Origin of the sequence: Pseudoalteromonas sp. Of7M-16 (genome assembly GCF_022347805.1) — a bacterium.
In the GTDB taxonomy this organism is placed as follows: domain Bacteria; phylum Pseudomonadota; class Gammaproteobacteria; order Enterobacterales; family Alteromonadaceae; genus Pseudoalteromonas; species Pseudoalteromonas luteoviolacea_F.
Map to the genome: position 1 here is coordinate 346,028 of NZ_JAKRFY010000001.1, position 57,671 is coordinate 403,698.

The 57,671-nt window shown below is 42.5% G+C and carries 50 protein-coding genes and 1 other RNA gene (2 of these 51 running past the window's edge); 20 read left to right on the forward strand and 31 right to left on the reverse strand.

Going from position 1 to position 57,671, the window contains the following annotated elements; genetic code table 11:
• A protein-coding gene (locus MHN81_RS01575; RefSeq protein WP_239424868.1) for a hypothetical protein crosses the window boundary here: on the reverse strand, positions 1-408 show its 5' end (the start). 2,019 nt of this gene lie to the left of the window's left edge; only the first 408 of its 2,427 coding nucleotides appear in the window; the start codon lies at positions 406-408; the stop codon falls past the left edge of the window.
• A gap of 294 nt (positions 409-702) precedes the next feature.
• On the opposite strand from MHN81_RS01575, the gene MHN81_RS28030 reads away from it, so the two are divergent.
• Positions 703-831 carry a hypothetical protein gene (locus MHN81_RS28030; RefSeq protein WP_269201371.1) on the forward strand — a complete coding sequence of 43 codons (129 nt, stop codon included), beginning with the start codon at positions 703-705 and terminating at the stop codon, positions 829-831.
• 373 nt (positions 832-1,204) lie between these two features.
• On the opposite strand, the gene MHN81_RS01580 is transcribed toward MHN81_RS28030, so the two are convergent.
• From MHN81_RS01580 to MHN81_RS01590, 3 genes are all read right to left on the reverse strand, one after another.
• Entirely contained in the window at positions 1,205-2,842 is a 1,638-nt protein-coding gene (locus MHN81_RS01580; RefSeq protein ID WP_023400863.1) for a methyl-accepting chemotaxis protein, read from the reverse strand.
• A gap of 12 nt (positions 2,843-2,854) precedes the next feature.
• The gene (locus MHN81_RS01585) at positions 2,855-3,100 is read right to left on the reverse strand and encodes a hypothetical protein (protein ID WP_023400862.1); all 246 of its coding nucleotides are present in this window, start codon (positions 3,098-3,100) and stop codon (positions 2,855-2,857) included.
• 76 nt (positions 3,101-3,176) lie between these two features.
• Entirely contained in the window at positions 3,177-5,234 is a 2,058-nt protein-coding gene (locus MHN81_RS01590; RefSeq protein WP_239424869.1) for an NHL repeat-containing protein, read from the reverse strand.
• 599 nt (positions 5,235-5,833) lie between these two features.
• On the opposite strand from MHN81_RS01590, the gene MHN81_RS01595 reads away from it, so the two are divergent.
• From MHN81_RS01595 to MHN81_RS01610, 4 genes are all read left to right on the forward strand, one after another.
• Positions 5,834-6,622 (forward strand): hypothetical protein, encoded by a 789-nt coding sequence (locus MHN81_RS01595; RefSeq protein WP_239424870.1) that lies wholly within the window; start codon positions 5,834-5,836, stop codon positions 6,620-6,622.
• 843 nt (positions 6,623-7,465) lie between these two features.
• The gene (locus MHN81_RS01600; protein ID WP_023400852.1) at positions 7,466-7,720 is read left to right on the forward strand and encodes a helix-turn-helix transcriptional regulator; all 255 of its coding nucleotides are present in this window, start codon (positions 7,466-7,468) and stop codon (positions 7,718-7,720) included.
• Complete coding sequence (locus tag MHN81_RS01605; protein ID WP_239424871.1) at positions 7,717-7,905, forward strand: hypothetical protein; 189 nt, start codon at positions 7,717-7,719, stop codon at positions 7,903-7,905. Before MHN81_RS01600 ends, MHN81_RS01605 begins: the two co-directional genes overlap by 4 nt.
• Position 7,906: 1 nt before the next feature.
• A complete protein-coding gene (locus MHN81_RS01610) occupies positions 7,907-8,500 on the forward strand; it encodes a hypothetical protein (RefSeq protein WP_239424872.1) in 594 nt (197 codons plus the stop codon).
• Positions 8,501-8,852: 352 nt separating this feature from the next.
• Here MHN81_RS01610 and MHN81_RS01615 read toward each other — a convergent pair whose 3' ends face one another.
• Positions 8,853-9,881, reverse strand: coding sequence for a fibrinogen-like YCDxxxxGGGW domain-containing protein (locus MHN81_RS01615; protein ID WP_239424873.1), 1,029 nt, complete (start codon positions 9,879-9,881; stop codon positions 8,853-8,855).
• Between the two features lie 231 nt (positions 9,882-10,112).
• On the opposite strand from MHN81_RS01615, the gene MHN81_RS01620 reads away from it, so the two are divergent.
• Together MHN81_RS01620 and MHN81_RS01625 are read left to right on the forward strand one after the other, a co-directional pair.
• Positions 10,113-11,471 carry a DUF6794 domain-containing protein gene (locus MHN81_RS01620; RefSeq protein WP_239424874.1) on the forward strand — a complete coding sequence of 453 codons (1,359 nt, stop codon included), beginning with the start codon at positions 10,113-10,115 and terminating at the stop codon, positions 11,469-11,471.
• Between the two features lie 4 nt (positions 11,472-11,475).
• On the forward strand, positions 11,476-11,757 hold the full coding sequence (locus tag MHN81_RS01625; RefSeq protein WP_239424875.1) for a hypothetical protein: 282 nt from the start codon (positions 11,476-11,478) through the stop codon (positions 11,755-11,757).
• Between the two features lie 185 nt (positions 11,758-11,942).
• On the opposite strand, the gene MHN81_RS01630 is transcribed toward MHN81_RS01625, so the two are convergent.
• From MHN81_RS01630 to MHN81_RS01640, 3 genes are all read right to left on the reverse strand, one after another.
• Complete coding sequence (locus MHN81_RS01630) at positions 11,943-13,370, reverse strand: hypothetical protein (RefSeq protein ID WP_239424876.1); 1,428 nt, start codon at positions 13,368-13,370, stop codon at positions 11,943-11,945.
• A 212-nt stretch (positions 13,371-13,582) separates the two neighbouring features.
• Positions 13,583-15,457: a S8 family serine peptidase gene (locus MHN81_RS01635; protein WP_023400846.1), complete on the reverse strand. Its 1,875-nt coding sequence runs from the start codon at positions 15,455-15,457 to the stop codon at positions 13,583-13,585.
• A gap of 421 nt (positions 15,458-15,878) precedes the next feature.
• Positions 15,879-16,265, reverse strand: a complete 387-nt coding sequence (locus tag MHN81_RS01640) for a hypothetical protein (RefSeq protein ID WP_023400845.1) — start codon at positions 16,263-16,265, stop codon at positions 15,879-15,881.
• Positions 16,266-16,852: 587 nt separating this feature from the next.
• On the opposite strand from MHN81_RS01640, the gene speD reads away from it, so the two are divergent.
• The 3 genes from speD to MHN81_RS01655 all read left to right on the forward strand — a co-directional run bounded on the left by speD (position 16,853) and on the right by MHN81_RS01655 (position 20,199).
• Positions 16,853-17,290: an adenosylmethionine decarboxylase gene (gene speD, locus MHN81_RS01645; RefSeq protein WP_023400844.1), complete on the forward strand. Its 438-nt coding sequence runs from the start codon at positions 16,853-16,855 to the stop codon at positions 17,288-17,290.
• 21 nt (positions 17,291-17,311) lie between these two features.
• The gene (speE, locus tag MHN81_RS01650; protein ID WP_239424877.1) at positions 17,312-18,271 is read left to right on the forward strand and encodes a polyamine aminopropyltransferase; all 960 of its coding nucleotides are present in this window, start codon (positions 17,312-17,314) and stop codon (positions 18,269-18,271) included.
• Between the two features lie 146 nt (positions 18,272-18,417).
• The gene (locus MHN81_RS01655) at positions 18,418-20,199 is read left to right on the forward strand and encodes an ABC transporter ATP-binding protein (protein ID WP_239424878.1); all 1,782 of its coding nucleotides are present in this window, start codon (positions 18,418-18,420) and stop codon (positions 20,197-20,199) included.
• 16 nt (positions 20,200-20,215) lie between these two features.
• Here MHN81_RS01655 and MHN81_RS01660 read toward each other — a convergent pair whose 3' ends face one another.
• On the reverse strand, positions 20,216-20,932 hold the full coding sequence (locus MHN81_RS01660) for a transposase (protein WP_239424879.1): 717 nt from the start codon (positions 20,930-20,932) through the stop codon (positions 20,216-20,218).
• 104 nt (positions 20,933-21,036) lie between these two features.
• On the reverse strand, positions 21,037-21,729 hold the full coding sequence (locus tag MHN81_RS01665) for a hypothetical protein (protein ID WP_023400840.1): 693 nt from the start codon (positions 21,727-21,729) through the stop codon (positions 21,037-21,039).
• A gap of 539 nt (positions 21,730-22,268) precedes the next feature.
• Between MHN81_RS01665 and MHN81_RS01670 the strand changes: the two genes are divergently transcribed.
• Both MHN81_RS01670 and MHN81_RS01675 read left to right on the forward strand, forming a co-directional pair.
• Positions 22,269-23,288 carry a phospholipase D family protein gene (locus MHN81_RS01670; RefSeq protein WP_023400839.1) on the forward strand — a complete coding sequence of 340 codons (1,020 nt, stop codon included), beginning with the start codon at positions 22,269-22,271 and terminating at the stop codon, positions 23,286-23,288.
• A gap of 368 nt (positions 23,289-23,656) precedes the next feature.
• Complete coding sequence (locus MHN81_RS01675) at positions 23,657-24,205, forward strand: hypothetical protein (protein WP_239424880.1); 549 nt, start codon at positions 23,657-23,659, stop codon at positions 24,203-24,205.
• A 145-nt stretch (positions 24,206-24,350) separates the two neighbouring features.
• Here the strand turns inward: MHN81_RS01675 and ppiC are convergent, their stop codons facing one another.
• From ppiC to MHN81_RS01690, 3 genes are all read right to left on the reverse strand, one after another.
• Positions 24,351-24,629: a peptidylprolyl isomerase PpiC gene (gene ppiC, locus MHN81_RS01680; RefSeq protein WP_023400837.1), complete on the reverse strand. Its 279-nt coding sequence runs from the start codon at positions 24,627-24,629 to the stop codon at positions 24,351-24,353.
• 224 nt (positions 24,630-24,853) lie between these two features.
• Entirely contained in the window at positions 24,854-25,018 is a 165-nt protein-coding gene (locus tag MHN81_RS01685) for a hypothetical protein (protein WP_023400836.1), read from the reverse strand.
• Positions 25,019-25,036: 18 nt separating this feature from the next.
• Positions 25,037-25,249 carry a hypothetical protein gene (locus MHN81_RS01690; RefSeq protein ID WP_023400835.1) on the reverse strand — a complete coding sequence of 71 codons (213 nt, stop codon included), beginning with the start codon at positions 25,247-25,249 and terminating at the stop codon, positions 25,037-25,039.
• Positions 25,250-25,954: 705 nt separating this feature from the next.
• Between MHN81_RS01690 and MHN81_RS01695 the strand changes: the two genes are divergently transcribed.
• The gene (locus tag MHN81_RS01695; protein WP_023400834.1) at positions 25,955-26,815 is read left to right on the forward strand and encodes a hypothetical protein; all 861 of its coding nucleotides are present in this window, start codon (positions 25,955-25,957) and stop codon (positions 26,813-26,815) included.
• A 587-nt stretch (positions 26,816-27,402) separates the two neighbouring features.
• Positions 27,403-27,717 (forward strand): hypothetical protein, encoded by a 315-nt coding sequence (locus MHN81_RS01700; RefSeq protein WP_023400833.1) that lies wholly within the window; start codon positions 27,403-27,405, stop codon positions 27,715-27,717.
• A 224-nt stretch (positions 27,718-27,941) separates the two neighbouring features.
• Here MHN81_RS01700 and MHN81_RS01705 read toward each other — a convergent pair whose 3' ends face one another.
• From MHN81_RS01705 to MHN81_RS01730, 6 genes are all read right to left on the reverse strand, one after another.
• Positions 27,942-28,934: a fatty acid desaturase gene (locus tag MHN81_RS01705; RefSeq protein WP_239424881.1), complete on the reverse strand. Its 993-nt coding sequence runs from the start codon at positions 28,932-28,934 to the stop codon at positions 27,942-27,944.
• Positions 28,935-29,091: 157 nt separating this feature from the next.
• Positions 29,092-29,517 (reverse strand): thioesterase family protein, encoded by a 426-nt coding sequence (locus MHN81_RS01710; protein WP_239424882.1) that lies wholly within the window; start codon positions 29,515-29,517, stop codon positions 29,092-29,094.
• Between the two features lie 358 nt (positions 29,518-29,875).
• Positions 29,876-32,773 carry an aminomethyl-transferring glycine dehydrogenase gene (gene gcvP, locus MHN81_RS01715; RefSeq protein WP_239424883.1) on the reverse strand — a complete coding sequence of 966 codons (2,898 nt, stop codon included), beginning with the start codon at positions 32,771-32,773 and terminating at the stop codon, positions 29,876-29,878.
• A 179-nt stretch (positions 32,774-32,952) separates the two neighbouring features.
• A complete protein-coding gene (gcvH, locus tag MHN81_RS01720; RefSeq protein WP_023400829.1) occupies positions 32,953-33,342 on the reverse strand; it encodes a glycine cleavage system protein GcvH in 390 nt (129 codons plus the stop codon).
• A gap of 62 nt (positions 33,343-33,404) precedes the next feature.
• Positions 33,405-34,487, reverse strand: a complete 1,083-nt coding sequence (gcvT, locus tag MHN81_RS01725; protein WP_239424884.1) for a glycine cleavage system aminomethyltransferase GcvT — start codon at positions 34,485-34,487, stop codon at positions 33,405-33,407.
• Positions 34,488-34,602: 115 nt separating this feature from the next.
• A complete protein-coding gene (locus tag MHN81_RS01730) occupies positions 34,603-35,175 on the reverse strand; it encodes a hypothetical protein (protein ID WP_023400827.1) in 573 nt (190 codons plus the stop codon).
• A gap of 129 nt (positions 35,176-35,304) precedes the next feature.
• Here MHN81_RS01730 and MHN81_RS01735 point away from each other — a divergent pair, with 129 nt between their 5' ends.
• On the forward strand, positions 35,305-36,150 hold the full coding sequence (locus tag MHN81_RS01735) for a LysR family transcriptional regulator (RefSeq protein WP_023400826.1): 846 nt from the start codon (positions 35,305-35,307) through the stop codon (positions 36,148-36,150).
• Between the two features lie 10 nt (positions 36,151-36,160).
• Here the strand turns inward: MHN81_RS01735 and MHN81_RS01740 are convergent, their stop codons facing one another.
• From MHN81_RS01740 to MHN81_RS01755, 4 genes are read right to left on the reverse strand one after another with little or no spacing between them, the layout of a single operon-like run.
• The gene (locus MHN81_RS01740) at positions 36,161-37,327 is read right to left on the reverse strand and encodes an FAD-dependent oxidoreductase (RefSeq protein ID WP_023400825.1); all 1,167 of its coding nucleotides are present in this window, start codon (positions 37,325-37,327) and stop codon (positions 36,161-36,163) included.
• 10 nt (positions 37,328-37,337) lie between these two features.
• Positions 37,338-38,516, reverse strand: a complete 1,179-nt coding sequence (ubiH, locus tag MHN81_RS01745; RefSeq protein WP_275446902.1) for a 2-octaprenyl-6-methoxyphenyl hydroxylase — start codon at positions 38,514-38,516, stop codon at positions 37,338-37,340.
• A gap of 24 nt (positions 38,517-38,540) precedes the next feature.
• Positions 38,541-39,854: a Xaa-Pro aminopeptidase gene (gene pepP / locus MHN81_RS01750; RefSeq protein WP_239424885.1), complete on the reverse strand. Its 1,314-nt coding sequence runs from the start codon at positions 39,852-39,854 to the stop codon at positions 38,541-38,543.
• Between the two features lie 2 nt (positions 39,855-39,856).
• Positions 39,857-40,420 (reverse strand): UPF0149 family protein, encoded by a 564-nt coding sequence (locus MHN81_RS01755; RefSeq protein ID WP_023400822.1) that lies wholly within the window; start codon positions 40,418-40,420, stop codon positions 39,857-39,859.
• Between the two features lie 274 nt (positions 40,421-40,694).
• On the opposite strand from MHN81_RS01755, the gene ssrS reads away from it, so the two are divergent.
• Positions 40,695-40,877, forward strand: a non-coding RNA gene (gene ssrS, locus MHN81_RS01760) — 6S RNA.
• A 118-nt stretch (positions 40,878-40,995) separates the two neighbouring features.
• Here ssrS and MHN81_RS01765 read toward each other — a convergent pair.
• The 3 genes from MHN81_RS01765 to zntR all read right to left on the reverse strand — a co-directional run bounded on the left by MHN81_RS01765 (position 40,996) and on the right by zntR (position 43,874).
• Entirely contained in the window at positions 40,996-42,093 is a 1,098-nt protein-coding gene (locus tag MHN81_RS01765) for a 1-acyl-sn-glycerol-3-phosphate acyltransferase (protein WP_023400821.1), read from the reverse strand.
• Between the two features lie 94 nt (positions 42,094-42,187).
• The gene (locus tag MHN81_RS01770; protein ID WP_239424886.1) at positions 42,188-43,474 is read right to left on the reverse strand and encodes an SO_0444 family Cu/Zn efflux transporter; all 1,287 of its coding nucleotides are present in this window, start codon (positions 43,472-43,474) and stop codon (positions 42,188-42,190) included.
• Positions 43,458-43,874 carry a Zn(2+)-responsive transcriptional regulator gene (gene zntR, locus MHN81_RS01775; RefSeq protein ID WP_036976883.1) on the reverse strand — a complete coding sequence of 139 codons (417 nt, stop codon included), beginning with the start codon at positions 43,872-43,874 and terminating at the stop codon, positions 43,458-43,460. Before zntR ends, MHN81_RS01770 begins: the two co-directional genes overlap by 17 nt.
• Before the next feature lie 289 nt (positions 43,875-44,163).
• Between zntR and MHN81_RS01780 the strand changes: the two genes are divergently transcribed.
• Entirely contained in the window at positions 44,164-45,111 is a 948-nt protein-coding gene (locus MHN81_RS01780) for a D-2-hydroxyacid dehydrogenase (RefSeq protein WP_023400818.1), read from the forward strand.
• A 234-nt stretch (positions 45,112-45,345) separates the two neighbouring features.
• The gene (locus MHN81_RS01785; RefSeq protein ID WP_023400817.1) at positions 45,346-45,708 is read left to right on the forward strand and encodes a DUF3192 domain-containing protein; all 363 of its coding nucleotides are present in this window, start codon (positions 45,346-45,348) and stop codon (positions 45,706-45,708) included.
• A gap of 62 nt (positions 45,709-45,770) precedes the next feature.
• Here MHN81_RS01785 and MHN81_RS01790 read toward each other — a convergent pair whose 3' ends face one another.
• The 3 genes from MHN81_RS01790 to MHN81_RS01800 all read right to left on the reverse strand — a co-directional run bounded on the left by MHN81_RS01790 (position 45,771) and on the right by MHN81_RS01800 (position 52,003).
• Positions 45,771-46,673, reverse strand: a complete 903-nt coding sequence (locus MHN81_RS01790; protein ID WP_023400816.1) for a diguanylate cyclase — start codon at positions 46,671-46,673, stop codon at positions 45,771-45,773.
• Complete coding sequence (locus tag MHN81_RS01795) at positions 46,674-50,414, reverse strand: ATP-binding protein (protein WP_239424887.1); 3,741 nt, start codon at positions 50,412-50,414, stop codon at positions 46,674-46,676.
• A 188-nt stretch (positions 50,415-50,602) separates the two neighbouring features.
• Positions 50,603-52,003, reverse strand: a complete 1,401-nt coding sequence (locus tag MHN81_RS01800) for a PhoH family protein (RefSeq protein WP_023400814.1) — start codon at positions 52,001-52,003, stop codon at positions 50,603-50,605.
• Positions 52,004-52,414: 411 nt separating this feature from the next.
• On the opposite strand from MHN81_RS01800, the gene rapA reads away from it, so the two are divergent.
• Positions 52,415-55,312 (forward strand): RNA polymerase-associated protein RapA, encoded by a 2,898-nt coding sequence (gene rapA, locus MHN81_RS01805; protein ID WP_239424888.1) that lies wholly within the window; start codon positions 52,415-52,417, stop codon positions 55,310-55,312.
• 168 nt (positions 55,313-55,480) lie between these two features.
• Positions 55,481-56,971, forward strand: coding sequence for a hypothetical protein (locus MHN81_RS01810; protein ID WP_239424889.1), 1,491 nt, complete (start codon positions 55,481-55,483; stop codon positions 56,969-56,971).
• A gap of 33 nt (positions 56,972-57,004) precedes the next feature.
• Here the strand turns inward: MHN81_RS01810 and MHN81_RS01815 are convergent, their stop codons facing one another.
• Together MHN81_RS01815 and MHN81_RS01820 are read right to left on the reverse strand one after the other, a co-directional pair.
• A complete protein-coding gene (locus tag MHN81_RS01815; RefSeq protein ID WP_036976864.1) occupies positions 57,005-57,292 on the reverse strand; it encodes a hypothetical protein in 288 nt (95 codons plus the stop codon).
• Positions 57,286-57,671: the 3' portion of an HAD-IA family hydrolase gene (locus MHN81_RS01820; RefSeq protein WP_023400810.1), read on the reverse strand. Its footprint extends 268 nt past the window's final position; the window shows 386 of its 654 coding nt (coding positions 269-654); its start codon lies beyond the right edge, outside the window; it ends in the stop codon at positions 57,286-57,288. The genes MHN81_RS01815 and MHN81_RS01820 overlap by 7 nt, the downstream gene beginning before the upstream one ends.

Consider the following 57,671-nt stretch of genomic DNA (forward strand, 5'->3'; position numbering starts at 1 on the left):
AACACGATATTGATAGGCGAATACTGCGACTACCGGATTTTGAAAGGAGCTAAGTGTTCTTTTACTTAAGCTAAATATCAAGTTCTCTACTTGGTCAAGTTCAGTCAATGTTGGGTAGGCAGCACTGTCTTGGTGTGGTTTCCCATCAGATGTCGGGTGTACATTTGGGCTGGATAAGGCGTGATAAAGTAGACTTAAGCTCGGTTTTCCAGCCTCAATAGCCCGTTTACCATTCGTTGAAAAGTCTTCCATTCCGGGCTTGTCTCGTCGGATAGCAGGAAGTAACCGTTGCAACTCTGCGGTCAGATCTTCTGCAGAAATATCTAATCCATGCTCTTGAAACCATTCATTCCAGCCAAAATGGGATAGTCTGTTTAGGGTTTGTTGTACATTACTAATCAAGCTCATTTTTGTATCCTTGCTTTGAGGTTTTTAGTCGCACACTCAATATAGACCAAATCAGGGTATACACAGGGGAGATTCAGTGTTTAAAAAACAAACAATTCGTGATGTTGATTTAGCTCAAACTTGGCATATTAAAAATGAGTAGAGCACGTCCCTAAAACATATATTTCTCTCGAACAATACTCCTCTTTCGTCCCCTGTAGACTTGGTTGATTGTCACAAAGCGATTAAAAGAGCGTGTACACATCTTATTGCCGAAGGATCTGGCTATCTCAGAGTAAAGGGGCTGGGGTGATCATGAATCGTATCGAACAATGGATCCTGACTTATCTCAGGATCACGGACTGGCAGATCATGAATCGTATTGAGCAGTGGATCCTGACTTATCTCAGGATGACGAGCTGGGAAGATCATACGTCGTATTGAACAGTAGATCCTACCTTATTTCAGGATGACGAGCTGGGAAGATCATGAGTCGTATTGAACTGTAGATCCTACCTTATTTCAGGATGACGAGTAGGGAAGATCATGAGTCGCATTGAACTGTAGATCCTACCTTATTTCAGGATGACGAGTAGGGAAGATCATGCATCGTATCAAACAGTGGATCCCAACTTTCGTTACGATAACAGGTTACAATGGGGAGCGCACCCGCTAGGATGGCGAAAAAACCCTGATCCTAACTGTGACAATGTTGCGCTGAAGTACAAGACGCCTTACTTAATGTACTTAGGTTGTTAGGGTCGATTCATAGTTTTACGCCAAACCAATTCACCTAACAACCCGTTTTTTAACAGCATTATGCTAACTTAAAGCGGTTTATCATCCTCATCATGTCCTCAGACACCTGACTAAGCTCTTCACTGGCTGTTGCCATTAAGGTCGATTCACCGGCCAACGAAGTAGAACCGTCATTCAAATTGGCAACATTTTGATTGATACCATTGACCGTCATGGTTTGCTGCTCTGTTGCAGCAGAGATTTGCTGGTTCATACCTTGAATGGCATGGACCTCTTGAGCTATCTCGTTAAGCGCATCTCCCGCTGATGACGAGATCTGCGATGTATTAGACGCTTTTTCAGCGCCTTTGCTCATAACTTCTACCGCTTGCTCTGCGCCAGCTTGTAACTTCTCAATAATCGTTTGAATCTCAATAGTTGATTCCTGCGTGCGCAGTGACAAAGTGCGCACTTCGTCAGCAACCACAGCAAATCCACGTCCAGCCTCACCAGCCCGGGCAGCTTCAATGGCAGCATTTAATGCCAACAGATTGGTTTGCTCGGCAATTCCTCGGATCACTTCAAGTACGGTATCGACATTACGACTATCTGCGGCAAGTTGAGCAATGACTTGACTCGCTTCACCGATATCTTCAGCCAAAAGCTGAGACTTTTGAATATTACACTCAATGATCTCCAAGCTCTGCTCTGTTTGCTTGGCTGCTTTCACACTGAATTCTGACGCATCTACCGTTCTACCCGACACTTCAGTCACCGCGGCGAGCATCTCATTCATTGCCCCTGCAAGCTCTTCTGTATCGCTGCGCTGCTGGTTCAAGTTCATGTCGACAGTTGAAACTGACGATGACAAGCGAGTTGCAGAGTCAGCCAGTTGTGTTCCTGCGGCACTGACACTGAGCATAATGTCCTGAATAGAACCCACAAAGCGATTAAAATACTGAGCTAAATCGATCAGCTCTTGACTGCCTTCCTCTTTCAAACGCTGAGTTAAATCCCCTTCACCACTCGCAAGATCGCGCATTGCTGACACGGTGCTTTTAATTGGTTTAGTGATACTTCTAATGAAATAAATCACCAAGGTAGATAATACCGCCAACACCATAACGACGTTCATCAGGGAGATCATCTGAGATTGCTCGATATCTTCCTCTAACGCCGCAATATTGATACCAGTGCCAATCATCCAATCCCACTCGTGAAAATAGTCGGCATAACTGGTTTTTGGCGTCAGCTCCGTTGCATCTGGTGAAGTTTTCCAAAGATATTCAACGAATCCCCCCCCACTTTTTCCGGTCGCGTATAGCTCTTCCACAAATAACTTTCCATTGCCATCTTTGAGCGGCAAAATATTTGTACCAAGCAGGTGTTTTAGACCAGAGGCCAGCTGGATCCCTTCCTTGTCAGCCACAAAAATATAGTTGCCGTTATCAAAGCGCATTGCAGAAATGGCCACTAAGGCCAAACGCTTTGCTTCTTCTTCACTGAGTGCGCCACTTCTACTTTGCTCATAGTAATGATTGATAACACCGAGCGCACTCTCAATGATCAGCTGCACACCATATTCATAGTTAGCACGCATATGTTTGTTGGTGTTATGAGCATCCAGCAAGGAATTAGCAAAAAGCCCCAGTGCAAATAACACCACTATCATCCAAGCACGTGTACTAATTGGTGCATTATGAATTGAAAAGTTCATGATGCCTCCTCATTACTCGTGCGGACCAGTCACTTTCTTAGCAGAAAAGCTGGATTCATGGCTGGTGTATAAGCGACGCAGCGCATCTTTGCACGACCCCTCATCCTTGGCATTGTCTTCAACATGTTTGATCACATCTTGAAACTGTTGCAATAATTGCTTTGAGTCTGCTTCAGACTTTTGGCAGACCCCTTTTGAATCTTGTGATTTGCGATGTGACAGCTTCTTTCCCTGCGCACGCTTAAATACACTATCCATAATTCCCCCCGGCCTCTCCTGCACACGTGGCTATGTTCATCTATCACGTCCAGCCATAGCGTATGTACAGTCCTTGTTAAATGTTAAATTGATAAACGTTTACTCTGTTCAGTGCACAGTCCGGCAAATAAACCTTACTATTTTTGACGTGAAGCAGATAAGGGAGCCACAACTGACCTTTTTCTCTGTCTGCGCCGAATCCACTGAACGATTCCATAAATTCACCTGAGCAGGTGAAAACCTTGATTGCTCGGTTAACCAAGTCCGAAACAAATAAATACCCGTTTTCATGATCAATACTGGTTGGTAGCAAGAAGTTTTCACTGTCTGTGCCATATCCTTCTTGACCAAAGCTGCGGAGCCACTTCCCTTGCTGATCATATACTTCTATTCGGTTGTTGTTTTGGTCTGTGATAAAACACGTACCCTGTGCATCGACGGTAATATCCGATGGCGTGTGAAACTCGCCGTGCTCTGAGCCTAATTGACCAAAGGTATGGACTAAAAATGGACCGCCGGTATCTGACAATCGCCAGCGACAAATACGATTGTTCCCCGAGTCAGCAATTAAAATGTCATTATTGGTAGGATCTATTGCGATACCTTGCGGCTGGTTAAGCTGCTCATCTCCTGTACCCAGCCCACCAAAAACGGTGTATGGCACCAGTTCTCCAAGCCTGTCGTTATACTGCAATATGGTGACAATGCCACTTAAATAGTTGCTTACTACCAGTAAAGGCACTTCAGGATCTAACTGTCCTGGCAGTGGTTTTGAGGGTGTTAAAGAAGCGATGCCCAGCGAACCTGGTAACATTGGCAAGCTAATAGGCCTAGCAGAATCGCTCTTGCCGTCTTCCGTGGCTTGCAATTGATAATTGCCTGAGTCCATCATCCACAGTAAATCTTCTGGGTCTTCAAACTTATCATTTAGGAAAATACGTACCATGGTTTGCTGCCATCTTTGCACCCATTCGGTTTGTGCTGATAATGCAATACTTAACCACGATGGTAACCCTGGAGGTTGCATCACTTTTAGTAACTGATCTTGCAGGGCAAGTTGATGTTCAACCCAATGCTCAAAAAGGGGCGCATTACTTGAGTAGCTAGATTGCGTATTGGTGACATCTCCCACAACCGAGGTAACAAAATGCAGTTGCCCAGGGTTATCACGCTCATCACCCACAGACTTAAGTACTTTGGTTGCACGTGATTTCCCCCCTTTGAGAGTGGCTAAATTCACTGTGTGTTTTTGCAGAGATGCCAAAAATGGTTCGGTAATTAGTAAAGTGTTCGCGCCTGTAAACTCAGTTATTTGCACTGGCGCAAAAAAACCATCTAAGCTACCCATAAACTGGCCATTTAAATCATACACTGAAATAGCATTGGGCAAGCCACCGGGAATAAGCACACGATTTTGGATCACAGACACTCCGCGTGATAATGCCAGTCCATCGATGTAACACTTTCCTGTCGCGCTAAATACCACGCCTTGGCCTTGCCAATTACAGCGCACCACAGTGGAGAAGCCAGTATTTGAAATGTAAATATTGCCATCTTTATCTAAACTCAATCCCTGAGGCCACAAAAGATGAACAGGATCTCCACCATTTTCTGGCACAATCTCATCAATCGACCGCTCAAACTTGCCATCTTCGCTAAATATCACGAGTCGAGATTGACTTTGTTGCCCTTCATAAAACTCATCAGCAACACACACTTTCCCATCGTGGACCACAATACCGTTGGGGCCCCTAAGTGCGACTTCTGGTTCGTCGCCAAATATCTTAACTGGCTTGATCTCTAAACGCTCGGTGTATTCCAGTATATGAACTCTGAAATTACCAATATCAGTCACATATACCCAGTTTTTATCCGGGTGTGCAAGTAACCTAAAAGGCATATTGAATTGCTCTGGCCCAGTCCCAATCGTGCCGAAACTTGCCAGTATTTGATCCATGTTTGAATCAAATACCAACACGCGATTGTGCGCTGTATCCGCAAGCCATACGCGGCCAAATTTGTCGACACAGCTCCCAACTGGGGTGCTGAGAGAAAGGTGTCCTACTGTCGAACACGGTAGTTGTGGCAACTGATCAACAGTCGTACCAATATAACTGTGGTATGAGATCCCCATAGTACCTAGCCTGTAAAAAGAGTCCGTTTAGTCAAGCTTCTGCCGATGCGCTCGAGCAGATCCTTGGCGTAATTAATTATCATTACGATTTTTTTACTGTTTCATACCAAAAAGTAGCAGGAAGAAAATTACTCGCCAGTAAGTCACATTGGAAAAATCGTATTTATTAAAAAATTCACATTTGTATTATTGTTTCCACCAACAGAATAAGGAGAAGAAATGCTTTACTAGCAAGGTCTACAGGCTAGTTTTAAGAAGATATTATGATTGTAAATAAGGTTCTATTGTTCGGTACAGCGCAAGATGGAGTTATTAATATTATTCATATTGACAACTTCCATTCTAATGCAACGATTGGCTGGGTCACTGACAGTATTTAGATGAATTCATAACTCCACACTAGTGATAATTTGTAGGGACCTGAACCTTCAAATAGTCAACGCACAAGCATCCCTTGGCAGTGCAGAGGTGTTCATTTTTTGTCATTGAGCGGAATAATCAATCAACGTGTCTCACACGTCTAATTTGTAGATTCCATCCTAAGCTGTTTTCAAGTAAGCTGCCTCAATTCCATAGAGAACCCAAAAGAGGAAAGAGCGTTGGATAAAAGAATAGAACCTGAATTACCCAGTATTACGCCCGACTTAGATCAGGTTGAAACCTTTAAACAGTCCCTCAATCCATCTAGTAATAAAGCGCCTTTGCCACAGCAAGACCCTGAACAAAAATTAGGGCAAACCAAAAAAACGAGTTTTATGACTTGGCTGGGCACCGCGGCTATCATTACTTTAACAGCGGCAGTATATGGGCTCTATCAACAAAACCAAGCAACGCAGGCGCAGTTATTTGAGTCAACAAAGCGTATAGCAGAGCTTGAACGTACACTCTCTGCGACAGGAGAAGAAATGGGCTTGTCCGCAGGCGCTATGCAGGCAAACTTGAAGGCGCTGAGCGAACGTACCGATGAACTTTGGTCACAAATGGATAAACTCTGGGCCTCAGCATGGAGACGAAATCAGTCTGAAATCAAAAAGCTCAAAGAGCAGACAAGTACCATTGCTAGCAACCAGACAAAGCACGCCAACACCCAATCTGGCGTGACAACAAGAGTAGACACTCTCGCGCAAAGTCAAACTGATTTGGTATTCAAGCTGTCTCTTTTAGAAGAGCAATTGCAAGCTGCTGAATCACTGAAAAATCAGTTAACGTCAATTAATACCGATTTAGATCAATTGAAATCACAGTCACGTGGCAGCAACGCAAAACAAGTCGAGATTGGTAGCAGCATCGCCCAGCTTGAAATTACGCAAAACGCACTAGCAGAGCAATTAGAACGTTTAGAAAGTCGGCTCGCCACCACCGCAAAGGCACAACAAGCGGCAAATTAACTGTAATCCGATTTGCGTCATTTTAACGATAGGGGCCAGCAGCGCTGCTCCCTTTGACTGATGTTTATTGGTAATTGGTATTCACTCAGAGCATTTTGCTTTAATTTTGACCAGACTCTAAGTAACTTACTATTTCATTTATCGGTTCAATAAAAAGAAAATAGCCCTGTTATTTCCTGAAGGTTAGCCAAATCATCCCGCTTGCATAAAACAGGCTTTCCGTCTGTTCGCGATTAGTTTTGTTCTCCTATAGTTTAAAACTTCTGAATGGTTCAAAGCCTAATTGAGGGATTTCCTCTTAGTCGACAGCTTAAAAACACAGGGAATAAAGTAATAAATTTCAGTACCTTGCATAAAGTTTTCTGTCTTACCTACTTAAGAATTGCAAATGGTAGTCTACCCAGGCTAGCAAGGTTCTATTAGATTTAGTTGTATTCAGCTATACGCCCAAAGCGTAGTAAACAGTCCTTCTCCTTTAGTCATCAACCAGTGAGTTTTTGCTATTTATTTTAATATGTTGCGTTTCAAGTACGTTTCAAATTTGCTTGATGCTTACCCCATGTTATTAGCCATATCGTTTAAGTCCTACAGGTTCTTCCAATTAATATTGAAGGTAAATTTCAGAAACATCTTAAAATTCAAAATGAGGAAGATGCATTGATTCAATTTTGCATATGATTGAGCTGCTGAGTTTTGCATCTAAATTTTAAAGAAAGACAAAATCAAATCGGTAAAAATACTAAAAAAGGGACGAATGGCACTGTTTACTTATGAAGCATTTTTGTTAATATATCGTACATAATTGAAGTGTCAAAGGCTTTCAAGTTAGCAAGGAAAAAAACGGTGGTAAGTGGAGATGACCTCAAAGCAATGAGGAAAAAAGCAGGGCTAACCCAAAAAGAAATGGCCGACAAGCTAAAAATCACCAGAGAAACGGTAAGCAATTACGAGCTTGGAGTAGGAGAACCTAGAACTGGGCATTTCTTTAAGTGGCTTATGTATTGTAAGATAGACTCGAAATCATTGCTAAATCAAATAAAGATGATACATGATGAAGTAAATGGCCAAACTGAATCAAAGTTACAGGATGAAGAATGATGATAAATTTTAATGTTGGCAAAAAGGTACGTTCAGCGAGTAAGCAGTTTTCCTCTCTTAAATTAGAATTGTGTACGCAAATACAAGGTGGCGGCCCTTGGAAGCCTGTAGAACCCTCTTCAGCCAAAATAAGCACTGATCTTCTCTCTCCCAAAAAACCAAAGCAGGAGAAAAAAGGTAATTAGTATGAAGCCCTCGCAACTAATTGTTCTGACAATTATATCTATTTCAGTATTTTACACATTGGTCGGCAACCCAAAAGTAGTTACGGAAATCTATCTAATAACTATTTTACCGGCTCTTCTATATGGATTTATTAAAAAAGATCCTAACATTATTCACATTTCTATATTTTTGATACTAATTAATTTATCTGAATATATAATATTTGGCTACGAAATTATCAGCCTTGAAGCCATTGACATTAATAAAGTAGTTCATGGAATACTCATATATGGCATACAGATGCTTATTAGCTTAACTGCCGTTGCAATATTTATATTTCGAGTGCAAATTTCAAGAAAAATATCAAAGTCTGAAAAGGTCGACCTCACCTATTTTGATGGAATATTTCATTGGATATTTTTATATACATCGCTCGTTTATCTTGCTGCGATGATTGAATACACGTTACGAAACGTATTTGACCTCCCCTCTCTTATTTTAGTTTATAACAATAATGAGACTTTAATTTATTTAGCATGGGCTTTGACCTGTGGAACATTACTCTCTATGGTGGTGCATTCCATCAGAAGTGAAATTAAAGTCAAGGTACAGTGATTTCATACATTTCACACAACCCATAGTATTAAAACGCCCCAAAAATTTATTGTAGATAAAAAGCTGGTGCAGAGGTCTAGTACCTCTGATCCCAGGGGCGAGTTATTCTTACATTCCGCAATTTATATTGATACAAGCAAAGCTCATATTGAAACAGCCAAGTTGCCATAAGGATCGATCGCCTGCATTCAATAAAGCCCCCACTTTGTTCAGATTTTATAATCATTAATCATCGCTATACCATAAAGCGCGATGAGGGTTCCAAAGTAACTTATTCAGAAGAATCAATAGCTCTGACCCTATTGATTGGAAGGGATCAATGACTCTGACCCCTTTGATCATAGGTAATTACTTACCTCATCCACAATAGCGCAAAACGGGTGCCATTTGGCTCCACTTTACTTGCACATAAACCAGAGCCAATTGCTCCAGACGCATAGGTACCTCGTGCAACCCAGCAATGAGTTAGACCGTGCGGGTCAACCTGCCAACCAACTTGATGAGAGTTGTTTGCCCACGTTAAATAAGTAGGTAAAACGCAGCTCGACACAAGCGTTGTTGTGTCGTTGTAATCTGTTCTGCAGCTTGGAATATCTGCAACCTTAGGCATATGCTCCACGCGATCTAAATAGCCCCACGCACTTCGGATCAAATTCAAATCATAGGTTGATAAATTGTCAGCATAAACAGTCTTGCCACTTACACAATTTGCACCAGCACAGGCAACTTGCTCTCTAGCATCACGAAACTTGCTTAAGTCTTGCTGATAGAGAAATAGTGAACTTGGGTCATTAGGGCTGGTTTCAGGTATCGTGCCATAATCAGAGATGCGAGCAATACCACCGGGCTGAGTTTTAGGATAACTACCGACTAATGTCCAGCCACCACCATCTGTGGTCATATCACAATAAAATGACTGTTGCTCACCAGACTCATTTAGCAATTTATACACACCATCACCGACACTATAACCTGCATCTAAAACTTGCTTACAAGTCTCAAAACTCGCTGCCGGATTATGATTGAAACGCCAGTCACCACTGGCTCCTGTATTACTATGCCAGCTGCCTTGGTAAACACCAGAGTCGCTGAGCCCCCCTGCAAAGTAGCGCAATTCACCAGAAAGTAAATCACTGGTTTGGAATTTGATATTGAGCGCATTGACACTGGCTTCTCCTGATAGGATCAGTTCAGATTCGCTCGCCACAAAGTGCGCTCTAGAGCCCTTCACGGTCAGATCAACTGTTGTTTCGTTAACAAGCTGTCCATCATGAACAGTATCTAAATGAAGTTGATAGTCACCAGAAAAGTTATTCTCTGTGGCAAAAACGACTGTCGGCATGAGCAGAGCAAAAGCGGTAAGTTTATTGATGTTTTTCATTAAATATTCCTAATTTAAGTAGCCAAAGTAATAAGTGGCAATGGTTCCTAAGCAGTTTTCTCCCGAGTAAAACTGCTAGTCGCGAGTATGTAATATTGACTTCTTAAGTACCAGAGGCATCAATAAATCATTGCAATAAAACGCACTTTTCAAGCCGCGAAACAACCTCTTGATGTCTTAAACTGACAGTAATAAAATCAAGAAATAACAATAATACGAGCGGTTTTATTCATGGAAAGAATGTTCATCCAATTGTTCAGCATATCTTTGATTTTGTTCATCAGTAGCTGTGCAATCCCCCCCTCCCAAACCGTAGAACAAACGCCACAAAACTTGAAAGAAGCGGTTTTAAGACTTCAATCTACGCTACCGCCTGAGGACTTAGCCGCACTGAAAAATACTACAGAACAAGACCTTGCTAAGTATCACCATGGCTTTGGAGCTGGCCTCAGAAACTCACTGGGCCTTTGGTCTAAGTCGGCGCTCGCTCAATGGTTTGCACAGCGTGATATTCGTCACCCTGACAATATGAGCAGTATTATTATCAAAAGCTTACATCGCGAACTTAATGGTCTTCCATGGGAAGTTGATAAGCAGCTCCACACCTATCAAATATCTCAGCAAGAGATTGAAATTCTTCATAAAAAGCACCTTTTACAGGAACAAAAAAGATACGCTAGGCGACAGTCGGCCATGCTGGGGTGGCAATGGAAAACACATCAAGCCCCCAAAGCTTTGCTACCCAAGCAGCCAACTAATAAAGATATCTGGGGGCTCGAGCCCTATGGCAATGGTTTTATTGTCACAGTCAAAGGCTGGAGAAAAACTCATAAAAATATATGGCATGATGGGGTTTATTTTATATCCGCAAAGTCAACACAGCTCTCGCCAGTCACGGTTCAAGGTTGCCCAGAAATTTACGATGTTATTGTGCGTGGAAATCAGGCCCAATGGCTATGTAAAGAAAATAACCAGTGGTCAATTATCACAACCGAACCTACAACACCTTCGACACATCAGGCGCTGCACTTACCCACTCAATTTGACTGGTTGCGGCTGGGTAAAAGTAAAACAGGATTGCTCATTATTTCTCAAGATGCCATTTATACCTTGAATTCAGACAAACTAGCTCTACTATTTCAAGCTAATTCAAGTACTCGGCAATATCCTGAGTTCGACTCCGACGGCTATGGAAACCAACAAGCTAGTGAATTTTTCTTTCCGCAAAGAAGCGCAACACCGCTGTTGTTCAACAATGCTGTTTATTTTCAGGTAGAAGATACTGGTAATGAAACCGACTTATACCGGCTTAAGTTAACAGAAATGGATCTCGAAAGTGCAAATAAGTTCTTTGTGCATAAATACATTGGCAGGCGAGCTGTCAACATCAGCGATGTAGCCGTTGATAACCACGACAACCTTTGGATAGGCACGCCAAACAATGGAACATTGGTCAAGCTCGACAAAAGTGGCAATACAAAGTTTGCCTCTATTTTCAACAGTCTAGATCCTCAAAAAAACCATCACCACGGAACACCAAATACATTGGCAGGCGCTCTTACCCACAAGTGCCATATTGATTTCGGATGAAGCTATGTATTTAGCCTCTTCCAATGGCATAGTATCAGTAAAAAATAATGAGATAACGCCCGTTGTTTATTTTGATTACCCACAGGGCATGGACAGAGTCCCTTACACAGCGGATCCTCAATATGGCTACCATATAAAACCACAGCGACTGGGTAAATTTAACGATGGCAGTTTTATCCTCGGAGATCGATTTGATGGTGTATATTTGTTGATGAAAAATGGCTCATCCTACGATTTTTATTTACCCGAAATGACAAAAAAAGCCTATCTTATAGGCCGTAACTAACTTTATAGTTGGCGCTTTTGCTAATGTACTTAGATAGCTTGCTAAAGAAGTATAGAAATTGTTTTACCTGTGGCTGATGTATAAGATTATTGCCATACTGAGTTGGTGGTCTCTGTGACCACCTCTTTAGGCTCAGTCTCTGCTCGGCTTTTTACTATTTAAAGGCTTAAACCTATTAAGTTCACTTACATCTTCGCTTCATAGGTTTTATCAACCACCTCTACTGAGATATTATTATTGTTAAAGTTCCCGACAATACGTTTAAAAACAAGCCCTTCTTCACGAATAAAGCGAATGAATGCACGGGTATAATTAGGAACGACTGTCGCAATCGTATTATCATATGGGATATGCATAAAACCTGATTGGAAAATTATCTGCGCATCTTTGAAATATACAAACCCCTGGCGCTTTGCTGACATATTTTCCAAAATATAAAATTGTGCACCTTGAATGACTTGCTCATGTTCAATTTGTTTAAACTTAAAGTTTTCAATATGTGGTGCAAATGGACCATATGCTTTGATAGCAGAAATGCTATATGCATCTGCCAATATTTCGATCCCCTGTTCAACCAGTACTTTCACCCCTCTAATTTGACCTAGGTGAGGATGAGTAATAAAAGCTGACGTAATACGTTTGGTGGGAAATTGCTGCTTGATTAAATTCAGAGTCTGCCGGGCAACACGTTCGCTCGGACTTGCTCCAAATAGAGTGATCTCATCTCCATTCACTTGAAATACACTGTTATGTCGCGCTGAAGAATCAGTCACAACATACAAGTTCTCAGCAATTTTGGTCGCCTGCCTCACCCCATCCCCGGCTTTAATGATAGGCCCATACCCAGCTGGCAATGTAAGTTTATCGGAGTCGATTTTATCTATCACATAAAAATCAGCATTGAAGCTAATATAGGTAGGAGAAGAATCGCCAGTGTAATATTTATTTACTTCAGTCGCTAACGTAAAGCCATTGATGGTTTGCACATTATTATATTCAAACCGACCGCCGCCCTCACCCTGATCAAGAGATTTTAAGCGCAGTGTTGTAGCATCAAACACATACTTAATCGTCTTTTGATTGGCGTTTTGATGTGTGATCAAAAACGTGTTGGCTTCATTGTTATAAGTTACTTTTACATGCTTTTTTATTTCGCTTTCTCGCAATAGAGGTCTGATGGCCAAAAAGTCTACATTGCTCAGTGTATAAGGTAAGGCACGATCGAAATTATCCATCCCCCTTGAGATCACCCCTTTCCCTATAGTCGACGCATTTTTTTCGTAAAAATAGCTATGTGTATCATTTTGAAACTGTACTCTGTCATATAGTCTGCCTCCGGCAAAGTATAAGATATCATTGTCATAAAAGTGCTTATTGACCATGTCGACATCGATTGATCTGATTGACATATGCCGGTTAGGTGTTTGCATATCCCAATAGTTTTGACTTCTATAAACATTATTCAGAAAGTGATATCGCAAAGAAAACGCATCAATTGAAAGTGTGTTTTGGTACTTTGCTTTTATTTCATTGATCACCGCTTCAGTGCCTTTTGCGTAGGCTGGTTGCACAAACCAAACCATCAAGACAATTAGACTAAATCGTAAATACACGTGACGCTCCTTTTATTTCACAAAGAGATGGACATAACTGCAACAAAGTCGGTGCCCTATTAATGTGATGAAATGTCAGCAATGTAAAACGCTAAGCTTAAGAATTTACAAAAGTTTACGAACGGGGAAAGTAAAAATGGGCGCCGCAACCCGGCCCCCACAAGTGTGAGTCGCTAGCAAAACCCATGGCTTAGCTAGCGAGTTAAAACAAGTTAAAGTGCTTTTTTCTTTGTCACTTTATTTTTATGTCCCAAGATACGAATTGACCAACTCTCTAAGGTACCTGGCTTTACATTATTCTCGACAGACTGTACTTGTCGGCCTGTATCAAAATCGAATGTCGAAAAAGACATAGGCTCATTGCTCATATCAGTGACGTGGATTTTCCACTCACCAGTACCTGCATTTGCCTTTTCATCCCAAAATTTATAGCTCAGCATCAAATGATCGTTGTAACCATCGGCACTGCCAGGTGACTGCTCAGGCAGGTTAAGGTGCTGACCAATTAAATTATTAAATGGTGACATAACAATACTGCGTGTACCACTTGGTGACTCTAATTCCACTTTTATATCAGAAATACGAGCATGTTTGGCATTTAGGCGGATCTGAACACCTTCAATAAACAAGTCATCATCAACCTGGATTGACGCAGTTGTAGTGCGCGATGCATCATCGTGGATCATTGCATTTACCGTATTACCTAAACCATACCAAGGTGTTTTTACCAACTCTGATGGCAAGTCTTCAATGGCAAAGCGACGCACTAACTCTGTCGCTTTATCCACATCCAATAAACCAAACCCATAGTAAGGAGAAAAAGTATGCCCCGCCGCATTGGTTGACCAGCCCTCGAGGCCAGTGATGCCATTAACTTGAATATCTGCTCGAGTTGGATCTACCTTGGTTGCAGTGCGCGCCAACAAGTGACGAATATCACGCGGAGTAAGGTCATGGTTTTGTTGCTCAGCCGCTGATAACAACAGCGCAATAGCACCTGATGCATTTGGCGCTGCAGACGACGTACCATTCATTCGTACTGTAAAATCATCATGTTCTGAGCAGTCAAAATTCGCATCAACATGTTCAATGATCCAGTCACATGAAATACGGGTGGTTGCGTGTCCGGGCGTACCTCTGTCTAACCCACCAGGCGCGGTGAGAAATACGTTACTACCCACTGTTGAATAACTAGATAGCACACCATCGGCACTTAGCGCGCTCACGGCGAGGTTCCAAAAGTTAGCTGGTGTATAGAGTGAGTTACCATTGGTCCAAGGCAATCCATAGTTATCTCCGACAGGAAAACTATAGCCGTAGAACGACAGGCCCTGCTCTGAAAAATAATGAATGCGAGAAGCAAGATAAGAATTACCCGCAGCCTGCACATAAACAGCTGTGCGCGGATCTTCTTTAGTCGACAAGGTCACCGTCTCATAGATTTTTTCCTGTTCGGGCTGACTAAAGAGCAGTACGTCATTACCTTGCGCATCTTTAACTGTTTTAGAAAAAGTATACGGTAAGCTAACAGATGGGCTCATACCATAACTTTTATTGAATACACGAATTCTATCAGCCGTCGTGTTGTCAAATTGATTACCATCAAAGCCGTGACTTACTTTCCAATGCTCATGACTGTCAAATGTTCCACCGAAATTGGTAAATGCAGCAATTTGCGCAAGTGGTGCAACACCTCGAACACCTATATTATTTTGAGCGGCTGCGATAATCCCAGCGACCATGGTGCCATGATCGCCACCAATTGTCGGCTGAGCATCTATTGCTGGATCATCAATGGCGTTGGCGGCCAGATCCGCATGACCCAGATCAACGCCAGAATCAATCACAGCGACAAGCACATCTTGGCCTTTATGCCCCCAAATATGCGTTTGCCATAAATTCAAATCGATACCCGACTGCGTATTGCTTATGGCGCCTGAATTAAGCAGATTCCACTGCAGTGCCAACATGGGATCACCATTTGGATCAAGCCAACGGTGCTCATAATCCCTATCCGTTGTTGCCAATGCATTCACTGAAAGTAGCGCAGAAACGAGACCTGCAAGATATTGTTTTTTTATTTTCATAACAAGTTCCTTTTATGGGTTCAATTTATTTCTAGCATTCTGACTTTCAACTTGTCAATAAAAATACACACCTTATTCTCCTAACTTTAACAAAATAGTATTTAAAACGACCTAAATCCCGCTAAAAAAGCGAAGGCTAAGAAAAGTAGATAATCATTGAAAGTGGCGAGGAAATAACAATTAGGTCATCGTTGAGCTAAGGTTGGAAACGATTGAGAATAGAAAAACGAAATTAAAATGAGGCTGTTTAATTGCCTGAAAGACCCCCTCTGAAATTGGGTTTTGTGATCATATTCTAGAAACTAAAGCTATAGCTGATAAGTAACAACCCACAATAGGTACCTTTAGGGGTACATATGAACAGGTTGTCACTGTATATTAAAATGAGATCAACGACTCTGACCCCATTGATTTAAAGGGTTTAAAAATCTAAGACTTTAGTAACAAAGCACTTTTGAGGTAAAGCACCTCTTTGCATTTCAATTTTTACTCTATCACCCTCTGAAATAGCAGAGGCAATATTCACCACTTTTTCAAGTGTGTCCGGCTCGTCATAGGTAACAACATTACTCATAAAACATCTGAATTGACGGCCATTGCTATCTGTTGCAGTGATTGATAAATGATTTGCGCTCACGTTCATGGAAAAAGTACCTGACTGACTGTGATTAACTACAACTTCAGCGACATCAATCGTGACAGAGCCATAATTTTGCTCAGAAATTGTAACCTCAGCAGCAGATGCAAGGTTTGCTGACATGCCTAATGCAAAAACAGATGCGCCTAAAAATTTATTTATTGCTTTCATTGTATATTATTCCTTTATACATATATTAACGTTACCCCTTAAAATTAAGGGAAATAAAAAAGCCATTAAACGTTCCTAATTAAGGAATATATCAACATTATTTTTTAATACAACCACAAAAAACGAATTAAAAACACACAAAATATATTAAATCAATTATCTTACGCACCAAAAAACAAACACTCCTTTAAATGCAATAACTTACAAAAATCAACATCGTGGATTATTGACATTAAATTAATTAAATAAAATGGAAGGGCTTAATAAGAAAGTAGATTTCAAATAAAAAACTTAGAATTTTAAAGCGACTTACGAAATTGAACAAATGCCTTTTTAAAATTAAATACTAGATAAGATAAAAAAGAATGTCTCTCACTGCCCAAAAAGGGCAATTTTCATCACCTTGTACTTGTCCACAATCATTGCACATTTCAATGCTGGAATACCTGCGGTCAGAAAAAATTTATTTTAATGGCTTTCCCAGTAACTAAATATCTGGTTGTTACGTGTTGCCTTACTTCACTATAAAAATATTGAAAAGGGCGGTACCCCCAGAGCGTATCTAAAACAGCACATTGAGTAAAAAAATGAATATAACCTCAGCAGAGCCACAGCTAGTTCACCCTTTGGGTCAACACATTATTGTCGATATATTCGACGCCTCAAATTTAATGGGCGAGCAAAACATCGAGGACATGATGATTAACTGCGCCAACGCTGCAAACGCCACGATCCTGAAAACCCATGTGCACCCTTTTGAAATTAACGGCGGTGTATCTGGCATGATTATTTTGGCTGAGAGTCATATTTCTATTCACACTTGGCCGGAGTACAACTTTGCAGCCATGGACATTTTTATGTGTGGTGATGCACAACCCCAGCTGTGCCTGCCCGTGATAGAACAGTATTTTCAACCGGGTAAAATGGTAGTCAATGACTTCACTAGAGGCGGCTCCATCAGTCGCTTGGGAGAGTTCCAACCACTTTTGCACAACAAATTACAAGCAACCTCAATAACCGCATAACAAAACGGAGTATTCAAGCACATGACTAAAATTAATTGGCATTATGAGCAAATGACAAGTGGTATTCACATTGCACTTCGTTCAGAAAAAGATTTGGTAGATGTGGAAACAGAATTTCAAGACGTCAGTATTTTTGAGACCCGCCACCTTGGTAAAGTAATGCGCATTGACGATGGTATTCAGGTAACGACAAAAGGCGAACACATCTATCACGAAATGATGGCTCACGTTCCTATTATTTTTCATAACCGTGTTAAAAACGTGCTCATTGTCGGCGGTGGTGACGGTGGCAGTGCACGTGAAGTACTAAAACACCTCAGTGTTGAAAAAGTGGTCATGGTGGATATTGATGAGCAAATTATCCAATTGAGCCGTAAATTTTTGCCCGAAATAAACAATGGCGCCTTTGATGATCCAAGATTTGAGTTGCGCATTGGCGATGGCGCTGACATTATCTCCCAATACAATGATTGTTTTGATCTGATCATTTTAGACGCAGCGGACCCCGATGGCGGTGCATCGGAAACCTTATTCACTCAGTCATTTTTTGCCAATTGCTTAACCGCATTAAAAGCTGAAGGTATTTTAGTCGCACAAGGTGGTACGCCTTATTTCGAACCTTATATGATGCAGTCCATGGTGTCGCGTTTAACTCAAGCATTTAACAACCCTGCTGGCATATACATGGGCGGCTGCTACGACTATTTTGGCGGCTCCCACGCATTTATTTGGGCTACTCGAAATGGCAGCATTAATACGCTGCCACTAGAAACGCTAGAATCACGTGTTGCTACAGCGAATATTCAAACTAAATACTACTCACCTGAGGCACACTTTGGTGCTTTTTTCTTGTCAAAAGACATGCGAGAGCATGTAGATCAAGCTGTTAAATGCGAAAACGTGGACACACTGTCGATGCCTGAAGCCGGTGATTGGGACGATTACACGCCAGAGACATCAAATAACAGCAACGATCAATAGTCGCGTATTCAATATGCCACTTGGGCATAAGCATATTTAAAGAAGTCACTGATACGGAGGTTGGTACCGTGCCAGTGGCTTATTAGCTCTAAGCTCAACTCACTTTCTTGAACTCTGTTTGATACATATAGATACAGCATAAAGCGATGAAATCATTATATAAACGATTTGAAAAAATAGGCCAAAAAGACTCTTTTGACAGCCAGTTATACCAAGCTAAACACAATCTTTTATTTATTCAGCAGTGCTCAAAAGAGTTTTCCAGTTGGATAGCTATCGCATTCGTCATTGCCTTATTCGGCGGGATTTTACAAATTGTGACCTATGATTTTTTAGGCTCGTTAGTCGATTGGTTAGATAATGCAGGCAATCAATCACAACTCAACGACAAAGGGCATGATTTAATCTTCATTGCTATTGCGATTGCCGTTGTTATTCCGACTATTACCCTGATTAAGAATCTTGTTTTTCATCAGTTGCTCGGCCCAAACTTACAAAAAAATACCATCATTAAGCTATACCGAACATTAATAGGCACACCGGCGAGCTACCACGAAGAGGACGATCCGGGGGCTACAGCCATTGTGATTGTCGATACGTCCGAAGCCATCATTGATGTGGTTTTACAGTTTTGTGGTTTCGCTGGCTTTATCTTGGCTTTTATTGGCGCGCTACTTGTTTACGTGGGCAATATCGATGGATGGCTTACCGTCCCATTCCTTATTTGGACTGGCCTGTTTTTAGTATTATTGATGGGGCAATGGATCCCCAAAGCCAAAACAACTAACCGTCTAGAAGCTGAGAGTTGCGCCGAAATAACCGGTAAATTCACAGAACGCTTTGCGCGTATTCGAACAGTGAAAATGTTATCTAATAAAGAATACGAACAAAAATTCGCTGAAAAATGGGCCTCTCGACATCGCAGAGTCGTCGCGAAGGAATATCGAGTTTTTTCAAGTTTTGCCTCTGTGGTAGGTTTACTCAACGGATTGTTACTTGTTGGGACAGGCGGGATGTGCTTAAAGCTATGGATGGAGGGCACGCTCTCAATCGGCGAGTTTTCCATGGTCTTAGCGTTAGTCTATCGGGTAATATCCCTCTCAGAATGGTGCCAAGATGAGTTTGACGCCTTTTTTGTTTCTTGGGGCCAAGTGACCGTCGGCAGAGAGCTGATCAATGAGTTTCTTGAAGAAGTAGAGCTCATCGAAGAGGAGGGAAATTTCCATGCTGCAAGAGGCAAAATTACGTTTAAAAATGTCGAGTTTGCCTATGAAAACAAAGCACCATTATTCACTGACTTCTCTTTAAAAATAAAAGCGGGTGAAAAAGTCGGGATCATCGGCCCTTCTGGTTCCGGTAAGTCTTCTTTGCTCAATATGCTCTCTGGTATTGATGAAATTGAAGAAGGAGCCATTTATATTGATGGTAAAAATATCGAAGACTATTCAACCGAAAGCATCTGTAGTGAAATAAGTTTTTTAAATCAAGATATTGGTCTTTTTAATCAGAGTATTTTTGAGAACGTCGCTTTTGGCTTAAATAACGTGAGCAAGGCATCGGTAAGGCATGCTCTTGACATGGCCAACGCCTTAAATTTTGTTGACAGCTATCAAGATGCGCGAGGCCGTCGTGGCTTGTCTGCTTTTATCGGGGAAAATGGCGGACAACTATCTGGCGGTCAACGTCAACGTCTGGCATTTGCCAGAGCAATACTGAGAAATAAAAAAATACTCCTGCTCGATGAAGCAACCAGTGCGCTTGATCCAGCTTTAAAAACTGAGTTTATCGAAACCCTCAAAGTGCTCATGAAGGGGAAAACCGTCATTTCAATCGCCCACTCTTACGATGTACTCACCATGATGGATCGCATTATTGAAATCAAGGACGGTAAAATTGTCAGAGATACAAAACCAGCTGATATCATCTAAATCAATGGGGTCAGAGTTATTGATTGTCTTTTTGCTTTTTGTAACTTTCTGACCTTCTATCGCCGCCACGGGGCAAAGGAGTCGAGCGTCTACCTGACAACATTTCTATATGTTGCTTAAACTGCTTGCTGCCGAGCACCCACATTTTATTTGTCGCTGCGTGAATTTCTGTCAGCGCTTTTGCTGGGATCTCGTCAACAAACAAAGCTCGGTAGTTTGCCTGCCTTTTTTGAGAAGATAAACCCAGAGCCAAATAAACATCATGCTCTGTCAGTAAGCAAATGTTTTTTCCCAATGCGTTATGATGATAACTTGACCAAGTATATTTCGCAGGTTCCGACACCATACCAGCCCTAACTGGGTTCAATTCAATATAGCGACTCACAAGTAAAAAGTACCGCTCAGTATCCACTAACGTCGACTTATAACGCCCTTCCCATAAAGTGCCGGTTCTTTGGTAGGTGGTATTAAAATATCGAACATAATAGCGCCCTAAAGACTGCATTAATTTGCTCGTACCATTTGCCGTTGTTGGAGTCAGCAGTAAATGAACATGATTCGTCATCAAAACATATGCATGAACTTTCACACCATATTCATTAGCATATTGTTTTAGTTTATCTAAATAAACCGTATAGTCTTTTGTATTAACAAACGTCGCTTGTCGGTTGTTGCCTCGCTGAACAACATGCTGCGGTATATGAGGTAGGTTCAATCTTGGTAATCTCGCCATGTTGTCACTAATCCTTTAGCTATTGTGGCTACGGTAATTCATTACTTTTATTCAAAATTTGTGAAGAGTTCAGCGACTCTGACCCCTTTGTTCTTTAATGTCACCTATGCAAATGTGCGTATTTTCGGGTTCATCGCTTCAAATAAAAAGTGGCCAAACAACCCAGCATCAACATCTAAGCGCTCAGAAAGGGTTTTATATTCCTGTCCAAAGCCTTCAAAGTGGAATTGTTTACTGTATTGTTCAGTCAGTTCATTTAATCTGATTGAGCCATTTAACGAAGACGCATTCAAATCAGCATACTGATACGAATCTTTAAGCTGTAAGCCCTCAACAATTCCGCTGTGTAGTTGAGTAAATGCGTCTTTCAATTTCTCGTTACCCGACAGTGCTGTTTCTAAGTCAGTTATCTGCGAGGCAGAAAGCTTGCCACTGTTCAGCTTTAAATCCCCTTCTTTGTCTTGATACAAATCCAAATCACTCAAGTCCAATTTTGGGTTTTTGTTTGCTTGTTCTGTTTTAAACTTCTCAAATTCACTCAGACTTGTCTTCAGTGCTTTGTGAGTTTTTTCCATTGCATCAACATATGCAAGGGTGATTCTTTTTGCCTCGTCTTCAGCCGTTTTAACATCCTCTTTGCTCACACGAACATGTGTTTGCATAGTCACTTTTGCCGAATTTAAAGGCACTTCAAGTTGCAACTGTGAACCTTTCAATTGTTGTTTAAGTGCAGGCTGCTCACCTCGGGTGGGCGCTGGCTGACTAGTAACATTGCGGCTTCGATTAATTTCCATCATTTTGCTCCAATCCTTGATAGCCATATGCGAATAATTAGCTAAATTAAAAAATATTAGAGTATAAAAAATAGCGCAAACTCACACGCTCACAAGAACAATCCGTTTTAGCACAAGTGATGTGATTATTTCTGCGCAAAGCATTATTACAATCATAAAATTATTAAACGACATGCAATTTAACATTACAAATAGAGCAATTTAAATTTCGAATAAAATAATAACAGGTGCATCTAAGTAGATTGTAGAAAGCGCCACAACATCAGCAGTTGTTCAACAAATTTGCATATTAAAAAATTAAAAATTGGACGAAGAGCCAAAGCGATACTACATGACAGCATGACTTTGAGTACCAACCTTTAAAATCAATGGGGTCAGAGTCATTGATTATTTAATCCTAACCTTTTCATCACGACAACAAACTCCTTATTGATAACAGGTTTAAGCTTTTTACACTCCTCTTTGATTGAACGTTACTTTTATATATTATTTTTGATACATTGCCACAAAGCAATTGCAAAACAAGGAACTAGAAAAAGGTTATGGATATTTTAATTGAAGATGGCAATGTGAGAAAGCATAAACAAAAACTGCAGAGCCTTATTTCTAATTCTAAAAAGAGTATTGATATTGCAACAGCATACCTAACTGAGACAGCGCTGCTTGAACAAAAAAAGAATGTAAAAGTTCGGATCCTCACATCAATATCTGCAAATGATATTTTGAGTGGCTCAGTATGTTTGGACGCTATTGCCTTACTATTTAAACAAGGTATCGAAATTCGATTACTAGACCCAGACAATAACCACTTTCACCCTAAAGTTTATATATTCGACCACAACAAGTTTGTTATTACTTCGGCAAACTTCACTCGCAACGCAATGGAAAACAATCTCGAAGTAGGTGTAAGCAGTGACTCCCCTCAAGTTTCTGAGTTAGTAAAGTGGTACGCAAACCTATGGTTCAAAGCCACGCCACTAACAAGCGATATACTTGAAAACTTGATTGGTTTCCAAAGTAAACACCAACAAACAGCGCTAGAAATAAAGAAAATTCAAAACGACTACCATCAATTGAAAATCAATTATCGACAAGCAAAATTTGAACATCACAATTATAAAAAATCTAATTTTTTTATTTGTAATAGCAATCGAAAGTACAGCGAACGAAGCAAAGATGGCAGTTATTTGGATGAGGAATTAATGCTTGCCAGTGAACATGCAATTGCTTGGGAAAGCTACAGATATGTAGATCACATGAAAAGAGTAGTACCTGGCGACATTATCTTTCTTTACGCCAAAAAAACCGGAGTAATTGCAATAGGAGAAGCCCTAGAAAGGGCCAACAAAGTTATCCCCGAGCAAGCGCTTAAAAAGTCTACATCAACAAATGAATGGAGAATACCTGTCAGGTGGCTAACACCTAAAGATGATAGATTCGTGATAGAAATACCAGATCAGGCCGTTCAACCTACATTTCTTGATATCAGCGCTGATAAATATGGCACTTTGAGAGACAAAGTTATGGCTCACTTTGAACATAACTTACAAAAATTGGCATAGTGTTCCCGAAAAAATGCATTACACACAGATCCGAATTCGAAGAACCTGACCGTGCAAAGCTGCTTTTGAACAAAGTAAAGCAAAGAGATTTCATACCTGTTTATGAAGTACAAAGTCCAAGTGTTTACTTGGATATCAATTGTGCGCGCGAATCGCTTTCTATTTTATGAATCAACGACTCTGACCCCTTTGATTATGACCATGCCAATTCACACCACTTATTCATTAAAATCACTAATAATTGGTAGCTAACAACAATATCCATGCTCAAATCAACGATAAAACATTGAAAATTATAGACTTTATATTTGGTGCGCTTATTGCTCAATATGGCTATGCACTTACTGAATAAAATAAGGAACTATGTTATGGACATAAAAACAATAAGAAACTACCTAATGGCAACTGCTATTGTGTGTCAAATCGCCCTTTTAATATGGGAAAGCTTAAATGGCGGTGTCGTCACCCATCACTTTTTAGCTCGAGAGGATATGCCAGGTTTGTCGAATTGGTGGGGCCTTGTGATCTTACCATTTTTGGTATGGATCACCGCTTACAGTATTGAAAAAAGAAGTCAGCATTTACAAGATAATCAGGACCGCTCCAAATTTCATAAAGCGGCTTACATAAGTTTTTTAGCCATGTTAGTTATTAGTATTGCCCAGTCGACTATTTTTAGCCTAGGTTATTCAACCGCAGCACTGTCTATATTAATGGCTATCACATTTATTTCGCTGTTCTTGCCTTTATACCGAATTGAAGCGATTGTCGGTTACGTTTTAGGTGGAGCCTATTTTACAGGCCCTATGATCCCATTTGTTGGCGTGGTGATATTTGTCGTGGTATCTGTTTTTGCACATTTCTGTATCAAACCACTCATCATCCGTTTAAAGGCGCCAAAAACCGCAACGGAATAAAGATATTTAACCGCGTTAGACGCTAGCTTCGTTGGCCACAATCAATGAAGCTGCGATCTTTTTGAAAAGTGTCTAACGCAGAGTGTTTTATGACAAGGCCACTGCGTTTTCATTTTAAATAAAACTCTAAGCCTTTTGAGCTTATTTAAGTGCGGTACAACACTTTAATGATATGCCAACCAAATTTAGTTTTAACCAGCTGCGGAGTAAGTACTTCACAAGAAAAACAAACTTTATCAAATTGAGGTACCATGGTGCCGCGCCTAAACTCACCTAAGTCTCCACCCTTCTTACCTGATGGGCAGGTTGAATGCTTCTTCGCTAAAGTTTGAAACTTTGCTCCTTTTTTTAGCTGTTTGAGAATATCTTCCGCTTGCTCTTTATGCTTTACCAATATGTGTAATGCATGCGCTGTATTGGCCATATGACTCTATGCTCACTGTGTAAATTATTGCACTAATAATTAAATGCAATAATACACCAATACGTTGTGAAAGATGAGCACTAGGATACTAAATCGAAATGAAAGGAATAAAGGCCAAGTTATGGCTTAGTCGTTATTGCAGCAGAAGACAAAAAAGGTCGACCCCTAAAATTTAGCTGCAAATACAATTGACTCCGCATTCATCGCTCCCTTTGATCAGTTTATTATTCCATCAGCACTTTCGTCACCTGCTCTTGATGATTCAAAAAATCCTTTGTAATTGCATAGTGATCAGGATCTTCGTATTTGACTTCACTTATACCTATCTGTGAGAAGTGATAAATTTTTGCCCTTGGGTATACCAACAATACTGGCGAATGGGTCGCCATAAATGATTCTCCGTGTGATTACTGATGCAGAGATTTACCGCCATAGCCACTCTGGCTCCCCACTTCACCCATAAGCGTCGCGAGGTTGTAAAAGCTCTCAGCTCGAAGAAAGTACCCGTCTCTTGGGTGCTTAATACTTTTAGTTGCCTTGAGATACTCATAGAGTGACGAATGGATTTTATGGGTAGTGAATGTTGACTGCTTAGTGCCACCTTCAGCGTTAAGCCCCATAGCCTCCGCAATCGCCTCGATGAGTGTAGACTTACCCGGCTCACTTCCCCCTAAAAAAAGATAAATTCGGAATGAAATTCTAAGTAATCTAGCTCTCTAATCGTAGGAATATTAAAAGGGCAAACCTCGAAACTCTCTATATTGTCACGCTTTATCTGAATTTCTCTGAAGTAAGGAATGTCTGTAAAACTCATACTTTCTGTGCCGTTGCGTATTGTTAGTATCGATGTATGCCAAAACAAGTAATTTTGAACAGAGATACTAACAAAATAAAATTTCTCGCGACTCTATCAATGGGGTCAGAGTCATTGATTAAATTTATGGTTTACACTTGTTGACCTCTTTCAGAGTTGTAGCGCAGATCAAGCTTTGGATATTAAATCATGGCCTCGTGCCAAATATTTTAATAGGATCAGCGACTCTGACTTCTTTGATCACAGTATCAATGGGGTCAGAGTCGTTGATTAAATTTATGCTTTACACTTATTGACCTCGATAAGGATTGTAACGCAACTCACGGTTTGGGTATTAGATCATTGATTCCAGACAAGTGTTTTGAATGGGATCAGCGACTCTGACCCCTTTGATCCTTGAAATTCACAAGACAAGGCACCAGCTAGTAAAAAGTAAATAATCAGATGAACACAACGCAATTTCAAAAGATGCACTACGCTAGTAGTATTGGGCGACAATGATGAGAGACCAATGTACAGGCTCATACTTATTTGGTTATTGCTAGTAAGCCAGGCGTCTATTGCGACAGAAACAATTCGCGTTCGAGGCAGTCAGTCAGAGTATGATAGTACCCATAATTACTATGTGGGACTCATAGAGCTGGCTTTTGATAAACTCAATAAACCAATTAGGATTCAATTTTCACCTTATATGGTGCAGGACAGAGCGCTCTTTGAACTGCAGTCTAATCGTTTAATTGACTTGTACTGGGCAGGTACCAACCAGCAAAGAGAGTCAGAATTGGGCGTGGTGCCCATTCCACTGATTAAAGGGCTACTCGGGTATCGAGTTTTTACTATTCATCAAGATAGTGAACAATTCTTTTCTCAAATCAAATCTTTAAAATCGCTAAAAAATACCACTTTGTGTCAAGGGCAGCACTGGCCTGATACAGACATCATGCTAGCGGCGGGCCTTAGCGTGATCACCAACGTCGTATATGAAAACATGTTTAAGCAAGTCTATGCAGATAGGTGTAAAGCCTTTCCCAGAGGGATCAATGAAGCCTTCTCTGAAGTAGAAAGTCGAAAAAAAATCATGCCTAAGTTAATGGTATTTGATGATGTTATTTTGCACTATCGGTTCCCAATGTATTTTTTTACTCATAAAAACAACACGCAGCTCATTGATGATCTGAAGTCGGGCTTAATGCTGGCAATCAAAGATGGAAGCTTTGATCAATATATCCAAACTCACCCTACGACCAAGCATTTGTTTCCCCTTAGCAAATGGGACGATAAAACGATATTGACCATAGATAATCCGTTTCTACCTAAGTCCACACTGACTGATGATAAAGAGCTATGGATAGAACTCGGTAATAAAAAATAGCGGCCAACTATATGAATCTTAGAGATAGAAGCAAAAGTCGATTACATACGAGCGTAAACAGAGAGTGGAGCATCCTGAAATCGTAATTTAATGGCATGCTTAGCATAAAGCCTTAGAAACGACATCATGCGATTACCCCATCAACTCCGCGCACACTATCTACAAATTAAAGAGCTCAGATATCGATGTAGGTATAGATAAAAAACGACTTAATACTCACTATCGTCACGTGTCAAATCGTCCTACTCACATCGGAGAGCTTTAATGGTGTGACATCGTCGCATATCATTTTTTAACACAATAAGGCTTGTCAGGGACTCCTGATATTGCCAATCTCAATGGGGTCAGGGTTATTGATTTCATAGTGAACGCTTGCTACTCAAGCTTCAATGCGCTGACTCCCCTGATAGAAAGGCTGTATCTAGCAAAAAATTGACACATTAGGTGGATTTGACCTCGAATAAAAATATTTTGCCCACTACTTTCAAGGCCTAGCAAAGTAATCTCGCGCTACGTAGAAAGCTTGGTTTAAAAAATGCATCAAAAACTCACTAAGAAAAAAATTTAAATTGAGTGATGTCACCACCATGAATGAAAGCACAAATACCGTGTATGTATTGAGCGGCTACGCAAAATGCTCGACCACAGATCAAAGTAAATACAAACTCGGCAACAAGCACTCTATCGGCCTGTTAACGACCGATAAAAACTACAAAGATAATATCAACAACCTTAAAACCTTTATCAAAGATTTAGGTTGGGACTCCATCACGTTTTGCATGGTTGAAGAGGTTGATGATATCAATACTTTGTCCAATGACGTTTTGATATCTAGTTTTCAGCGCGCCCAGAAAAATGGCCAGTCATTGGTGGTTAATGACTTGCCTATTACCGTGCACTAGCGCAAAGAGTTTATGACTATGAGCGCAGCGAGAGCACTCTCTTAAAACAATGAAACTGTGGGGTCAGAGTCGTTGATCGTTCATGTTATTTGGGATTACCAACTTCATTTGAACAATGACGATGCGGGCTGTTGGTCATTCAAAGTAAGCAATTAAAGCGAGTATTTTGAAAGGGTTCATATGACTCTGACCCCTTTGATTGACTAACACAAAGGTCGACTACTCTACTCTTTTCCTGAGTACTCATTCGCACGCTTTAAGCTTTGTAAGTCATTAAAACGTACTCCGTGCTGGACCATAATTGGCCGTATTTTTTTGCTTATCAATTGCCGAATATAAAAGGGTTGATTCGGTACAAAGTGATGAATGGTATGTGTACGGCCAAAATCGAAACAAAATAATTGAAAAGGTAAAAACCAGCGACTCGTGATCACATGCGTTTGCTCTAGCACATTACTCACACCACCATAGTAGTGCATTGAAGAAGTAATTAAATTAAGAGAGGTTGAACGAATAATATTTGGTACTATCAGTACCACCATCAAGAACTCAGCAACTGCAAGTAACTCCATTCCCCATGCAGGTAATTCAAATGGGTGAATAAATTGCAGCACATAATAAACAATCACACTATGTAAGATTGCAAAGTAAGCCGTCGCCAGCGGAACACCTGCATTAAAGACCTGAAAAAACTTAAAGTCACGTATTTCTTTACTAAAACGCTTTGAATTGATCAATAAACCCAGCAGCCCATCAGCTACCACAACCGCTCTCAAAAATGGAGACTTAATACCATTACCCACTAGGCGCTCCTCTAAGTCTTGTGGAGTACCAGAGACTTTATGATGATGTAAGTGGATCTTCCTGCGATACCAAGGGTTCACAGTGTTTGGTCGCATCAACCAAACAATTAGCATCATAAAGTTATGTATAAATGGATGCTGATTAAAATACTGCTTGTGGAGCAGGTCATGCTCTAGTTCATGGCCAATAGAAGTAATAAAGGCAACTAAAATAACGCACAGCCACGCAGGCACAACGGCGAAATAATAAAGCGTCACAACGCCAATAAAGGAGCATAATGACAACAGAAAAATCACCATCGCAATGCTGTTTTGCTGCTTAAGAATAGGGTAACGCCCTCTTAGCGATGACTCTTCGGCTTTAATCGCTGTCACTATCGCATTGATATTCTGATTCGCTGTTAATTTTGACATTGATAGCTGTACTAAATAGTTGATATTAGAATCATACCGGAATCAATGGGGTTAGAGTAAACGGTTTTTGAAATTCACGTTACGCCTTCCCCAACGTATCCAGACAAAAGTAGCGGGTCAATTGAAAGCAGGATCGAAATACTCTGACCCCATTGACTTACATCTCGTATTGCTTAAGTATCGTCAGCATATCGCCTGGAATGGGCGCTTTTTGTCCCGTTTTCATATTAAACATCACCACAGTTGCGTACCCTGTTGTACATATTGCTTGCTGTAATTCACTCAACGCCTCGTAGCGCATGGTAAAACGATCTTCTTTGATGTCAGTAATATATGAACCAATATACAAAGTATCAGGAAAAGTCACCGGTCGTTTGTATTGCGCATAAGTATCACGTAGAACCGGGCTATGGCTGGGTTCAGATAAAATAGAAAGTAAGCCTGTTTGTTTTAAAAAATCAATGCGTGCGGTTTCGAAATAACGAAAGTACGACACGTTATTCACATGCCCCAATGCATCCATTTCACCCCATACCACATTAATTTTTGTGTTAATTGCAAACTTTTCGAAAAACTCCTGCATGACCTTATCTCAAATTATGATTATTTATTTTGAGAGTAACAACTCATCGTACCAGCAGCAAGGTGAGTTTGTGCGAAGGGTTTAACTATAGGGAGTTGTCTTATTAATTTGGTATCAAAGTTAAATCGAGAAGATTTGTATTCTAAAGAATCAATTACTCTGACCCCTTTGATTACTCTGACCCCTTTGATTAGGATTGCAGCTGAGCCTAGCACCTCTGCAAAATGACCCCTGACCTCCGTCAGGATGACGAAAGTAAGAACCCCAAAACTCACCCACAAAAAAACCGCCTTAATTTCTTAAGGCGGTTTTCAAATCAAAATCCATGTCAGGATTTTTCCCGACAATCAGATATCAATTACTCTGCATATGTCTCAACAGCTGGACATGAACAGATAAGGTTACGGTCACCGTATACGTCATCGATACGCGTTACCGTTGGCCAGAACTTGTCTTTCGCTACCGCTGGTACTGGGAATGCAGCATAGAAGCGGTCATATGCACGCTCCCACTCGTTGCCTAGTACGTCAGCTTGTGTATGCGGTGCAAACACTAGTGGGTTGTTCTCAACAGACCACTCACCAGACTCAACCTTAGCAATCTCTTTACGGATTGAGATCATCGCTTCGATAAAGCGGTCAATTTCAACCTTAGACTCAGACTCAGTTGGCTCGATCATTAACGTGCCTGCAACTGGGAACGACATGGTCGGTGCATGGAAGCCATAGTCCATAAGACGCTTCGCCACATCCATTTCAGTAATGCCAGATGCTTCTTTAAGTGGACGTAAGTCAACAATACACTCGTGTGCAACACGATCGTTACGGCCGCGATATAGCACTGGGTAGTGATCCGCTAACTTAGCCGTTAGGTAGTTCGCGTTCACAATTGCCATTTCAGTTGCTTGCTTAAGACCTTCGCTGCCCATCATGGCAATGTATGCCCATGAGATAGGTAGAATTGCCGCTGAGCCATACGGCGCTGCAGATACTGCACCGTTGCCCTCTGTGGTGCCCGCAACATTGATGATGCTGTGGTTAGGCATAAATGGCGCAAGGTGCGATTTAACACCGATAGGACCAACACCTGGACCACCACCACCGTGTGGGATACAGAATGTTTTGTGTAGGTTCAAGTGCGATACGTCAGAGCCGATGAAACCAGGACTTGTTACACCAACTTGCGCATTCATGTTCGCGCCGTCCATGTATACTTGACCGCCGTGCTGGTGAACAACATCACATACTTCACGGATAGTCTCTTCGTATACACCGTGTGTAGACGGGTAAGTAACCATGATGCAAGATAGGTTCTCAGACACTTCTTCTGCTTTTGCACGTAAGTCGTCAAGGTCAATGTTACCTTTGTCGTCACATCCAACAACCACAACCTTCATGCTTGCCATTTGTGCAGACGCTGGGTTAGTACCGTGTGCAGAGCTTGGGATCAAGCATACGTTACGGTGACCTTCACCACGTGATTCATGGTATTTACGGATCGCGATAAGACCCGCGTATTCGCCTTGTGCACCTGAGTTTGGCTGTAGTGAAACTGCATCGTAGCCTGTGATATTTACAAGCCAGTCGTGCAGTTCAGTCATCATTGTTTGATAACCTTGTGCTTGCTCAAGTGGACAGAATGGGTGAAGCTCAGCGAATTCAGGCCAGGTTACTGGGATCATCTCCGCTGTCGCGTTTAGCTTCATAGTACAAGAGCCCAAAGAGATCATTGAGTGGTTCAATGCTAAATCTTTGTTCTCTAAACGCTTGATGTAACGCAGCATTTCAGTTTCGCTGTGATACTCATTAAAGTTTGAATGGGTAAGGATTTCGTCATCACGTACCAAGCTTGCTGGAATACCTGTGATGCCGTTTGCCGCAACCTCTGCGTCAAGCGCAGCCACATCAAGACCGTGACCTTCGCCAAGGATAATGTCGAATAATTCTGTGATGTCAGCGCGTGTTGTTGTCTCATTCAGTGCGATTGAGTACTCGCCTGCATGGTTAATTGCAAAGTTCACTTCGTTTGCAACTGCACGTGCTACAACGGCGTTTTTGTCTGCTTCTTCTGCTACAACTGTGATGGTATCAAACCAAGTGTCGTGCTTCAGCGCAACGCCTTTTGATTTAAGGCCAGAAGCCAAGATGCTTGCAAAGCGGTTGATACGCTGTGCAATCGTCTTAAGGCCTTGTGGGCCATGGTATACCGCGTAGAATGCTGCCATGTTCGCTAGCAGTACCTGCGCTGTACAAATGTTTGAGTTCGCTTTTTCACGGCGAATGTGCTGCTCACGCGTTTGCATCGCCATACGTAATGCGTCGTTGCCTAAACGGTCTTTAGAAACACCGATGATACGACCTGGCAGTGAACGCTTGTACTTGTCACGTGTTGCAAAGAATGCAGCGTGTGGACCACCGTAGCCCATAGGTACACCAAAACGCTGTGCAGAACCAAGCACCACGTCAGCACCTAATTTACCTGGCGCTTTTAATAGCATTAAGCTCATGATGTCGGCCGCAACACAGGCAATCGCTTTTTTGTCTTGTACTTGTGCGATAAGGTCTGTGAGGTCTACCACTTCACCAGATGTTGATGGGTACTGGAATAGTGCACCGAAGATTTCGTGGTTTGCAACGTCACTTGCAGGCGCTACAACTACGTCAAAACCAAACTGTTCAGCACGGGTGCTTACTACGTCAATTGTTTGAGTGTGTACGTCATCTGCAATGAAGAAAGTATTTGCTTTTTTCGCTTTTGCTACACGCTTAGCCAGGGCCATTGCCTCTGCCGCTGCTGTAGACTCATCAAGCAAAGATGCACTTGCCAAATCTAGGCCTGTCACATCCATAGTTAGTGTTTGGAAGTTAAGAAGAGACTCCAAACGCCCTTGTGCGATCTCTGGCTGGTATGGCGTATACGCTGTGTACCAACCTGGGTTTTCTAACACGTTTCGTAGAATAACATTAGGCACGTGTGTTGGGTGATAACCTTGGCCGATGTATGATTTAAATACTTTGTTTTGGCTTGCTACTGATTTTAGGTAGCTAAGCGTTTCAACTTCAGTACGGCTTTCACCAATCTTAAGACCTGTTTCTAAACGAATAGAGTCAGGTACCGTTTGACCGATCAGCTCTTCAACACTTGATACTCCAAGCTCAGCAAGCATCTCGCTTACTTGTGCGGCATTCGGGCCGATATGGCGACGAATAAAGTCTTGCTTTTGCTCTAATTGTTCAAGAGATTTGGCGTTTGACATTAGTCCAGATTCCTATGATCCAAATAAAATGGGTGTTCCTGCATTGATGCCTGACATTTTTGCCAGACAAAGGCCTTGGTAACGCAGTCACAAATAATGCTTTGAACGTTAACCAAACCAAAGCGGTTTGATTTAACAACAAAAGCCCCAAAAAATGGGGCTTTTAATCACACAACGAATTAGTCTTCGTCGATTGAGTTTTTGTAACCTTCGTGGTCAAGTAGGTTTTCAAGCTCTGACTCGTCAGACGCTTTAACTTTGAATAACCAACCGTCGCCATATGGGTCGTTGTTAACAGATTCTGGTGAATCTTCTAGCTCTTCGTTGATTTCAACGATAGTTCCAGTGATTGGTGCGTAGATATCAGAAGCCGCTTTTACAGACTCAGCAACTGCACAGTCTTCGCCAGCATCTACTTCGTCATCAACGTCAGGTAGGTCAACAAATACCATGTCGCCTAGAAGCTCTTGTGCATGCTCAGTAATACCTACAGTGAATACACCATCGCCTTCGCTGCGAACCCATTCGTGTGAAGATGCGTATTTTAACTCGCTAGGAATGTTGCTCATTTTTTGTTCCTTTGGTCGTTTTAGTTGGGCAACCGCCCATAATTCTACTCGTTACAATGATCTTAGATCACTGACTTACCGTTACGTACGAAGCTAGGCTTCACAACTTTAACGTCTACTAGCTTTTTGCGCATTTCAACTTGTGCAGTTTCCCCAGTTGAACGAGGAACACGTGCCAACGCCACGCTAAAACCTAAAGTCGGAGAGAATGTACCAGAAGTTATAACACCTTCGCCACCTTCTACGATAACTTTAGAGCCACCGCGCAATACACCTTTGCTTTCAAGCACCAAGCCAACCAGCTTATCAGTGCTCTTATCAGCACGTTGTTGCTCAACTACTTTACGGCCAATGAAATCACGATCTTCTGGTTCCCAAGCAATGGTCCAAGCCATATTAGCAGCCAGTGGAGAAACCGTTTCATCCATATCAGAGCCGTACAAGTTCATGCCCGCTTCTAAACGTAGCGTATCACGTGCACCTAAGCCAGCCGGACGCACACCTGCGTCCAGTAATTGCTGCCAAAGTTCTGCTGCATCGTCGTTATGAACGACGATTTCGTAACCTGCTTCACCAGTATAACCGGTTGTTGCAATGAATAGTTTTCCAGCTTGAACACCAAAGAATGGCTTCATGCCTTCAACTGCTGCACGCTGCTCATCATTTAAGATAGTCGCTGTTTTTTCTTTTGCATTTGGGCCCTGTACTGCAATCATTGCGTACTCTGGACGCTCAGTGACTGTCACTTCAAAATCAGCGGCCACTGCACCAATGTGTGCAAGGTCTTTTTCACGCGTTGCAGAGTTTACAACTAGACGATAATCCGTTTCTGTGAAGAAGTAGATGATAAGGTCGTCAATAACACCACCTTGCTCATTCAACATGCCAGTATATAGCGCTTTACCAGGCACAGTCAGTTTTGCAACATCGTTTGCTACAAGCTTGCGTAAGAATGCTTGTGCGTCAGCACCTTTAACATCCACAATGGTCATGTGCGATACGTCAAACATACCCGCATCTTGACGTACTGCGTGGTGCTCTTCGATTTGTGAACCGTAGTTGATTGGCATTTCCCAACCGTGGAAATCAACCATTTTAGCGCCTGCTTCTAGGTGCTTAGCATGTAGTACTGTTTTAGAAGTCATACTTGTCCTTCACTTTTTTGTGTTATGTAAGTCACTTTAGGTGCTTTACATATAATCGAGGTAAAAACCTCGAAGGGGTTAATCTTGAGCCGGTGACCAGCTCAAATGCACGGAATTAATTTACGCAAAAACCTTCTGCGCTGAGCTTTTTTTGCCACGCTGAAAGTGGGTCTTGCTGCGCGATAAGTTGATGCTGCTGTACACCATCTTGCAGTAAAGTTGTGATGAATACATCACCACTTTGTTTGCCATAACAAGCCTGTAGGTCAGAAATGCCTATGCCAGGTGTGAGCGAAAAGTTCGTTAATAATGAATCAAATGCAGCATTTCCACTGAGCTGTGCGATAACTAGGTCTTCTCGACGTACAAGTTCAATATCGTACTCGTGCTCATGCTGTTCAACTAACGCTTGTAAGGTTAGTGCAGCGTCTTGATCCAAAATAAAGCGATAAGCTGTCTCACTAAAGTAGTAAACCGCATAACGGTGACCATTGGCAAATGTGCCTTGAATACCAAGCCCAGGCGCTATCAACTTATTTAAATTGATCCCAAGCTCTTGATTAAGGAAAGGCGTCGTTTCAAAGCCACTAAAATCTAATACCACTTGACCTGCCAGTGCACTGTAAGCATTCTTTGCTGGTACAGTCCCTTGACGGTGTTTGGCAAAAATTATCGGAGAAAACGTCATACAACCACCTTAGTGAAATTAAGATGGACAAAAGTATAGGGTGGCAGATAACCAACAACAAATTGTAATTATTTATCAATTGATAAATAATATTAATGTATTCAAGATTTATAAATAGCTTTTTTAAATATGAAGAACTTATCAATTGATGGCCTACGGACACTTGTCACGGTTGTAGAGGTCGGAGGTTTTGCAAAAGCAGGTGAATTGCTCGGCTTGTCCCAACCAGCGGTAAGTTTGCAGATCCGGCGCCTAGAAGATTTACTTGGATGTAAATTGTTTAAAAAACAAGGCCAGCGCCAAGTGCTCAATCAATACGGCGAGCTACTCCTGCCACAAGCAAAGCAGATGTTGCAATACAATGATGCCATTTTGCAGCAATTTACATCTGAAAGCGTCACGGGTCGTGTGCGCTTAGGGATCCCCAGTGAGTTTGCCGCACGAATTCTACCTGCCATCATCGGCGATTTTGTGTCTCTTTACCCAGATGTGGCTTTAGAAGTGAAGTCAAGATTAAGTAAGCATTTACTCTCAGTATCAAGGCAAGATCAATTTGATTTGGTTTTGGCGTTAAATGAAGAGTTAGAATCTGTAACCCACCCAATATTTATGCGCGATCAACTGGTCTGGGTTGGCGACTTAACCCTTGCCAAAAAAGATGTCATCACCTTAGTCACCGCGCCGGAGGGCTGTATTTATCGACGTCGTGCCATTGAAGCGCTGCAACAGAGCGGCCGGCCTTTTCGCATCGTATACAGCAATGCAGACTTAACCGGCCTGACTGCGGCGTTAAACGAAGGATTGGGGATCACGGTTTTGGCCAAAAACACCGTACCAAGTGAATTGTCTTATCAAGAATATACCCCTGACTTACCGATGCTTGGCGAAATAGGGATCAGTTTAATTAAAAATACTCAGGAGTCTGCCCATGCAGTAAACAAACTCGCTGAGTTTATCGCGTTACGATTGTCGTAACGCAGCAACTTTACTGCCCTACAGCCTGCTTTACAAACAGGTTTTTGATCGGGCCTAAGTTATCAACTAGGCTCAAGCCCAGGCCTCGGATGAGCTTTTTCGCCGGGTGTGCACCTTCAAATAAATCTTTGAGGCCTTGCATCATAGCTATATGCTTTTGTGCATCCAATTTACGCGCTCGTTCGTACTCCCTGAGTACTTTGTGCGCAGCAAATTCCTGACTTTGCTCACCCAGCGCTTGAATTAAATGAGCTGCATCTTTTAAGCCTAAGTTCATGCCCAAACCCGCAAGTGGGTGAATGGTATGGGCAGCATCCCCCATTAATACTACGCGACCTTTTAACCATTGCTGTGCATATCGCATGGTAAGTGGAAACACCGCTCTGTCACTTTGTACTTCACACAGCCCACATTGCATATCTATAGCGACAGATAACGACTTATTGAATTCGCTAGGGCTTTGCGCCATAAGCTGTTTTGCATGCTCAGGAGACGTCGACCAAACAATTGAATGCATAGTCTCTTCGCGCAATGGTAAAAACGCCAATGGGCCTGTTGGTAAAAATACCTGACGCGCCGTATGCTGATGGGTACAATCTGTTTTGACCGTAGCTACAATTGCATGGTGGTCGTAATCCCAAAAGCTCAGCGGCATATCAAATAACTTACGCACCCCAGAGTTTGCGCCATCGGCAGCCACCAGCAGCTTGCTCATCACCGGCATACCTGACGCTAAGGTGATCAATACGTCAGTATCGGTTTGATGAATCGTTTGATAGCGACTTTCAAACGCCAGCGTGACATGTTCAAATGCTTGTAACTTATTGTACAGTGCGTAGCGAATACCATCGTTTTCAATGATGTGACCAAGCTCGGGGAGCTGTAAAGCTTGCGCATCAAATGCTATTTTGCCAAAGCTGTCCGCATCTCTGACATCCATTGCGGTATAAGGTGTTGCTCTACTGGCAAAGATATCCTGCCAAACATCCAGTGATTCAAATAATTGCTGACTGGCAAGACTAATCGCACTCACCCGCACACTGTAGTCTTCAGTTAATGGCTGTGGCGCAGTGCCAGCGTCAAGCACCATCACTGAAATACCTTGTCGTGCTAAACCCAATGCCAGCGTTAATCCAATACAGCCTCCACCGACTATACATACTTGCACTTGCTGCATGAGAGCTCCTCTATTGCACTCGGCCCATTAGCTGTCTAGCCAATGGCATTTTTAAATTGGGAAACAGACTGATCATCATCAAGCCGCAACTACGTCCAAAAGCGATACTGCGAGACTCGTTAGAAAATAGCCTCACAAGGCCATCAGTCAAAGTCATCACACGCCCGATGTCTTGATCTCTGGCGACTTTATACGCATGGGTAAATCCATGATCACCCCAGCTATCGAGCGCTGTTGCCTGTAACTGTGTGACTAAACATTGAATATCACGCATACCAAGGTTAAAGCCCTGACCAGCAATCGGGTGAATGGCGTGAGCGGCATTACCTATCACCACCACTCGATGATGCACCACACTAGAGATACGGCCATGAACCAGCGGATAACGACTGCGTGTACCCACCGCTTCAAACAGGCCGCCACGATAGCCAAACTCTTGCTGTAGACGCATTAAAAACTGACTATCATCAAGCGCTAAGACTTCCTCAAGCGCACTTTGATTCATGCACCACGCTACCGAGAAACGACCTTCGCTCATCGGTAACAGCGCAATAGGCCCCTGTGATGTAAAACGTTCAAAAGCTTGACCCTGATGCTCAGGCGACACTTTCACATTGGCAATTAATGCCCCTTGCTCATATGGAAAGCTGTCAAACTCGAGATTTATTAAATCTCGTGTCGGTGATTGTGCCCCATCGGCAACCACCAGCAGTTTTGCCTGTAATTTTACGGCTTCATCACTATCGAGTGTCACTTCAACACAGTCTAAATGCTGCACTAGTGAGTTGACCTTTGCAGGACAAAACAAAGTAATGTCTTGGCTTTGCAATTGCTGGTGCAAGAATTGACCATATGGATTCACTTCTACCACATAGCCCAGTGCATCAACTTGATACTCTTGAGGTGTGATCGACGCTTTTCCAAAATGGCCTCTATCAGACACATTGACCTTTAAGATTGGCTCGGCAAAAGACCAGGTTTTATTAAAGAGGTTAAGCTGGCTCAAGTAATCAACGGATTGCTCAGCCAGCGCTATGCAGCGATCGTCAAAACTTGGGTGGCTTTGCGCTTTAGGGGCAAATGCTTCCACCACAGCTATACGGCAGTTGGGAATTTGTTTTTTAATACTGACGGCAGCAGTGGCACCTGCCATGCCACCACCGACAATAAGTACGTCGAATTGTTGCAAGCCTGATACTCCCAATTCTTGCAGTTAGGCTTTTTGCATCAGCGCTTCAATCTCTGCTATCGATTTTGGCACATCAACAGTTAAGTTTTCATGGCCATTTTGCGTGATCAGTAAATCATCCTCAATGCGCACGCCAATGCCTTTGTACTGTGCTGGTACTTCAGCATCTTCATCGAAATATAAGCCGGGCTCAATGGTCAAGACCATGCCCGCTTCAAATGGTCGATCTGCTTCATCCAGCTTATACTCGCCAACATCATGCACGTCTAAACCGAGCCAGTGACCTACACCATGCATATAAAATGCTTTGCAAGCCTGTGCTTCGATCAACTCGTCAACGGTGCCTGAAAGGATACCCAGTTCAATTAGGCCTTCAGTTAAAACACGCACAACCTGTTTGTTGGCTTTAACTAAAGTACCACCCGGTTTCACTTCTTCAAATGCTGCCAATTGCGCTTTGAGTACTAAGTTATATATCTCAGTTTGCGCCGCGCTAAACTGACCACTAACCGGGAAAGTCCGTGTTATGTCAGCAGCATACCCTTCCAATTCACACCCGGAGTCGATCAAGATCAAATCCCCCGACTTTAACGCATCACTATTTTCAGTGTAATGCAATATATTGGCATTGTTACCTGAGCCAACAATGGTGCCATATGCTGGGTAGCGGGCGCCATTCATTGCGTAGTGGTGGTGTATTTCAGCTTCTAATTGATATTCAGTGGCGTCAGGCTTAGCAAATTGCATCGCTCGCACATGCGCCTGTGCGCTAATTTGTGCCGCCTTGCGCATCACGGCAATTTCATTGTCTGACTTAAACAAACGCATTTCATGCACCAAGGGACGGATATCCTTGATGGTTTCTGGTGCTTTATAGCCTTTTTTCGGCGCACCGCGCAATGTGCTTAACAAGCTCCACACCTTGTCATCAAATAGGGGGTAAGTTCCCTGACCAAAGTACAAGGTTGCACAGCCATTCACCAATGCTAACAATTCGTCATCTAAGTCAGTTAAAGCATAAGTTTCATCCATGGCAAACTGGGATTTGGCCATTTCAAAGCCCACTCGTCTGCCATGCCAGATCTCGGCAAGTTTGTCTTTATTACGGCAAAATAAGATAGTACGGCCACTGCCTGCTTTATCTTTATGTAGTACCAGAACGGCATCCGGCTCTTTGAAACCCGTTAAGTAAAAAAAGTCGCTGTCTTGGCGAAATGGAAACTCAGTGTCGCGACTGCGGGTAATTTCAGCAGCCGCAGGGATAATCGCCACCGCATTGTTATCTAGGCTGTTTAGCAGTCGCGCGCGACGTGCTACAAACTCTTCATTTTTTATCATAATTAGTGCACTGTTTTTGATGTTGCGCCATTTCCTTGCTCTCTGCCCATCTCTGCAAAGCATAAAAGCGCAGAAACACGAATATACTCGACCACTTCATGAAATGCTTGTTGGTCTTCCTCTGTATCATCGAAATGCGTATCAAGCTTAGTGATCTCACTGAAGTCACTGATCACTTCTTTTACATCATCAGACAACTTACCATAGTCTTTCTGCTTTAGACCAAAGCCAAGCAAAAACCCTGAAACCCAAGAAACTAACGCGTTGGCTTGATCGATAAGTGCTTCATCGCCATTTGGCAAATAGACTTCAAAAGTGTGTTCAGGATCATTAAAACGCTCTACCACAAGCTTGTATAACTCTGCTAAAAACCCTTTAAGTTCAACACCGAAAGCTTGGCCGTCATTGAATACATCACTGAGCAAACCTAAGTATTCTTTATCATCAATACTCAAGCCACAGGCCAAAATGCCACTAATGGTGCCATGAACTTCTGCTGGTGCGACAAAGATGCCGTGTTTTTCGAGTAGTAACTGTGCTTGCTGGTAATCTTTTAATTCGATCATAAGGCTTAATTCTCATTCACTTGATAAGGTTAATGCTAACATTCGAAGTATAGCAACTACAATGCATTGTCTTATCTGTAGGGAAAAAACCCCACAGTTCTAGCAGTTTGCCAACAAATACATAGATAGTTTTCGAACATAGAATGTAGGTCGTGTGTATGGAAAAAAAGCAAAAGTTGAGCAGCCAATACTCAGTAGATGATTTTGCCAGCAAATAAGTAAGATTTTTTCATTTTATGGTTTAAGCATTCGGTGTTGTCTTATATACTAAAGTTGTTCCCTAGCTCGCCGGACAGTGGATTATGTCCCTGAGCCGATAAACTTTTTTTAGGAATGCAGTTTATTCACTTTTGCGCAAGCTTGGCAGGTACCGAGAAGCCTACGGTGGGTTGTTGCCTTCCGCCTTGAACCTTAGGGTTCAAGGACTTACATCCGCATCCGCGCAGCCGGGGACACCTTAATCTGCCATCAAAACCCGCATAAAGTCCGCCTGACTTATTCCTTTTTCCGAATACATAAAAAAACCCACAGAACATCATCCTATGGGCTCACTATTTACACTGATTTTCTATTGTCTATATAGATGACTTACGCTTCACTGGCTGCGCATACATAGACAAAACAAACTCTTTTAGCTCGTTTGGAAGTGTCTCAATATTTTGCTTGAAACGCTCAGTTTCTTCACTGCTGCTATTTGCTTGTTCGCCCGCTGCTAAATAGTTTGTTGAATGCAAGTAATAGTTATCAATGATTTGCTTGTCGATGATTTGCGCCAACTCCTCTGGCGTTTCAAAATCATCCTCAATTGGTGTCCCAAATGCGACATGGACATTGCCTTTATCAGCGCTAAATCCATCAATGATACTCTTGATATCTTCGCCTTCTTCCTTTTGATACTCACCAAACTGCTGCTTGTGATACAGCTCTTTGGCTTTTGCCAGTGCACATGGCTCGTATTGATAAGAAATTGATACTGGCACTACCTTTAGCTTTCGCACGTAATCAGCAAATGGTTCTTTTAAGCGCCTGCCCTGAAGCTGCAGCATTTTTAATAGTGCAGGGTCGGTATAGTCAATACCATCTTTTGCACGGCCTTCTTTTTGCGCAATCCAAATCGAATTACCTTCTTGCAGTGAGTCATAAATGTAACCTGATAACTGCGACAGCGCTTTGAGCATTTCTTTTGGCGCTTTTGCTGAGCGCTTTACAATAAAGCTCTTATTCAAGCGCATCAACTCGGTAATATAAGGGACTTGCAACAAGTTATCACCAATTGCAATGCGTACCGTCGGTAAATTGTTCTGGTGCAATCCCCAGTTAACCAACGCGGGATCTAACACGATATCGCGGTGATTAGAAATAAACAAATATGCGGCATTTTTATCTAAACGCTCAAGCCCAGAATAGGTAACTTTGGAAGTGGTGCGCTCAACCAACATAGACAAATATTGCGCCACCTCATTTTGAACCGCTTCAACATTATTGACAGTTTTCCATTTAGACTTGAGTCTCGCTTTTACCAAAGGCCTGCTAATAGCGGCAAAAGACGCTATCCATTTTGGTAGGTTATGTTCGGCAATAACATCTAAAAACTGTTCGTCGGCCAATAGCCTGTCTAGGGCCGCGGGCACTTCATCATCATTATAAGGTCTGATATCTGCGTATTTATCCACTAAATTACTCTTACTGATCTAGGCGTGTGACAAAAAAACGGCCTATTCTATCTCGCTCTTTACCCGGATGCTAAGAATATCAAGTCTGACCACACTAGGTTGTCAGACGTTGTTTGAAATCTTTCGCGAATAAACGCAGCATCAACACCGCAAGTAAAATGGCACAGACTTGACTCAGCCAACTTGGCAATACTTCATGCTGATGCCCTGCCATTGCGGCCACTTCAAAACCAAATTGCAAAACGAGATAGTCCGTTAAAAAACCAAACAAAATAGCGACTCCAATCACAGCTGTAATATATGCAGCTACAGCTCGACGTCCTAGCTCTTTTGCAACCACCCCAATGGTCGCTACATTTGTTGCAGGCCCCGCTAACATAAAGACTAACACTGCTCCCGGCGACACCCCAGCGAGCAGCAGTCCTGCAGCAATAGGCGTCGAAGCCGTCGCACAAATATACATGGGAATACTGATCAATATGACCACTATCATGGCCAATATACCGTTACCCCATTGAGCTAAAAACTCGGTCGGTACATATGTTTGGACTAATGCTGCGAAGAATATACCAATTAGAAGCCAAACCATAGTATCAGATAATAGCTTGTTACAACTAAATTTGACTGCTTGCCAGAGCTTGGTAGGCAAGCCGTCCTTGGGTTTGCTTTGAGAAGAGCAGCAAGCACTTACTTCTGATTGGTCTATTTTATCTTCTCTAGAGCAACAGTTGGTCTGATGATCCTGCTCAATGTGTTCATGACTGTGCGCACCAAGCTGTTTGGTTGGGCTACTTTCAGTGCTACAGCAAGTTGTTACAGGTTCCGACACTTGCTCAGCGCAAACAGGTGCAGCTTCCGCGACAGCTCCCTGTTCCTGAGAACAACAAGAAACTTGGGGTTTAGGAGTCGCTTGCAAAGCTTTAGAGCAACACGACGTCGCTTGTGGTTGCTTATCACAATGCTGCGCGTTCCCAGACAACTCAGTGCTGTCTCTGCCAACCAATAACCCCGCCGTGATCGCGCTGGCTACCGCAGCAATTGGTCGAATAACAGCCATAAAAGGCCCCAACATAGCGTACGATACAGAAATAGAATCCACGCCGGTTTCTGGCGTTGACACTAAAAATGCGGTAGTAGCACTTTTCGACCCACCCGCGCGTCGCAACCCAATGGCAGCAGGGATCACACCACAGGAACACAGTGGCATAGGCGCACCGATCAATGCCGCTTTAACAGTCGTCCACAATCCCTCTTTACCTAAATGACGTTGTAAAAAGTCTTTTGGAATAAATACATTAAGTAAACCAGCCAGTAATAACCCCAGCATCAACCAAGGTGCTGAAATTACAAATAATTGCCAAAAGTTACTGATGAGTGTCATCTAAATCCTCCAGTGCCGTTAAAATTGAACAGGCGTTTGCGGGTTCATCACCACCACAACATTGATCAGCGAGTAAAGTCAATGAACGTTCAAACATACTCAGCTCCGAAATTTTTTCACGAACCCAATCTCGCTTTTGTAAAGTCAGGGTTTTTACTTCTTCACAGCGATATAATTGTTTATCAATCTTGATACTCAATAATTCTTGAATATCTTTGAGATTAAACCCGACTTCCTTTGCGCGAATAATAAACCGCAGCCTATCAACTGCCTGTTTATCATATAGACGATAGCCCGCCGCACTTCTTTCATTGGCAACCAATAACTCTTGTTGCTCGTAATATCTCAGCGTATCCGTTGACACGTCTAACAACTTTGCAAGTTGCCCTATTCGATACATCGCCATAGTTATCCACTCAGTTAACACGATAAAGTCAGCTGACGCTCTTAAGCCCGTGCAACCTGTTAGCCACAATAAATCAAATTTAAGTGCTAAAAGTGATACACTGGCGTTTGCTATTTGCTGAACGCACACACATGAACTCTGCAAATGGTGTCGTGAACGAGCGCGTTTAATGCCCACCAATTAAGTAGGCGCTAAAATTCACCGCCACCATTTCGTCAATTTCATCACTAATAAAGAGTATAAACCTTGGAGTTAACTCCAAAGTCAATAACGAGATAAAAATATGAATATTGTTGTTTTGGATGCCGCTACTTTGGCCGGCGTCGACCTTTCTCCACTTCACGAATTTGGCACTGTAACCACCTATGAGTACACCAGCCCCTGTGAGGTCGACAGCCGCATTCAACAGGCAAATATCATTGTCTCTAATAAAGTTCAGTTGAATAGTACTCACTTTGCAATAGCACCTGAATTAAAGTTAATCTGTGTTGCTGCCACAGGCACCAACAATATTGATCTGGTCGCGGCAAAAGACGCAGGCATTGCTGTCACTAATGTTGCCGGATACTCAACCCCTTCTGTCGTTCAGCACACCTTTACCTTGCTAGGTAACCTCATGAGCAATATTCATCGCTACGCCGCAGATACCAAACAAGGTACTTGGCAAAAAAGCAAAATGTTTTGCCGTCTAGATCACAGCATTAATGATATTGCCAATAAACGTTTTGTTATCGTCGGCTATGGTAACCTTGGCCAAGCAACTGCTAAAGTCGCTGAGGCATTTGGTGCCAAAGTGATCATTGCTGAGCGCCCAAATAGCAAAGCAACACGTAATGGCCGTATGGCATTTGAAGATGCAATGAAGATCGCTGATATCGTTTCAATTCACTGCCCACTCACACCACAAACTGAAGACTTGTTTAACGTTGAGACACTTTCACTGTTGCCAAAACACGCCATTCTTATCAATACAGCACGTGGCGGCATTGTCAATGAGCAAGCTCTCGCTGATGCACTCGCTAACAATCAAATCGCCGCAGCAGGTGTTGATGTGCTTTCGGTTGAACCTGCCGATGCCGATAATCCATTGATCAAGTATCAAGGCGACAATCTAATGTTGACCCCACACACCGCATGGGCCAGTCAAGAGTCAATCACCCGATTAATTCTTGGTATCGCTGAAAACATCACCAGCTATTTGAATGGTGGACAACATAACCGTGTAGTTTAACCCGACAAACGCACTGCATTTTAGGCCACTCAATAAAAGTGGCTTAAAACACCACATTTTATTCATTATTGTTACTATTTAGTGTAAAACTCATATCCACCCTTCCAGAAAAGCCATAACCCATTGATTTTTAAACACAAAAAAACTGGCAAAACAATTGCTAAAGTTAAGGTAAGTAAAAAATAGGATAAAACTTGATGATGACTGTACACATCAGGTCATGAGGATAACACAATGAAAAAATTACTTGTTGCTACTGCGCTTTTAAGCACTACATTACTGTCTGGTTGTATCGTTGCCGTGTCTGACGGTGAAATGCGTCACTACAATAGCTGGCCTGCAAAACACCAAGAAAATAGAGATAAGATCAGCGAACTCGCTCTGGGTACTAGCTATAAAGAAGTCACTAAAGAATTTGGCACGCCAGACTTCAACGAAGCAGTATCAAAAGACGGCCACACATATCAGGTCCTGTACTTTGCTACAAACAGAAAACACGCTGATGGTCAAATCACCAAAGACGAATGCACACCATTGGTGTTTAAAAACAACCAACTCGTTGGTTTTGGTCAGTCGGCAGTAGACACTTACCTGTAATCAATTATTTATACATTTCCCTGCTCAAGCCGCATCTCGCGGCTTTTTCATTTGGATTACTATTAGCGGTTGACCAATACTACTCGCTCTTGCAATTGGTGTGCTTGTAGCAAAGCTTCATCCGCTTGCTTCAAACTATCTTGGTGATCACCGGAAAAATCTTCTTTGACATGGACCACACCAATGCTAATCGTTACATGCGCACAAATGGGTGAGCTTGGATGAGGAATTGACAAAGCATCCACCGCTTGATGCATAGCCGCAGCCAGAGATAGAGCTTGATCGGCATTGCGTTTATTCATCAGTGCAACAAACCGCACGCCATCGTAGCGCGCGACAAACCCTTCTACTTTTTGTGTGATACCTTCCAGTACCTTGGCAACTTTTACCAAGCACTCATCGCCAGCACTGAACCCACAACTGTCGTTGTATTCTTTATAATAATCTATATCCACCAGCAAAATTGATAGTGGCACGTGTTGATCCCGACTTTGATACCAAAGCTGAGCAAGGGTCTCATCTAATGCTCTACGATTCGGAATTTCGGTTAATCCATCGATATTTGCTAAACGCTCAAGCAAGTCATTCTTTTGCTTAATTGCCAAATGAATTTTTATCCGCGCTTTGACGATATTTGGGCTAAACGGCTTAACAATATAATCCACCGCGCCCAACATCAGTCCACGAGCTTCATCTTGATAGCTATTACTAGCTGAAATGACTATCACCGGAATTTGATAGCTACTGGGATCTGCTTTGAGCTGTAACAGAAAATCAAGGCCTTCATCATCAGGCATTAAAATATCCACAATGATCAGGTCAAAGCGTGTTTGCAATAAGCGTTCAAATGCCTGATCACTATTGGAACAACCAATCACTAAGTGCTCATCAGATAATGTATTTTCTAAAACCACGCGATTGAGAGGATCACCGTCTAACACTAAGATATTGGCTGACTTTTGCATTTAACTTCCTTTTGCTTCCAATAAAATAAATTGTTGAGCTTGTTGAATTAAAGAGATTAACTCATCTCGTATCTGCTCATTCAAAGAGGTGCTGCTTAGTCCACTAGCTAATGAGTTATCCAGCTTTTCACGGCGAGCGCTTGCCTCGGCCAATTTGGCATAGTCGGCTAAACGCACCAGCCCAATACCACCAGCAGCCCCTTTAATACTATGTGCAATCTCAGCCAACCGCACATTGCTATCAACGGCTTGCAAATCACGCACATACTCATCACACAGTTTAGCAAACTTATCCAACATTGCTTTTACAAGGTCTGAGTTATTCATCAGCTGTCTCAGAGCAAACGATTTGTCAAAAACACGCAGGTGATTTCCTACATAGGGCTGCAAGGCGACACATAAGTCATCTGGGGAAATGGGTTTAACTAAAAATGCATTAACGCCATGCTCGAACGCTTTTTCTTTTTCATGTTCATGCGCATTTGCAGTTAGCGCAATGATTGGCAATGCCTCTTCACTTAATTGCTCACGGATAATTTGAGTTGCCTGGTAGCCATCAATATGTGGCATATAGATATCCATCAGCACCATATCAGGTTTGAGTTTTTGGCAAATATCCAAAATACCCAGTGCACTAGAGAGCGCCACAACTACCGCACCATGTTGCTCCAAAACCGTTTTGGATATATCAAGGTTGAGTACATTGTCATCAACCACCAAACATAAAGCGTTTGCCAAACGATCATGACTTGGCGTCGACGTTGTACCTTGCTCAAACGGTGATAAACACAGCGACTGGTAAAACATGTGCTCAGGTAACCTAAGAGTGGTAAGTGAATGGCTTGCACATTGCGACATATTTAAATTATTGGGCACCACAAGCCCAGAGCAGCTTGATGACTCCATATCACTAAAGTGATGACACAAATAGCTCAACTCCTCGATGTCATCACAGGCGATATACGCAAATTTATCCAACTGCTCCAGTGCCTCACCAAAATTGGCAAAGTGCGTGACTTGATAGGTCGATAAATAACTCGGTGGTGTATTTGTTGATACCAAACATATGTTGTTGTGACTGGCCTGATAAGTCCGGCCGTGTGTTTTCAACATCAATTCAAATTCAAAAGTGCTTCCAACTCCTTCTTCGCTGCGGATCTCAATTTTGCCACCCAATAAAGTAACTTGTTGTTTTACAATAGCCAGCCCCAAGCCTATTCCTTCATATTCTCGAGAGCTAGATTCATTTCCTTGTGTAAATGCGTCAAACAGGCGGTTTTGGTCCACTTTTTTAATGCCCGGGCCAGTGTCAAATACAGCAAAAGACAGCCACTGTTCTCCTACTTTGCTCCATTTTGTCTCTACTCTAAGGCCCACTTCACCCTGGCTTGTGAATTTAACCGCATTACCTAACAAATTGACGAGAATTTGCTTGATCCGAGCTTCATCCCCCACAAATTCCGGCCATACATTAGCCGCAACCTGCAATTTCAAGCCTAAGTTTTTTGCGTCGCTTAACGGCTGGATCAGCGCACTTAAACTGCTCATCAAGTTCAATATCGTAAATGATTTGCTATGCAGTTTAGCTCTTCCCCCTTCGAGGCGAGCGAAGCTTAATATATCGCTCAGCATCGTCAGCAGCTGTTTCGCTGCGGTTTCAATATGCGCTAACTTTTCACTGTCTTGGGCACGTGTTAATCCTGGTTTTAAGATCCCCACCAGTCCCAGTATCGCATTTAAAGGCGTTCGGATCTCATGGCTGATATTGGCAATAAAGCGGCTTTTCGCTCTATTTGCACGCTCGGCCTCTATCTTAGCCTTAGTTAGGGCTGTGACATTTTGCACATGGATCACAAAGTATTTTGGCACCTTTTGCTTGTCCCAAACGAGTGACACACTCAGTTGAAGCCACAGCGCTGACTCACTTTGTGACAAGCTCAGAACTTTCACCCCTTTGCGCTCTGCCAATAATTGCGCCAACACCCCATTGAGTGTATCCAGCTCGTCTTTATCAAATAAAGCGCTTAAATGCTGTCCAACTTCAACGCCATCTAGCAGTTTACGAACAGCACGATTGAACTCTAAAATCACACACTCTGTTGAGACCAATAAAATACCATTTGGTGCGTGTTTAATTGCTGCTTTAAAGTTTTGCTCAGAGGCACGCAGCGCGATCATAGCCTGCTGTTGTTCACTTATATCACGGGCAATGCCTAAACTACCGATACGACTCCCCTGTTCATCAAACAAAGGAGATACACTCACCAAATAAGCTTTTTCATCGAAGTTGAGCGTTTCTGTCAATGGGATACTGTGTAACTCCATCGCCTGCTCCAGATCGAGTAATTCTAAGTATTTTTGACTCACTTCCTGATGCTCTTTGGCAACCAGTTCCGCTTGCACCACCCCAATAAATCGCTCGAATGCCTGATTACAACCAATAAATGAACCATCAATATTTTTAAAATAGATTAGATCCGGCACTGAATTAAGCACAGTATTGAGCAGGGCAGCTTGGCGTTCTTTGGCCTCAAAGCTGCGAGACAGCGCTTTTCTTTGGCGCTGAACCTGATCGTCTAAACGCGCATTATGAGTTTCCATTTGCTCAAATAAGGCTTGTCTTTGAGTAACAACTTGTTTGATTTCTTTAAACCATGGTTGCCAGTCACTTGGTACTGGATAGTTGAGCGTATGATCTTCTGCTAAGTCTTGCTTGGTCAGGTAGTGTACAAAATGTTTTAGCGGACGAATAAAAATTTGCCCGTTCAACCACAAAAACGTAAAAAAGGTGAACACAATAAACAGGGTCAAAAAGCCAAGTTCAATCATGACCTCCTCAAACACCGCTGCAACAAAGGCGTCTTCTGATTGCTGAAACCGCAATGTGTAAGGTGCATTTTTAATTGCTCCTTGTAGCTCAACCCCCCCGCGCCATAACCTTGCATACTCAACCATGGGGTCTTTTTGTAAAACAGTTGCTTGGCTGCTTTGTACCAAAACTTGTGAATTTGCGTCGACCAGTGCCAATGCCCCACCATCGAAGGTCAACTTATCCAGCAATGCAGTTACTTTGTCTGCACTATAAATCAGAATAATGTGTGATTTACCACCGCTGATAATGGGCTGCGCGATACTAAAATAGGTATTGCCGAAAAGCCGAGTCTGTTTACTATCAGGGTTGGCTAGCACACCTTTTCTTGGACTAAAACGCCCTTCAACAATGGCCGTCAATAAATGGCTTTGTGTATCATCTCGGCGCTTTACAAAGGCAAAGCCATGTTCATTAAAGTATGCCACGGCCTCCAGCTCACTGATCAATGCCAACGCAGTATCAAAGCTAGGGCCCAGCGCCATCACGTGCAACCAATGCTCCAATATATGAGGCGAAGCCTTGTAGGTACCCAGACCAACCAATTCCCCCCCCTGCTCAGGCAGTCGATGATAATAGTATCCCAACTGCTGGCGCACTTGCTGCTGCACATTATTGGCGAGTTGATATTTAATCGGTGTATCAAGACCTCTTTTAATGCTACCAATAACCGTACTTGCGGCACTCGCAGCTTGATCGACCTGTGCCAATACCGCTGAAAACTGCACCTGATACACGTCATATTGGCGCTCTAACTTAATATTGAATAAGTGAAAACACAGCACGATTGCAAGAATTAGGGGTATCAATAAAGCGACACAAATAGATTTTCGGTAAGTTTTAAGTGGCAGGAACTCTGACAAAATGTCCATTCATGGGCCTGTAATAATTGCTTCCATCTTTTTTTGAAAGAGTAGCGAGCACAATTGAGATAAGCAAGTGCTTCACGTTGGCTGCAATCTATTTTGCACAAATAGCCGATGCACAGCAGAAAACCACATGGGCTCACCGCTATCCACCAGCTACCTGCTAACGAGTCAATAATGGCTCACAGCGTGTTTTACAAGTTCTCTTCTGCAAACGACGCCAGTCTACTGCGAACAACCCCGTTGAGGTTGACTGTTGCGCTTCCTTCAAAATCTTTAAAGCGCTCAACAATATAGGTCAATCCGGAGGTCACCGGCGTCAAGTAGTTGCTGTCTATCTGCGCCAAATTCCCGGTACATATCAATTTAGTCCCTTCGCCACAGCGCGTAATAATGGTTTTCAGCTGCGATGCCGTTAAATTTTGACTTTCATCCAAGATCACCACTGCATTTTGAATGCTCCGCCCACGCATAAAGTTCACAGACTTGAATTGAATATTCGCCTTCTCCATTATGTAATTGCGACTGGAAATTGGACTTTCATCATGTTTGTGAAGTACTTCCAAGGTATCAGTGATCGCTGCCAACCACGGTGCCATTTTCTCTTCTTCTGTGCCAGGTAAGAAACCTATACTTTCGGCAATTTCTGGCGTATTTCTGGTAACAATGACTTTATCGTACACCCCTTTTTCAATGATCATCTCTAGCGCACTGGCCAATGCCAATAAAGTTTTACCACACCCCGCAGGTCCGGTGAGTACCACCAGTTCAATATTAGGGTCGAGTAAAGCATCTAAAGCCATACCTTGATACACATTTTTTGGCTTAACCCCCCAAGCTTGTTGATGCATTAAACGCTCAACACTGATGTCCTTTAAGGTGACATGGGCCTCATCGTAACCGACAACACGGGCTGCAAAATGCTCACTGCCATCGAGTAAATATTCATTGTAAAAGACTTCCGGCATCAGCGACTTTGGCACTTTATGCAAGCTATAACGGCCCTGTTGCTCAGTTTGACACTCACCAACAGTAGCCCAAAAGTCGCCTTCGAACTTGTTATACCCTGAAGTGAGTAAATTAATATCATCAATTAATTGGTCAGTGCGGTAATCTTCAACAAATTTTAATCCCACTCCTTTTGCTTTAAGTCGCATATTGATGTCTTTGGTCACCAAGACTACACGCTTTTCTACATACTGTTTTTGCAACTGCAATGCACAGTTGATAATGCTGTGATCATTTTCATTGCCGGGCAGACCAGAGATACTATCAGGGTATAAATGGTCGTTGACGATAATGAGCTTGCCACTGCTGGCTGGTTTATTCGGGTCTCTCTGTACTTTAGGTAAATCAACACCTTCTAACATTTGCTCAGGTGTTGCATCGGTTAAGACATCGTCGAGGCTACGAATTGCAACCCGCGCATCTCTGCTGACATCACGCTTTCGATCTTTGATGTGGTCAAGTTCTTCTAACACTGTCATGGGGATCACAACATCGTGTTCTTGGAAGGAGAGGTAAGCGAGGGGCTCATGAAGTAAAACGTTGGTGTCTAGTACATATATTTTCCGGTCGAGGTCATCTTTTCCCATAGTGCATTCCTATTCGTCTGCAATTTCTATGATTGAACACTGCATTGCTCGCCACACAATACATCGCTCTAACTTAATTTTAGTCTATTTGTCACAAAAGTCGTTTTTATGACAAAAAGTGCAGTTTGAAACTGTCCCTATTTATTTCCAGATATGTGCATTGTCACTTTTTTTAATCAATTGGATCGTATATTTTATCTCCAACTATGAGTATGTTTGACTATGCTTAATAGCCACTATTGCACAATAAAAAACAATCAACGGTGAGCAAACAACAAATATGTACGAGTTATTTGGTAAAACCCGCACAACACCACGCTGTAAGGCACATTTATTGTGTTTTTACAATCTTGAACAAGGCTTTGCTTCTCGGTAACATAGCCGCCTTTTTTCTGCGAAGATGAGAAAACCATGAATTTTTCCTTAGGTCAGCGCTGGATAAGCGATACCGAATCAGATTTGGGTTTAGGGGCCATTGTCGCCTTAGAGGGTCGACAAGTAACCATTCTGTTTCCCGCCAGTGGAGAAAACCGCGTTTATTCTGTACAAGAAGCGCCGGTGACTCGTGTAGCATTTAATCCTGGGGATGTTATCCGCAGTGTCGAAGAATGGGAAATGCGTGTAGAGAGCATCGAAGAGCAAGGGGATCTGCTTTGCTATCATGGTGTTCGTCTAGACACAGAAGAAACTGTCAGCCTAAAAGAAACCTTTTTAGATCACTTCATTAAGTTTAATAAGCCTCAAGACAGGCTATTTGCGGGTCAAGTCGATAGATTTGATCGCTACACATTGCGCTACCAAACTTGGCAGCACCAGTTTAACCGTCAGCAATCTCATCTAAAAGGCCTTATCGGTCAACGTGCGAGCTTAATTCCGCACCAGTTGTACATTGCCGATGAAGTAGGACAGCGTTTTGCACCGCGCGTTTTGCTGTCTGATGAAGTAGGACTCGGTAAAACCATCGAAGCCGGCATGATTTTGCATCAGCAAATTCTTACTGGTCGCGCCAGCCGAGTGTTGATCGTTGTTCCTGAAAGCCTGCAACATCAGTGGCTAGTAGAGATGTTGCGTCGTTTCAACTTACACTTTTCTATTTTCGACGAAGAGCGCTGTGACGAAGCATTTGCCGACTCTCCTAACGTCTTTGAAACTGAACAATTGGTGCTGGTAAGTCTTGAGTTTATCACCAAAAAGCGCCGCTGGTTTGAACAGGCGACTCTGGCTGATTGGGACCTGCTCATTGTCGATGAAGCACACCACTTAACCGTAGAAAAAGACAAACCAAGTACTGAGTATCAGCGTATTGCTGAACTAAGCCAAGATATTCCAGGCCTCATTCTATTAACTGCAACACCTGATCAGCTGGGCCATCGCAGTCACTTTGCCCGCTTGCAGCTATTAGACCCTGATAGATTCTATGACTACGATGCATTTGTTGCAGAAGAGAGCAATTACAAAGAAATTGCTGATGCGGCAAACCAATTGTTGCAAGATACTGAACTGGATGAAAAAGCCACGCAGACCATCACTGAGCTACTCAAAGAAACTGATATCTCTGAGTTACTTAAGCGTGTCGCAGAAAAAGAACAAAGTGCAAAACAAGAACTACTGGGTATGTTGCTTGACCGTCACGGAACCGGCCGTATCTTGTTTAGAAATAGCCGCAGCGGTATTAAAGGCTACCCAAGCCGAAAAATCCACGCTCACGCGGTCGAAATGCCGAAACAATACAAGACAGCTATGTCTGTTTTAGGCAATATGGGTGGCATTCAAACGGCTGAAAAAAGCGCGTTACGCGCATTGTTCCCAGAAAAAATCTTCCAAGAGTTTGAAGGGGAAAGCGCAAGCTGGACACAGTTTGATCCGCGCGTAAATTGGCTGATTGAAAAACTCAAAGAGTTAAAACATGAAAAAGTGCTCTTGATCTGTGCAGAAGCACAAACCGCGATCAGCCTAGAGCAAACCCTGCGCGAACGTGAAGGCATTCGCTCAGCGGTGTTCCATGAAGGCATGTCTATTATTGAACGTGATCGCGCAGCAGCGTATTTTGCCGACGAATATGACAGTGCACAGGTATTACTGTGCTCTGAAATTGGTTCTGAAGGGCGTAATTTCCAGTTTTCGCATCACTTAGTGCTATTTGACTTACCGCTGAACCCAGATCTATTAGAGCAGCGTATTGGTCGTCTAGACCGTATTGGCCAACAACATGATGTAAATATTCATGTGCCTTATTTTGCCAATACCGCACAAGAAGTGTTACTGCGCTGGTACAACGAAGCATTAGATGCTTTTGAAACCACCAGCACCACAGGCCAGCTACTCTTTAAAGAGTTTTCTGAAGATTTACTCGAGTTTATCGCAGCTCACAACTGTGACGAAGAAGAGCTAGACCCACTACTTGAGCAAGTTGCCAAGGAAAATAAAGTACTTCGCGCCAAAATGGAGCAAGGTCGGGATAGACTCCTTGAACTACATTCAAGCGGTCAAGGCCGTGCCGAGCAGATCGTCAGTGAAATTGAAACGCTCGACGACGATGTTATCCTGCCAGCTTATATGATTAATGTGTTTGATATCTTTGGCGTTAACCAAGAAGATAAAGGTGAAAACACCATTATTCTGAAGCCGACAGAACACATGCTCAATCCATCTTTTCCTTGTTTGAAAGATGACGGCATCACGGTCACATTTGATCGCTCAACATCTCTGTCTCAAGAAGATGCACAATTTATCAGTTGGGATCACCCTATGGTAGAAGGCGTCATGGACATGATCTGTGATGATGACTTTGGCTGTGCGTCAGTCGCATTGCTTAAAAACAACAAGTTACCAGTCGGTACTTTCTTTGTTGAACTTATCTATGTAGCAGAGACCTCCGCGCCGAAATCATTGCAGGTAGGACGCTTCTTACCACCGACGCCAATACGTGTGTTGATGGATAAAGCGGGCAATAACCTCGCAGATAATGTTGCATTCGATGCATTTAACCAGCAGTTGTCTGCTGTTGGTCGTCAAACGGCCAGTAAGCTCGCCAATGCACTTCAATCTGGGATCCACCCACTGATCGCCAAAGCAACTGATATGGCAAATGAGCAGCTAGAAACATTGCAAAGTCAGGCACAAGCAGACATGAAAACGCGATTAGGCGAAGAGCAAAACCGCCTTACCGCACTAAAAGCGATCAACCCTAATATTCGTGACGAAGAGATTAAGGTGTTTGATAAACAAAAAACACAACTCAGCGAACATATCTCTAAAGCGCAAGTTAAACTCGATGCCATTCGCTTAATTGTGGTTTCTAACCAATAACTATTTATTCAATATCAGGCAGTAAAGCCCCGCTTTACTGCCTATCCCCCCTCTCAACAGCCAAAAAACCCATTATTTATTATTAAATTCATACAGAAAATATAGTTATTGTGTATGATTTAAAAGCTTGGTAACTTGGTCAAGATTTATACAATCAAGGAAATGACTATGAAGATAAGAATAATAACCTCACTTTTTATGCTCAGCCTTCTCATGCTGGCCACAGTATCTATGCAAACATATGCAGCCAAAAGCACCTCGCCCATTGGAAACTATTTTATAATCGATAGTGCAGGCACAGATCAGACCTATAAATTAAGCTTTAAACCTAACAATCAAGTCCTTGTATCAGGCGACTTTCAAGTATCCGCCCAGTGGCAGTGGCAACCTCAACAACAAATCATGGCGCAACTTTCTCAGCCGCAAAATCAATTCGAAATACAATTGTCCGAGAATGAAACCTATATACACCAGTTAACAGGGTTAAGCTTCAATTCAAAAACACAACAACAAAGCCCCTACACACAACACTTTCAGGTTTGGCATAAAGAAACACAAGAGGTCGTTGATACCTATACGATCTCAGGTGAAGCGCTGTTAGTAAAACAACGCCAGCTGAAAAGGTGGCAATCACAACTGGTAAATAAAACTTGGGAAATCGCAAATATTGATGAAGTAACACATGCTGATACTCCTTGGTTTAAAAGCAACAGCTCAGCTTCGGTCACTTTTCATGACAAAGGCACTGGAATTGTACAACATTGGGACAACACACAGAGTGACCTAACATGGAAGCTGAAAGGGAAAAAGCTCATTCTTAATTATCAGCGTAACAATGAGCCCATGAAAGTTGTGCTACGCATATTTGAATACATTGACGACATCGGGCTACGTTTTGTCGCAAAACACGTAAATAAAGAATCAAAACAAGCCAAGTGGATCAGTGGCTACATGATCGAAAAACAGGATCTCGCGCTCACTTACGAGCAAATCATTGGTCAATGGCGCAAGGCTTCTGGACGTTTTCATGACTACTACCCTGACCAAATTGCGGTTGCAAGTGTCGCCAATACGGCGTCAAAGTGGGAACTCAACCACCTTGGTCAGCTTGTCAGGGAAAAACTAGAACACCCAGAACAAGGTGTCGTATTAAATTGTCCTGATAATAGCTGCTATGTTAGTTGTGAATTCTTCTATGAATTACTCGCAAAAAAAGGCAATACACTTTATGTTGCACATCATTTTAGCTCTGAATTTTATCCCCAAGGTCCTCTGAAGATGCAAGGTAAATGGATATTAAAAATCGAGTATGATGAAGAGTTTGGCATACAAGATTTCTCAAGAAACATCTTTTCAAACACCCCAATGACCCTAGAGTATGAAGCACAAAAAGAAGCTTACGTATTCAGTCGATTTCCTGATGAAAATGGGGAGGTTGTTAACCGAGTTAAATCACCTGCGGGCACCGGTACCTTCTCTTTCATTGATGGCAACCTGCACACGCTGATTAACCAACAAGAAAACATTTTTGAAATAACCAAGTTTGCCCGAGATGGCCTCTCAGTCTGCCAATATCAGCCAGGTGAAAGCTGTGCGACAGGTCGACAAGCTGTATTTAAATTTGCTCATGACGCTGGCCCCTACCCAGCTGCTAACTAAGAACATATGGGGACATCATGTGTCCCCACTTTTCTAACCAATGACCACAACAACTATCATTGATTGCAGTGCTAGGCAGGCTAAATTAGTCAAGACAATGGCAGGCCGTTTAAAGCGGACCCCATAGAGTAACCAAAACATAAATACAACAACGTACCCAAATAAAAATGTCATCGACAATGTGCTTTCACCGTGACGATTTATTTCATTGAGCAACTGTCCAAGTAAAGCAAATGCACCTATCCCACCAAATAAAATTCCGGCGAAATCCCAATAGCGCTCATTACTTGTCAATAAATGGCTCCAAACTGCCTTCAACATGCTTGTTTCCCCTGTGACAACTCGGTATTCCAACAGCAATAATCTATAACTCTCGCCACAATGTTTGGATGCTCCAACTGGCAAAACCGCCCTACCACCACCACGTCACACCCGGCGGCCAATGCCCCTTGTACACCAGCATCAGAGTCTTCAAACACTAAACAATCTCGGCAAGGTAAACCCAATTTTTTAGCTGCGCTAATAAACGGCTCTGGATCAGGTTTACCATTTTGCACATCTTCAGCCCCCACTAAATATGGCGGCTTTGGTAAACCACAGTGTTGCATGCGCTGAAGCGCATTCTCCCGATCCGCTGACGTTGCCAATACCCAAGGTATTTGTCGTTCGTGCAAATGGGTGATAAACCTCCCGGCTCCAG

Excerpts from the sequence above, each read along its gene's own strand:
- MHN81_RS01740 (WP_023400825.1), bottom strand. The coding sequence starts at position 37,327 with ATGCAGCAAGTGCAAGTATGTATAGTCGGTGGAGGCTGTATTGGATTA.
- gcvP (WP_239424883.1), bottom strand. The coding sequence starts at position 32,773 with ATGTCAAACGCCAAATCTCTTGAACAATTAGAGCAAAAGCAAGACTTT.
- speE (WP_239424877.1), top strand. The coding sequence starts at position 17,312 with ATGACTAAAATTAATTGGCATTATGAGCAAATGACAAGTGGTATTCAC.
- MHN81_RS01795 (WP_239424887.1), bottom strand. The coding sequence starts at position 50,414 with ATGGACATTTTGTCAGAGTTCCTGCCACTTAAAACTTACCGAAAATCT.
- zntR (WP_036976883.1), bottom strand. The coding sequence starts at position 43,874 with ATGTATCGAATAGGGCAACTTGCAAAGTTGTTAGACGTGTCAACGGAT.
- MHN81_RS01590 (WP_239424869.1), bottom strand. The coding sequence starts at position 5,234 with ATGGGGATCTCATACCACAGTTATATTGGTACGACTGTTGATCAGTTG.
- MHN81_RS01705 (WP_239424881.1), bottom strand. The coding sequence starts at position 28,934 with ATGTCAAAATTAACAGCGAATCAGAATATCAATGCGATAGTGACAGCG.
- MHN81_RS01675 (WP_239424880.1), top strand. The coding sequence starts at position 23,657 with ATGGACATAAAAACAATAAGAAACTACCTAATGGCAACTGCTATTGTG.
- MHN81_RS01730 (WP_023400827.1), bottom strand. The coding sequence starts at position 35,175 with ATGACGTTTTCTCCGATAATTTTTGCCAAACACCGTCAAGGGACTGTA.
- MHN81_RS01735 (WP_023400826.1), top strand. The coding sequence starts at position 35,305 with ATGAAGAACTTATCAATTGATGGCCTACGGACACTTGTCACGGTTGTA.
- MHN81_RS01585 (WP_023400862.1), bottom strand. The coding sequence starts at position 3,100 with ATGGATAGTGTATTTAAGCGTGCGCAGGGAAAGAAGCTGTCACATCGC.
- MHN81_RS01690 (WP_023400835.1), bottom strand. The coding sequence starts at position 25,249 with ATGGGGCTTAACGCTGAAGGTGGCACTAAGCAGTCAACATTCACTACC.
- MHN81_RS01810 (WP_239424889.1), top strand. The coding sequence starts at position 55,481 with ATGAAGATAAGAATAATAACCTCACTTTTTATGCTCAGCCTTCTCATG.
- MHN81_RS01800 (WP_023400814.1), bottom strand. The coding sequence starts at position 52,003 with ATGGGAAAAGATGACCTCGACCGGAAAATATATGTACTAGACACCAAC.
- MHN81_RS01710 (WP_239424882.1), bottom strand. The coding sequence starts at position 29,517 with ATGCAGGAGTTTTTCGAAAAGTTTGCAATTAACACAAAAATTAATGTG.
- MHN81_RS28030 (WP_269201371.1), top strand. The coding sequence starts at position 703 with ATGAATCGTATCGAACAATGGATCCTGACTTATCTCAGGATCACGGAC.
- MHN81_RS01665 (WP_023400840.1), bottom strand. The coding sequence starts at position 21,729 with ATGATGGAAATTAATCGAAGCCGCAATGTTACTAGTCAGCCAGCGCCC.
- MHN81_RS01610 (WP_239424872.1), top strand. The coding sequence starts at position 7,907 with ATGAAGCCCTCGCAACTAATTGTTCTGACAATTATATCTATTTCAGTA.
- MHN81_RS01670 (WP_023400839.1), top strand. The coding sequence starts at position 22,269 with ATGGATATTTTAATTGAAGATGGCAATGTGAGAAAGCATAAACAAAAA.
- MHN81_RS01660 (WP_239424879.1), bottom strand. The coding sequence starts at position 20,932 with ATGGCGAGATTACCAAGATTGAACCTACCTCATATACCGCAGCATGTT.
- MHN81_RS01620 (WP_239424874.1), top strand. The coding sequence starts at position 10,113 with ATGGAAAGAATGTTCATCCAATTGTTCAGCATATCTTTGATTTTGTTC.
- MHN81_RS01695 (WP_023400834.1), top strand. The coding sequence starts at position 25,955 with ATGTACAGGCTCATACTTATTTGGTTATTGCTAGTAAGCCAGGCGTCT.
- MHN81_RS01790 (WP_023400816.1), bottom strand. The coding sequence starts at position 46,673 with ATGCAAAAGTCAGCCAATATCTTAGTGTTAGACGGTGATCCTCTCAAT.
- speD (WP_023400844.1), top strand. The coding sequence starts at position 16,853 with ATGAATATAACCTCAGCAGAGCCACAGCTAGTTCACCCTTTGGGTCAA.
- MHN81_RS01635 (WP_023400846.1), bottom strand. The coding sequence starts at position 15,457 with ATGAAAATAAAAAAACAATATCTTGCAGGTCTCGTTTCTGCGCTACTT.
- pepP (WP_239424885.1), bottom strand. The coding sequence starts at position 39,854 with ATGATAAAAAATGAAGAGTTTGTAGCACGTCGCGCGCGACTGCTAAAC.
- MHN81_RS01640 (WP_023400845.1), bottom strand. The coding sequence starts at position 16,265 with ATGAAAGCAATAAATAAATTTTTAGGCGCATCTGTTTTTGCATTAGGC.
- MHN81_RS01615 (WP_239424873.1), bottom strand. The coding sequence starts at position 9,881 with ATGAAAAACATCAATAAACTTACCGCTTTTGCTCTGCTCATGCCGACA.
- ppiC (WP_023400837.1), bottom strand. The coding sequence starts at position 24,629 with ATGGCCAATACAGCGCATGCATTACACATATTGGTAAAGCATAAAGAG.
- MHN81_RS01580 (WP_023400863.1), bottom strand. The coding sequence starts at position 2,842 with ATGAACTTTTCAATTCATAATGCACCAATTAGTACACGTGCTTGGATG.
- MHN81_RS01815 (WP_036976864.1), bottom strand. The coding sequence starts at position 57,292 with ATGTTGAAGGCAGTTTGGAGCCATTTATTGACAAGTAATGAGCGCTAT.
- MHN81_RS01625 (WP_239424875.1), top strand. The coding sequence starts at position 11,476 with ATGTATTTAGCCTCTTCCAATGGCATAGTATCAGTAAAAAATAATGAG.
- gcvT (WP_239424884.1), bottom strand. The coding sequence starts at position 34,487 with ATGACTTCTAAAACAGTACTACATGCTAAGCACCTAGAAGCAGGCGCT.
- MHN81_RS01605 (WP_239424871.1), top strand. The coding sequence starts at position 7,717 with ATGATGATAAATTTTAATGTTGGCAAAAAGGTACGTTCAGCGAGTAAG.
- MHN81_RS01770 (WP_239424886.1), bottom strand. The coding sequence starts at position 43,474 with ATGACACTCATCAGTAACTTTTGGCAATTATTTGTAATTTCAGCACCT.
- MHN81_RS01785 (WP_023400817.1), top strand. The coding sequence starts at position 45,346 with ATGAAAAAATTACTTGTTGCTACTGCGCTTTTAAGCACTACATTACTG.
- MHN81_RS01780 (WP_023400818.1), top strand. The coding sequence starts at position 44,164 with ATGAATATTGTTGTTTTGGATGCCGCTACTTTGGCCGGCGTCGACCTT.
- MHN81_RS01755 (WP_023400822.1), bottom strand. The coding sequence starts at position 40,420 with ATGATCGAATTAAAAGATTACCAGCAAGCACAGTTACTACTCGAAAAA.
- MHN81_RS01685 (WP_023400836.1), bottom strand. The coding sequence starts at position 25,018 with ATGGCGACCCATTCGCCAGTATTGTTGGTATACCCAAGGGCAAAAATT.
- gcvH (WP_023400829.1), bottom strand. The coding sequence starts at position 33,342 with ATGAGCAACATTCCTAGCGAGTTAAAATACGCATCTTCACACGAATGG.
- rapA (WP_239424888.1), top strand. The coding sequence starts at position 52,415 with ATGAATTTTTCCTTAGGTCAGCGCTGGATAAGCGATACCGAATCAGAT.
- MHN81_RS01655 (WP_239424878.1), top strand. The coding sequence starts at position 18,418 with ATGAAATCATTATATAAACGATTTGAAAAAATAGGCCAAAAAGACTCT.
- MHN81_RS01700 (WP_023400833.1), top strand. The coding sequence starts at position 27,403 with ATGAATGAAAGCACAAATACCGTGTATGTATTGAGCGGCTACGCAAAA.